Genomic DNA, 57671 nt, shown 5'->3' with positions numbered 1-57671 from the left:
TCGTGCCGGTGGCCCCGTCGAATGAGACGTGCCGGAGGGCGGAGACGACCTCGGCACGGGCGTTCTTCGGCAGCCTGCCGCCGTGGGCGTCCGTGACGTCCTTGACGGCCTGGACGATGGCCCAGGTGGCGTCGTAGGCGTAAGCGCCGTGGATGCCATGATCGTCGCGATAGTCGGCCTGCCGGTAGCTCTTCACGAACTGCCGTGCGGAGGCGAGCTGTTCGGGGTGCGGAACCGACACGGTGAGGGCGCCCTCGCTCGCCCGTCCGGCCAGGTCGATGAACTCTTCGCTGTAGATGCCGTCACCGCCCGCGAGCGGTATGTCGGCGCCGGCCTTCCGCAGTTGGGCGTTCAGCGGGCCGGCGGCGGGGTACTCACCGCCGTAGAAGAAGACGTCGGCACCCGAGTTCTTCACCTCGGCGGCCACCGCGGGGAAGTCGCCGGCGTTGTCGGGGTCGATGTGGTCACTGCCGACGACCTTGCCGCCGAGCCGGGTGAACTCGGCTCTGAAGGCGTCGGCGACACCGGCACCGTAGACCTTCTTGTCGTCGACGACGAATGCCTTCTTCTTGTCGTCGTCGTTGTAGAGATGCTGCGCGGCGGCCACGCCGTGATGCGCGTCCGTGGGCACGGTCCGGTAGAACGACCGGAAGGGGCGGCTCTTCTTGCCGGTCTGCCACTTCCAGCCCTGCGTCAGCACCGGGTCGGCCGCGGTGGGGGAGACGAGGGCCAGGTCCGCGTCGTCCGCGTCCTTCTGCATCGACTGGGCCACGCCGGAGTTCACCGGACCGACGACACCGATGACGGTGTCATCGGCGATGAGTTCGGTGCCGTTCTCCTGGCCGGTGGCAGGCTGGGCCTTGTCGTCCAGTGGCTTGAGCTCGAAAGTGACTCCGTCGACGGCGCCGTCCTCGTTCGCCCGCCGGACAGCGAGGTCCGCGGAGTTCCTGATCCCGCGGCCCAGCGGGGCCAGCTTGCCGGTCAGCGGGGCGTCGAGGCCGATGGTCACGACCTGGCCGCCGGGAGGCTTTCCGGAACCTCCGCCCTTCTCCCCACCAGTGGTCAGCCAGACCCCCAATGAGGCCGCGGTGACGACGCCGAGTGCCGCCAGAGGCACGATGACGCGGTTGCGCACGCGCCGCGACGGTCTGCCTCCCCTCGGCGTGGCAGCGGTTTCGGGCGGGCGGGGCTCCGGGGTGGGTTCCGGGGGCGGGGCGGCGCGGTTGCGGGCCAGGGCGATGAGGCCGCCGGTGTTGCGATTGCGCTGTTGGGGCAGGGGGCGGGACTTGGCCGCCAGGGCCCGGTGCAGATGCCGGTACACGGTGTCCATGTCCATCGGGTCCGGCGCCCGCGGAATGCCTTCGCTCAGCGCGGTGATCAGCTCGCCGGTGAACGCCGTGTAGGTCTCGCCGGGGGGGTGCGAGCGCGGGTCTGGATTCCGCGGAGGCCGTGAGCACACAGCTCCCCTCGACCATCGCGTGGTCGGCGACGTAGTCGCTCGCGCTCATCCGGCCGGTCAGGGCCCGCCCGCTGTAACAGCAGTCCAGGATCACGACGGTGCGGCGGGCCCCGGCCGACGGGCCCAGCACCGCCCGGCGCAGATACTCGTATCTGAGGGCGGTGTACTCACGCTCCCGGTCCGAGTCCGGCAGGGCCAGGTAGAGCTCGTCGGTGTGCGGATCGGTCAGGCCGTGCCCGGCGAAGTAGACGACGAGCGTGTCCCGTGCCCGGATCGCCGCCGCCCGCACGGCGTCCAGGACCTCCTGGGCACTGTGCGGTTGGGAGAGCACCGTGCACCGGTCGGCCGGCAGACCCCACACCTCGGGGTCCCGCAGCACGCCCGCAAGGCCGTCCAGATTGCGGGCCACGGCGGGCAGGTCGTCGAGGGAGGCGTACGCGTGCACGCCCACCAGCAGTGCCACCGAACGGCCGGGGTCCGCCAGGTCGGTCACCGGTCACTCCCCGCTTCCGCCGCCCGGGCCGGGCTCGCCGCCGGGCGGGTCGGCGCCGGGCGGGTCGGCGCCGAGGGCCCTGAGGACGCGTTCCACCGTCTCGGCCGAGCCGTCGTGCACCGTGACCGTCACGCCGTCCCGCTCGATCCGCACCTGCGGCGGGCGTGGACGCGACCCGCGCCAGGTCGCCACGGCGACCACCAGGCCGCCCAGGGCGACGGCATGGGTGAGCACCACGTCGACCAGCTCGGGAACCCCGCCCATGTGCTCCTGGGACGACGGGTCCGCGCCGATGGACACCTCGGCCCGACCCCGCAGTTCCGCGTCCGAGGCCAGCCAGCGGTACAACGACGCCGCATGGTCCACATGGTCGCCTGCCTCGGCGGGCTCGCCCCCCGCGCCGTCGTCGAACGTCAGCCGGACTTTCATCGGCCCCTGCCCCCCTTGCCGACCACGCCTCCCGGCGGGGCACACATGCTAGCCGGGAAGGGCCTAATCGGGCGTCCGGGCAAGGGTGTTGCACCCTTGCTGACCGCCGACGGTCGCACACACCTTGAGCGTGTCCGTGCCCGTCAGTTCCCAGGTGGCGTCGAAGTGTCCCGCCTCCTGGCAGGTCTGCGGGTCGAGCGAGAGCACGGTGCCCGTGAAGCGCGGTCCGCTGCCGTTCACCTTCCAGATCTCACGGCCCGCTTCGACGACGCAGCTGCCGGTGCCGCCCCCGCTCTCGGCAGTGGTCCGGCCGCTGTACGCGTCCGGTCCGCGCTCCTCGACGCGCACCCGCCCCCCGGCGAGCTCCCAGGTGCCGACGATCCCGGAGCGCGTGGCCGCCGTGCTCGACGGCGCGGGCGTGCCGGTCTCCGCCTCGGCCGGTGGCAGCGGCGGCGGTGCGGGCAGCCGGACGTCCTTCGCCGCGTCCGTGCCCGCCGTGCGCCCGATGCCCTTGCCGCTGTCGACGTCGAGCAGCCGGAACCTGCCGATGCGCCGGGGCTTCTTGCCGGGCTTGACGGCCGTGGTCTTGTCCCGGTCGTACCGCTCGCGCCAGTCCGGATCCGGGATGCTCCCCGGATCGATGTCACCGGGGCTCAGCGAGGGCGGCGCGAGGGGGTTGCCGCAGTTGCACTTGACCACTGGCTGGCCGAACCGGTCGAGGAGCACCGCGATGCCCGCTTCGAGGAGGGACTCGAAGACCGTGGCCGCCCCCTTGCGGAAGCCGTGGTTCTTGACCAGCGTGTCCGTGCGCAGCAGGACGGGTGTCAGGCCGCCGACGTAACGCCGGATGCCCTTGATGCCGATGCCGCGCACCTTCGACCACGCCGCCGCCTTCTTCGTGTTGCGTGCGTCCGTGAGGAAGTCGACCAGCGCGGCCTTGTCGCAACTGCTCTTGTTCAGTGTCCCGCCGTAGAGCCCCGGGGTGCCCCCGGTGCGTACGCCGCCGCCGGACCGCGGTGTCAGGCCCTGCCGGTCGTGGCCCATGGCCCCCGTGAAGAACGGGTCCGGCCCCAGTTCCCCGGCCGCCACCGGGACGACCTTCTCCTTCGCGTCCTCGTCACCACCGCACGCGGCGGTGAGGCCGGCGATCAGCACGGCCGCGGTCAGCGCCGCCACGGCGCGACGGCCCGTGGAAAGCTTCATGTTGCCCCCCTTGCCCCCATGGTGTTTCTCCGCTCACCATGGCGCGGCCCGGCAGAGCTGGATAGCAACGGGACAGGGCTGAGGGGGCGCACCGCAGCGCATCCACGGCGCCAGTCGCGCCACCGCGCACCACCTCGCGACGGCGGACCGCCTAGAGCAGCGGAGCCCGCGGCCCGTCCGGCGACTCGAGGCGCTGGTCCACCACCGACCGGGCGACCTCCGCGACCTCGTCCTGCGAGAGCTGGCGGTAGCCCTCCTCGGTGACCAGGGCCACGCGCGGGAACAGACGGCGCGTCAGGTCGGGCCCGCCGGTCGCCGAGTCGTCGTCCGCGGCGTCGTACAGGGCCTGGACGGCGGCGAGGACGATGTCCTGCTCGGACATGCCCTCGTGGTAGAGCTTCTTCAGGGAGCCGCGGGCGTAGACCGAGCCCGAGCCGGTGGCGGCGATGCCCCGCTCCTCGGTGCGGCCTCCGGTGACGTCGTACGAGAAGATCCGCCCCACGCCCTTGCCCAGGTCGTAACCGGCGAACAACGGCACCACGGCGAGGCCCTGCATCGCCATCGCGAGGTTGCCGCGGACCATCGTGGTGAGCCGGTTGGCCTTGCCCACCAGGGACAGGGCCGTGCCCTCGATCTTCTCGTGGTGTTCGAGTTCGAGCTGGAAGAGCTTGATCAGTTCCACGGCCAGGCCCGCGGTCCCGGCGATGGCTATCGCGGAGTGCTCGTCGGCGGGGAACACCTTGTCGTAGTCGCGGTGGGCGATGACGTTGCCCATCGTGACGCGGCGGTCGCCCGCCACGAGAACGCCGTCCGCGTACGCCGCCGCGACGATCGTCGTGCCGTGCGGCGCCTCGAAGCCGTCGTGCGCGACGGGCAGGGAGCGCCTCGCGGGCAGCAGATCCGGCGCCTGCGCCGCGAGGAAGTCGAGGAACGACGAGGTCTCGGTGGCCATGAAGGCGGGCGGAAGACTCCCCGTCCCGCGCGGATCAGTGTTCATGCACGCCCCTCCCGAGCCTGCCGCCGGATCTTGAGGCGCACCCTACCCCTCGCCCTCAAGTCCCTAACCACTGACGGACGTTGCGGAGACAGGCGCCGGTGCCCGGCGAAGCGGAGGCGAACTCCCGTACAACCCTTGCGTCCCGGTCGCGGTCGAACTGGGCACCGGATGAGGAACGGGCCCTTTCCGGACCCACCCCCGCGCCGCCCGGCCACTTTCACGCACAGGAGTCGCTCGTGCGCAAGAACCGTTCGGCCGCCCTCGCCGCGGCCTCATTCCTTCTGCTGTCGGGCGCGGCCGTCGCCGCCGCCCCCGCCGCGGTCGCCGGCACCCCCGGGGGTACGCGCGCCGACGACCGCAACAGCGACTTCAACGGCGACGGTCACGAGGACGTGCTGGTCGGCGCGCCCGGCGCGACGGTCAGCGGCAAGAGAGGCGCGGGTCTCGTCACCGTGCAGTACGGCTCCGGCAGAGGCATCGGCACCAGCGCCGTGGCGCGGTTCAGCCAGTCCACGGCCGGTGTCGCGGGCGCCGCGGAGGCCGGTGACGGCTTCGGCAGGGCCGTCGCCACCGGCGACCTGGACGCCGACGGCTTCGACGACGCGATCGTCGGCATCCCCGGCGAGGACATCGGCGACCGGGCGGACGCCGGCGGCGTCGCGATCCTGTGGGGCTCCGAGCAGGGCCTGACCGGTGCCGCGAGCGACTGGCTGGAGACCCAGGAGCCCACCGAGGGCGAGAAGTTCGGCTCCGCGGTGACCGCCGCCCGCCTCACCGGCGACACCCCAGGTGACGTGCTCGCCGTACTCGACCGCGACGACCTCGAACTGTTCGTGTACGACGCCGCGCCGCAGGCACGCGGCGCGGCGCCGCTCAAGCGCCTTGCCGCCGAGGGCCCGGCCGCGCGGGCCGACGAGCGCCACATCCTGCCGAAGTCGCTGACCACCGGCGACTACGACGACGACGGCTTCGCCGACCTCGTGGTGTCCGGCGTGACCGTCGGCGAGGAGGAGCCCGGGCACGGCTGGTCCTCGTACTTCTCCGGCGGCGCCGAGGGCCTGACGTACGAGCGCGACCTGCGCGGCGGCCCGGCAGCGGCCTCGGGCGACATCAACGGCGACGGATTCGACGACCTGGTCACCGGCGAGCCCCGCTCCCCCGACGACGGCGGCGAGACGCTCACCGGCGGCCTGGTCGGCGTGCGCCACGGCTCCGCCGAGGGCATCTCGCAGGACGTCGAGTGGTGGACCCAGGACTCCGCGGGCGTGCCCGGCACCGCCGAGCGCGGCGACGGCTGGGGCGCCGACCTGTCCGTGGCCGACACGGACAAGGACGGCTACGCGGACGTGGCGGTCGGCGCGCCCGGCGAGGACATCGGCACGGTCGCGGACGCGGGTGCCGTCTGGGTGCTGCGCGGCGCGGCCGCCGGCCCGACCGCGACCGGCGCCAAGTCCTGGGACCAGAACTCCGCCGGCGTCCCCGGCACCGCGGAGAAGGGCGACAAGTGGGGCGCGCAGGTGCGCCTGACCGACCCCGACGGCGACGGCCGCTTCGGGCTGCTCGCCTCGGCCCCCGGCGAGAACACCGGCGACGGTGTGGTGTGGGTGCTTCCGGCGGGCGCGGGCGGGGTCACGGCCGCCGGGTCGTGGACGTACGGAGCGGGGTCGCTGGGCGCGCCCGCGCAGGACGCGGCGTTCGGCGCGGCGATCGACGAGTGAACGGGCCGCGGGTCCTGGGCGGGAATCCAGGGCCCGCGCCAACCCGAGCACGCCCAAGGCGCGTACCCCGCCCGGCAGTTGGTCCGCACCAATGCCTTGACGCCCCCTGCGCACCTGCCTTAAATCAAGTAGTGAAGAAACCGTCGCGGAGGATCGCGTACCGCGTTCGACTTCTGACGCGACGTTTGTCATGCGCACGCCCCCCACCGTTCGCGTGCGACCACTCCCCCCACCCGGAGCGATGTGATGACCGTGGCCCTCTCCCGGCGCCGCCGCACGGCCCTGTTCGCGCTCTCCCTGGTCTGCTGTGCCACCGCCGCGACCGCGGCGCCCGGCGCGGCAGCCGCCCCCGAGCCCGAGCCCGCGCCCGCCCGTACCAACGCCCTCGCGTTCTCCGACGACTTCAACGGGCCCGCCGGGTCCGCCGTCGACGGCGGCAAGTGGCAGATCGAGACCGGCGACAACGTCAACAACCACGAGCGGCAGTACTACACGGCGGGCAACAAGAACGCGGCGCTCGACGGCCAGGGCAACCTGGTCATCACCGCCCGCAAGGAGAACCCCGCCAACTACCAGTGCTGGTACGGCCGTTGCGAGTACACCTCGGCCCGCCTCAACACCGCCGGCAAGTTCACGACGACGTACGGCCGGGTCGAGGCACGCCTGAAGGTGCCGCGCGGGCAGGGCATGTGGCCCGCGTTCTGGATGCTCGGCAACGACATCGGGCAGGTCGGCTGGCCCGACAGCGGCGAGATCGACGTGATGGAGAACGTCGGCAAGGAGCCGAACACGGTCCACGGCACGCTGCACGGTCCCGGCTACTCCGGTTCGGGCGGCATCGGCGCGGCGTACTCGCTGCCCGGCGGCGAGGCGTTCGCGGACAAGTTCCACACGTTCGCCGTGGACTGGTCGCCGAACAAGGTGACGTGGTCCGTCGACGGGCACGTCTACCAGACCCGCACCCCGGCCGACCTCGGCGGCAAGCAGTGGGTGTTCAACAAGCCGTTCTTCCTCATCCTCAACCTGGCGGTCGGCGGCTACTGGCCCGGCGACCCGGACGGCAGCACGACGTTCCCGCAGACGCTGACCGTCGACTACGTCCGCGTCACCACCGGCTGACGCCCGTAGCCCTTGGTCGAAGCACCCGGGCCGAAGGTCACGGTCCCGCCCGCGCGGACCGCGACCTCGGTTCGGCGGACGTACACCGCCGGCTCGGGGAACTACGCCGCCGGTGTCTTGGCGGAGCACCCCGGCGCGGGGCACGATGCCCGCATGAAGAGCGACCTTTTCTCCGCGGAGCACGTGGCGCAGCCCGCGACCGCGCCCGGTATGAGCCTGCACAACTCCAAGTCGATCCGGTACGCCGTGAGCGGCGAGATGATGGCGCGGCAGGGCGCGATGGTCGCCTACCGCGGCAATCTGCAGTTCGAGCGCAAGGGTCAGGGCGTCGGCGGGATGCTCAAGCGCGCCGTCACCGGCGAGGGGCTTCCGCTGATGGCGGTGCGCGGACAGGGCGAGGCATGGTTCGCGCACGAGGCGCAGAGCTGCTTCGTCGTCGACATCGAGCAGGGCGACTCGCTCACCGTCAACGGCCGCAACATCCTGTGCTTCGACGCGTCGCTCTCGTACGAGATCAAGACCGTGAAGGGGTCGGGGATCTCCGGCGGCGGGCTCTTCAACAGCGTGTTCACCGGGCACGGCCGGCTGGGGCTCATCTGTGAGGGCGAGCCGCTGGTGATCCCCGTGTCGCCGCAGGCGCCGGTGTTCGTGGACACCGACGCCGTGGTCGGCTGGACGACCAGCCTCCAGACCTCGCTGCACCGTTCGCAGTCGATCGGCTCGATGATCCGCGGCGGCTCCGGTGAGGCGGTGCAGCTGAAGCTGGAGGGCGAGGGCATGGTGATCGTCCGGCCGAGCGAGGCGACGCCGCACAAGCCGCAGTAGTCCGCGGTACGGGCCGCGGTGTTCCGGCGGCCGCCTCGCGCCCGTCGGCCGTTCAGCAGCCGACGGGCGTCGTCGTCCCGGCGGGCGCGGCGGGCGCCTTCGCCGCCTGGTCCGCCTGGTCCGCCCGCGTCAGCCGCGTACGCAGCATCGGCAGGGCGCACAGCGTGAGCAGCAGGGCACCGGCCCCGGCGGCGAGGGCCACCGAGACCCCGGCGGTGGTGCCGAAGCGGTCGTAGACGACGCCGGTGACGGCCGCGCCGATCGCGACGCCGCTCTGCAGGCCGGCGATCATCCACGTCATCGCCTCGGTGAGCTGGTGTTCCGGCGTCGTACGCTCCACGATGCCCATGATCACGACCATGGTGGGGGCGAAGAAGACACCGGCGAAGAAGACCACGACGACCATTGCGGCGACCCCGTCGACGAACAGGAACGGCAGCGTGGTCAGCGCGGTGCCGCCGACCCCGATGAGCAGCAGCCGGGGCAGCGGAACGGCCGGCTGCCTGGCCCCGAAGAGCAGTCCGGAAAGACCCGAGCCGACCGCGTAGACCGCGAAGACCAGGCCCGCGAGGGACTTGTTGCCCTGCTCCTCGGCGAACGCGAGCCCCATCGTGTCGACCATGCCGGGGACGGCCCCGCCGCAGAGCAGCACGAGGGCGAGCAGCAGCACCGGCGCCGAACGGATCGCGGAGGTGCCACCGGCGTGCTCGACCCGCGCCTTGACGGGGGGCTCGGTGCTCTTCTGCGGTACGAACAGGGCGACGCCCACGAGCAGCAGAAGTCCCGCGAACAGCGGCGCGGCCTGCGGGAACAGCGCGGTGGACAGGACCACGGCGAGCGCCGGACTGATGACGTACGTCAGCTCGTCGACGACGGACTCCATGGAGTACGCGGTGGTGAGCTGCGGCGTACCCCGGTAGATCTCCGTCCAGCGGGCGCGGACCATCGCGCTCATGCTCGGCATGAGACCGGACAGCAGGGCGAACAGGAACAGGGTCCAGCTCGGGGCGCCGGCGGTGGCGCAGAGCAGCAGGGCGGCGAGGCCGAGCACGCTGACGCCGGTGGCGAGGGGCAGCACCCGGCTCTGTCCGCGGCGGTCCACGGCCTTGGAGACCTGGGGGCCGAGGAAGGCCATGGCGAAGGTGAAGGTGCCCGCGACCAGTCCGGCCAGGGCGTATTCGCCCGTCGTCTCGGACAGCATCGTCAGGATGCCCATATGGGTCAGGGGCAGCGGAAGGCGGGCCATCAGGCCGGCCGAGCTGAACGCCTTCGTGCCGGGGGCGGTGAAGATCTCGCGGTACGCGTTTGGCATTGCCTGTCCTGTGAGTGGAATCGGCCCTCGGCCCGTGCGGGCATGCGCGGTCGTCCGGTGCGCGGCCCGCACGGGCAACTACCGGGACTATCGTTCCACTTTCTATCACGCGCAGCTGCGCGAGGTGCGGTCGCTTCAAGTGCGGTCGCTTCAGGTGCGGTCGCTTCAGGTGCGGTCGAGGAACGCCTGGACCTTCGCCTTGTACGGTTCGCGGTCGTACGACGCGCAAACCCTTCGCGTCGACGGGGAGTGCCAGGGCGAAGGAGCTGTTGAGGAAGTCGCCGGTGCGGCCCAGCATGCCGTGGCTGTGGTCGGCCCACACCTTGAACGCGCGGCGGCGCTTGGTCAGATCGTCCGGTGTCCGCGGCGTGAGGAAGGAGGTGCCGACGCGCTCGCCGGAGGTCGGTGAGGTGTGCGTGAGGACGTCCCGATGCGCGTCGCCGCGCTGGAGGTCGTACAGCTCGGCGCAGGTCCGCACCACCGCGCGAAAGGCGGGGTGCTCCTGGATGCCGCCGGTGAGGGTCCTCCGCAGGCCGCCCGGTGAACCCCGGGGCGCGCGGTTCGGCCGAGCCGGGCCGATCGGCGTCCGAAACCGGATGAAGCCGCGGGACGCGGCAGATCGCGCCCAACCTCCCTGGCATGCACGGGAGTTGGCGCACTTTCTGGCCTCTGGCCAGGCGCCGGACGAACATCGTATCCTCGGCCCTCCCGGCACGGTCGCGCGCTCCCCACGGCGAGGGACCGAGCGCTCCCCCACGGCGACCGACGGAGACCCATGGACGTTGAGGTGATCACGGAGGGGCCGGACGCGAGCGACGAACTCCGCTCGCTCCAGGCATGGTTGGGCGATGTCCAGGAACTGCGCGGCCGGGTGAGCGACCGGGAGCGCCCACCGGAGCCTGGCACCCTCGGGCCCGCCCTGGACGCGCTGTTGGTGACGGTCGGCCCCGGCGGCGCGGCGACCGCGCTCGCCGCAGCCGTCATCGCCTGGCTGCGCACCCGGCGCGGCGAGGTGCGCATCAAGGTGACACTCCCGGGCCGCCGTTCCCTCGAGCTGACCGCCAAGGGCGTGTCCGGCCTCGACGCGGAGTCCCTGCGGCGACAAGTCGCCGATGTCGCGGGGACGTTGGCCCCGGAGCGGACGAGCCCGGAGAACGGAGAGAGGGAGCCGGCCGCCGGCCCCGAGCGCCGCGAGCTGCCGTGACCGGCCTGTCCGACGCGGGCGCCCGCGTCCTGGTGATCGCCACCGCCACCCACCAGGGCCCCCTCCTGCCCTCGGTCCCGTCTGTCGCCCGTACGTTCAGCGACCTGCGGGCGGTCCTGACCGGGCGCTGCGGGGTGCGTCCGGACGCCCTGCGCGCGCTGCTCGATCCGCCCGACGCGCGTGCCATGGCGCTCGCCGTCACCGAGGCGGCGCAGCAGGCCGACTCCGTACTCCTGGTCTACTTCGTCGGGCACGGCCTGCTCGGGCCGGGCGGCGAGCTGTTCCTCGCGGCCAGCGGCACCGACCGGCTCACACCCGGCATGGCCGAGCACCAGGCCCTGTCGTTCTCCTCGCTGCGGCAGGCCCTCGAGGCCAGCCGGGCGGCGTCCGTCGTCGTCGTGCTCGACTGCTGCTTCTCCGGGCGCGTCTCGCTGAGCGGGGGCGCGTCCGTCCCCGCCTTCACCGTGCCGCCCGCGCACGGCCTCTATCTCCTCGGGTCGGCGGAGCAACTGGCTCTCGCGCCACCGGACGCCCGGCACACCGCGTTCAGCGGAGCGCTCATCGAGCTCCTGACGCACGGCGACCCGCGCGGACCGCGAACCCTGACCCTGGACGCCGTGTACGACGCGGTCTTCCGCGAACTACGGGAGCAGCAGCGGCCGTTGCCCCGGCGGCAGGCCGGTGACCGCTCCGGACAGCTCGTCATCGCGCCGAACCCGGCCGCGCCGGAGCCCGCCCCGCACCCCGAGGAGCCGGAACCCGCGCCCGGCCCCTGCCCCTACCCCGGCCTCGACGCGTTCGAGGTGGACGACGCCGAGGTGTTCCGCGGGCGTACGGAGATGACCGGGCGCCTGCTCGCCGCGGTGGCGGCGTCCGCGTCGCGCCCCGGTCAGCTGATCCTGGTCGGTCCTTCGGGATCGGGCAAGACCTCGCTGCTCAACGCCGGCCTCCTCGCCAGGCTGCGCGAGGGAGCGCTGCCCGGATCGGCCGGCTGGCCCTGTCTGCGCCTCACGCCCGGCAAGCGCCCGCTCCAGCGCCTCGCCGCGTGCCTGGACGCGGACGCACCCGACGCCGCCGGGCTGCTTCGCGAGGACCCGGAGAGCGCGGTCCGGTTCGCCGACCGGCTGGACGTGGAGCGGCCGGGGCGGCGCCTCGTCGTCCTCGTCGACCAGCTGGAGGAGTTGTTCACGCTCTGTCAGGACCCGGGGGAGCGCACGGCGTTCCTGCGGGCCGTGACCGCCCTGTCCCGGGCGGCGGACGGCGACCCACCCGCTGTTGTCATGCTCGCGCTACGCGCGGACTTCTACGGCCGGGCCACCGAGCACCCCGAACTGCTCGCCGCCCTGGGCAAGGGCCAGCTCCTCGTCACGCCCATGGCCCCCCGCGAGCTCCGCGCCGCGATCGAGGAACCGGCGGCGCACGCCGGACTCACCCTGGGCGACGGCCTCGCCGATCTGATCCTGCACGAGCTCGGCGCCACGGAGGGCGGTCAACTCGCCGCGGGCGCCCTGCCGTTGCTGTCCCACACGCTGTGGGCGACCTGGCGGGAGTGTGCCGGATCCCGGCTCACCGTCGCCGGATACCGTGCCACCGGTGGGATATCCGGGGCCATCGCCACCACGGCCGAGCAGGTGTACACCGGGCTCGACACCGCGGGCCGGGTCGCCGCCCGGCACACGCTGCTCCGCCTGGTCCACGTGGGCGAGGAGGCCGTCGACACGGCCCGGCCCGTGGACCGCTCCGCGCTCCTGCACGCCGTGCCGGACACCCGTGCCGCGCAGCAGGCGGTCGGCCGGCTCGCCGAAGCCCGGCTGCTCACGCTCGACCGTGACACCGTCCGGATCAGCCATGAGGCACTGCTGCACGCCTGGCCCCGGCTGCGGGGCTGGATCGACGCGGACCGCGACTGGCTGCGGGCGCGCCAGCGCCTCGCCGACGACGCCGCCGCATGGGAACAGTCCGGCCGGGACTCTTCTCTCCTCTACCGGGGCACCCGCCTCTCCACGCTGCGGGAACGCGCGGAAGAGGCCGCGACGAGCACCGCCGAACTCGACTCCGCACCCGATTCCACCCCCGGCACTCCCCTCGCCGACTTCGTCAACATGTCCTGGCGTCATGAGCGCCGCGGCGTCCGCCGCCGCCGGCTCGCCGTGGCGTTCCTCGCGCTTCTCGCCCTGCTCGCCTCGGCGGGCCTGCTCGGCTCCGTCGTCTTCCAGCGCCAGGCCGAGCAGGCGCACGAGCGCGACCTGGCCCGCTACCTCGCCGCCGAGGCCGAGGACCTCCGCGACAAACAGCCGGGGCTCGCCAAACAACTCAGCCTGCTCTCCTACCGGATGGATCACAAGGCGGGGCAGGGCGCGCTGCTCAACAGCCAGCGCACCCCTGGCGTCATCGACGCGAAGGAACCGGCGTACGACCTCGCGAACAGCGCGGACGGCCGGGTCCTCGCGACCTCCACCGGCGACTCGATCGTGGTGCGCGCCCAGGACGACGGCACCGGCAGGATCGGCGACGTGGTGCCCGGCCCGATCGCGGTCAGCCGCGACGGCAAGACCCTCGCCGCGGCCACGTACGACACCGCCCGCTCGACGTCGGCGACGCTGCGCCTCTGGGACATCTCGGACCCCGCACACCCCCGGCAGACCGCCGCCTCGAAGGTGAAGAACCTCGTCACCGCGCTCGCCCTCAGCCCCGACGGCAGCACCCTGTACGCGGGCACGGGCAGCGAGATCCGTCTCTGGGACATCGGCGACCGCGGGGCACCCACTCCCCTGCCCACGCTCCGCGGCCACTCCGCGCAGCTCGACTCGCTGGCGGTGTCCCCCCGGCGTGCCCTGCTCGCCAGCAGCAGCAGGGACGGCCGGGTCCGGGTCTGGAACCTGGCCGACCCCGCACACCCCACCCGTGTCGCCGCCCTCAAGGCATCGCCGTACGAGCGCAGGCCGGGCGCTCTTCCCAGTCCGCTGCATCGGGTGGCCTTCGACCGTACGGGGCGCATGGTGGCCGCGCCGGTCACGGTGAAGAACAACGAGACGCTGGGCCTGTGGCGGCTGGACGGCTCGCGTCCGCCCCGGCGGATCGGGCCTCCGGTCAAGGGCTCCTCGGACGTGCCTTCCTCCTTCTGTTCCGAAGGCGTGAGCGCGTTGGCGTTCAGCCCGATCCGCGACCACGCCGTCTGGAACTGCAACGGCGTCTCGCAGATATGGCTGTACAGGACAGCAACCGCGCCCGGCTGGATCATGCACGGGGCGAAGGTGGCCAGCGACCCTGACGAGCTGACCGGAGGCGCCACCACTATCCTGTTCGACCCCAGCAAGGGCCGCACCCTGCTCGAGGCCACCGAGCGCGGCATCCGCGTCTGGCACCTCTCCAACGCCGCCCAGCCGGGAGCCGAGGCGTTCCTGCCCGTGACACCCGGCACCGGGGCCCAGTTCGACTACCGGTCGGCGGGCAAGAGACAACTGCTCGCGATCCAAGGCGTGGGCTCCAACTACCTGTGGGACATGACGCACCTGCCTGTCGTCGAACTGCTCGCCAGGACACGGTCCCCCAACATGTTCACCGGCGCGGACATCGCTCTCAGCCCGGACGGTCGCCTCCTCGCCGACGTCGAGGCCCACGGCGGCACGAAGGAGAAGCCGAAGTACGCCGATCTGCGGCTGCGCAGCACCGCTCACCCCAGGGGCCGACCGCTCGCCACCCTCGGCGAGTTGGAGAACGGCGTGGCGGCGATCGCCTTCAGCCCCGACGGGCGCCGCCTGGCGGTGGCCGACATGAACGGCTGGATCGACAACAACCGCAAGCCCCCGGCCGTCCGGCTCTACGACATCGCGGACCCCCGGCATCCGCGACAGCTCGCCCGTATCAAGACCACCGCCGTCGGCGCGCTCGTCTTTTCTCCGGACGGCAAGACGCTCATCGCCGACGACTCACCTCTGAAGAAGCCGGAGGACAACCGCCCGGAGGCCGGTGTCCGGCTGCGGAGCTGGGACCTCAGCAAGCCCGCGCACCCGTCCCCCCTGTGGACGCACCGCTTCCCGTCGGGGGTCCGCTCCGTGAGCGTCGCGTTCCGGCCGGACGGCAAGCTCTTCGCCGCCTTCGACAGCGAGGGAACGCTGAGGGTGTGGCCGGTCGACCGGAACCGCCTGTCGGGCCAACCGTCCCGCGTCACCATCGGCGACTACGGCAGCCCGCTGGCCTTCAGCCCGGACGGGAAGCGGCTCGCCTTGATCGCGAAGGATGCGAAGGAAGGCGTCGAGCGCCCCGAGATCTGGGACATGACCGACCCCGAGGACCTCACCCGGCAGTCCTACCTCCCCGGTGCGTCGATCGCCTCGTTCTACTCGCTCGCCTTCAGCCCCGGCGACGACGAACTCCTCGCCATCACCCGGTCGAGCGCGGGCGTCGACCTGTGGGACACCAGCCCGAAGCGGGTCGTCACCGAACTCTGCAACGCGGTGGGCGACCCGATCACGCGGCAGCAGTGGGAGCGCTACCTGCCGGACAGGGCCTATCGGCCGCCCTGTGAGTGACCGGGTAACGTCAGCGGGAACGGGTCATGAGCGGCAGCAGTGAGCAGTGGAGAGTCACCCTGAACGAGACGGGCACCGACACGAGTACGGGAACGAAGGCCAGGTCGGACGCCGGGCCGGTGGGACGCGAGGCCGCACCCGACCTCAAGCGGACGGGCGGGGCGGCCGTCACCGACGGCCGCCGTGCCAAGGGCGAGCGTCGTCGCCGAGCACTGATCGAGGCGACGGTGCGTGTCATCGCGCGTGACGGCGCCGCGGGCGTCACGCATCGCACGGTGGCCCGCGAGGCGGAGCTGCCGACGACCGCGACCACGTACTACTTCAGCAGCATCGACGCACTCCTGACGGCGGCGCTGACCCAGTGCATGGAGGAGGACTCCGCGCGCATCGAGGCGCTGGTCGACGCGCCGGACGACGGTGTCGACAAGCGCCGGTCACTGGCGCGGCTGATGGCGGGGCTCCTGACGCCGCCGGGGCATCTGCTGGCCGAGTTCGAGCTGTGCCTGCTCGCGGCGCGCCGCCCGGAGCAGCGCGCCGCGACCCGCCGCTGGAAGGACGCTCTCGCCGCCTTCGCCCGCGCGTTCACGGACGACCCGCTGCGCGTCAAGCTCTTCACGCACGCCTACGACGGCCTGCTCCTCCAGGCGCTGCTCGACGACGCGGCGCCCACGGCGGACGAGTTCGAGGCACTGCTGCGGGAGCTGCTGCCGGATCCCGCCGGGGGCGGTGACTCCGCCGGGAGTGGTGACTCCGCCGGGGGCAACAGCTCCTAGGAGGACCCCACCGCCGCCGTGAAGCGCGCCGCCACCTCCGCCACCGCCGCCCGGAGCTCCGGCCCGCCCTCGACGCGGAACCCGAACGGCATCCTCACCAGCCACTCCTGCACGTACCACGCCGGGTCGCTGGTACTGCCGACCAGCAGGCACCCGTCGCCCGACTCCTCCAGTCGCCCCATGGGGGGCCTGACCCACCGCGCCACCTCGGACAGGGGGGCGTCGAACAGCACGCGGGTGGGGTACTCCCGGCCGGTGCCCAGGCTCTCCTCCAGCGCCGCCACCGGGTCGAGTGCGTCGGGCGGGTCGAAGGCGCGGGTCGTCTCATGGACCGCGCCGATCCGGTCGACCCGGTAGGTGCGGACCGCGTCCGCGCGATGTGAGCGGCACAAGAGGTACCAGCGCCCGTGGCGGACGACCACCGCCCAGGGGTCCACGTCCTTCTCCGACTCCTTGCCCGTCTCACTCCGATACGCGACCCGCACGCTCCGTCGGGCCGCGGACGCCGCGACCAGTGCGCCGGTGACGGCCGGATCGGGCCGGACCGAGTTCGGGTCGGGTGCGGCCGACGCGTGGTGGCGCAGCGTCGCCGCCTGCCGGCCGACCTTCTCCGGCAGCGCCCGGACGACCTTGCTCAGGGCGTTTCCCACGAGTTCGTCGGCGTCGTCGAGCGCCGCCATGACCAGCGCCAGTGCCTCCGGTTCGGTGAAGACCACCGGCGGCAGCCTCGTCCCGCGCCCCAGCCGGTACCCGCCGTAGGGGCCCCGGGTCGACTCGACCGGGATGCCCGCCTCCCGCAGGATCCCGATGTACCGGCGCGCGGCCCGCTCCGTGACACCCAGCGACGCGGCGAGCTCGTCCGCGGTCGCGCCGGGACGGGTCTGGAGGATCTCCATGGTGCGCAGAGCCCTTGCGGTGGGGCTGAGTTCGGTCGGCACACGAGCAGATTAGGTGGTCACCCCCTGTACCGGAAGCAGATTGTCCGGAACCGGTCGTAGCGTGAGGCGCCATCCCACCGCACGGAAGAGGGAACTGATCGTGAGAGAGGGAGTCACGCCTCGCGTCCTGATCGTCGGCGGCGAGCTCGGACATGTGCGCAAGGCCCGGGAGCTCGGACTGGACGTGGTTCACGTCCAGTTCCCCGACCAGTACGACCGCGGCCACTGGCCCTACGTCGAGCAGGCGCTGCTGCTCGACTACGGCGACGTCGAGCGGCTCCTGCCGCCGGCCAGGGCGCTGCACGAGGCGTACCCGTTCCAGGCGGCCGTATCGCTGTTCGAGCTCGGGCTGCTGCCGGCGGCGCGGATCAACGAGGCGCTGGGCCTCGGCGGCGAGTCCGTCGCCACCGTGGAACTGCTGCGCGACAAGTGGCGGATGCGCCGGCACCTGGCCGCGAAGGGCATCAGCCCGGTGGCCGCCGCGATCGGCCGCCGCACGCGGGACGTACGGGAGTTCGCCGAGGCGCACGGGCTCCCGGTCGTCGTCAAGCCGGTCCGCGAATCGGGCAGCCTGGGAGTGTTCCGCGTCCGGAACGCAGCCGACGTGGACGCCGTCGCCGAACGGTTCCGGTCCCTCGACGACGGGCACTGGGCGGCCGGGGACCTGTCCGGTGCCGGCTCCTTCGACGAGTTCCTCATGGAGGAGTTCCTGGACGGCCCGGAGATCAGCGTGGAGACCCTGACCTTCGACGGCCGGCATGTCGTCGTCGCGGTGACCGACAAGGAGTGCGGCGGCCCCGGGTTCGTCGAGCTCGGACACGCGCAGCCCAGCGGCTGCTCGGCCGCGACGCTGCGCGAGGTCAGGCACCTGGTGACGGACTTCCTCGACGCGGTGGGGCTGCGCGACGGGCCGGGGCACACCGAGGTCAAGCTGACCTCGCGCGGCCCGCGCATCGTCGAGTCGCACAACCGCGTCGGCGGTGACCGGATCAACGAACTGACCGAGATCGCCTACGGCGTCGACATGGAGCGTTACGCGCTGGGCGCCGGGCTCGGCGTGGTGGAACCGCTGACCACGTCGCCCGCGCCCCGGGGCGGAGCGGCCGTCCGGTTCCTCACGCCGGAGCCCGGCCGGGTCGTGGCGGTGAGCGGTGTCGACGCCGTGCGCGCGGACCCGGCGTGCGTGGACCTCCGGTTGACGGTGCGGCCGGGCTCCCAGGTGCCACCGCTGACCTGGAACGAGGACAAGGTCGGTCACGTCGTCGCCCGCGGCGCCACCGCCACCGAAGCGGTCGCCCACAGCAGGCGGCTTGCCGCGGCGATCCGCATACGCACCGAGCCCGTCGCGTGAGCACCGCACCGCCGACCCGGTCGGACCTCGACGAGCAGCGATTCCGCGACGCGCTGCGCGGCCTGCCCGCCCGGGTGTGGATCATCAGTCTCGGCATCCTGGTCAACCAGGTCGGCAACTTCCTGCCCGTGTTCATCGTGCTCTATCTGACCGAGCGCGGCCATTCCGCCGGTGCCGCGGGGCTCGTGCTCGGCGCCTCCGGTGTCGGCAAGGTGCTCGGCAACGCCGTCGGCGGCCACCTCGCCGACAGGATCGGCCGGCGATGGACCATCGTGCTGTCCACCCTGACCACCGCGGGGCTGACGGCGATCGTGCCGTTCCTCGGACCGTTGCCGGTCATCGTCGCCGTGGTCGGTCTCATCGGCGTGACGTCGCAGATCTACCGGCCGGCCGCGGCCGCGGTGCTGCTGGACTCCGTGGCGGCGACGAACCAGCAACGGCTGGCCGCCTTCGGGGTGTTCCGGTTCGCGATGAACGTGGGCGCCGCCCTGGGCGGCGTCATCGGCGGTGTGCTGGCCGGCACTTCCTATGTGGGCCTCTTCCTGGGCAATGCCGCCGCGTGCCTGCTGTTCGGCGTGGTCGTGGGGGTGCTGCTGCGGGACGCTCCCAAGGCACGGCCCGACCGGGGCGACGCGGCCGCGGGGGCGGTCCGGGCGGTGGGATATCGGCAGGTGCTCGCCGACCGCACGCTGATGCGGTTCCTGCTCATGACCGTGGTCGCCGAGTTCGTCTACATCCAGTCCACCGTCGGCCTGCCCCTGCACGTCAGCGAGGTGGGTCTGAGCCCGGGTGACTTCGGTCTCCTCATCGGGCTCAACGGCCTGCTGGTATTGGTCCTCGAACTGCCCATCACCGGCGCGGTCGCCCGGTACCGGCCGGAGCGCGTGCTGGCCGTCGGCAACCTGATCACCGGCGTCGGTCTCGCGCTGACCGGGTTCGCGACCGGCATGGTCCCGCTGGCGGCGACAGTGCTGATGTGGACGCTCGGCGAGATGATGACGAGCACCATCTCCCAGGCGTACCTGGGAAGTCTGGCTCCGCCGCACATGGTCGGCCGCTACCAGGGGCTGCACGGCGTCGCGTACACGGCCGGTACGGGCGCCGGGCCGCTCATCGGCGGTGCCGTGTACGCGATCGGCCCCTGGGCGCTGTGGACCCTGATCGCCGCGGCCGGGCTGCTGTCCGCCCGGCTCAGCCATCCCGTTGCCGCCGGTCGAAGGAGCCCTCCTCGTCCTCGGTGAAGCCGCCCGGCGGCGTGTCTCAACGCGTGGCGCGCGCCCCTCCGTTGACGTGCAGCACCTGGCCGGTGATGTGACGGGCCGCCGGGGAAGCGAGGAAGGCGACGGTGCCCGCGATGTCGGAGGGCACGCCGGCACGGCCGGTCGCGGTGGCCGCCACGAGCTGCTCGCGCCGCTCGTCCGGGAGCTGGTCGCGGAAGAACTCGGTGTCGGCGATGTAGCCGGGCGCGACGACGTTGGCCGTGATGCCGCGGCGGCCGAGCGCGTGCGCCAGGTCGATGTTCCAGTTGGCCAGGCCCGCCTTGGCGGCGCCGTAGGAACCGGCCGCCTGCTCGGCGGCGATCGAACCGATGTGGACGACGGCGCCGCCGGCGGCGAGCCGGTCCTCCACCGCCTTCGTGGTGAGCGCGGCGCTGACCAGGTTGGCGTCGAGGTTGGCGCGGAAGTCCCGGGCGTAGGAGGCCAGGTCCGTCTTGCCGTCGGCGTCGAACGCGATGTTCCCGCCCGCGTTGTTCACCAGGACGTCGATGCGCTCGGGCAGGTCGTCGAGGAGGCGGGTGAGCGCCGCGGGGTCCGTGTGGTCGCAGATCGCGGTGCCGACGCCGATCTCGGCGGCCGTCTCCTTGAGCGGGCCGGGGCGGCGGCCGGTGACGGTCACGCGCTCGCCCTCGGCCGCGAAGTGCCGCGCGATCGCGCGGCCGATGCCCGTGCCGCCGCCGGTGACCAGGATGGTGCGTGCCATATGCTGAGCTCCGAATCAGATCCGTTTAGGGCTAAATTTAGACCTCAATGTAACACTCGGGAGGGCCACGATGGCAAGGGATCCGCAGCCGGGACGGGACGACGACGGCCGCGACGGCGCACGTACCCCGCAGCACCCCGCGCCCGCCCACTCCGCGCGGGAGATCGCCGCCGCGTGGGAGCGCGAGCGCCCCGGCACGCCGGTCTCCTCGATCGGGATCGTCACGCCGATCTGGCAGTTGGCCAAGCTGTTCGGCGACGACCGCCGCCGGGTCCTCGCCCGCGCCGGGGTGGACACCGCCACGCTCGACCTGCTGAGCGTGCTGCGCCGCAGCGGTCCGCCGTACGCCCTCAGCACCCGCGAACTCGGCCACCGGTCGCTGGTGACGGCGGGCGCCGTCTCGCAGCGCGTCGCCCGCGCCGAACAGGAGGGCCTGGTGACCCGGGAGGCGACCGGGGGCCGCCCGCGCACGGTGCTCGTCACCCTGACGCCGGCCGGGCACGACCTCGTCGAGGCCACCGTCGACCAAGTGCTGCACCGCGAGGCCGGCCTGGTCGCCGGCCTCACGCCCGAGCAGCAGACCCGGCTCACCGAACTGCTGCACGTCCTGCTCACGGACGTACAGCACCGCATGGGCGACGACCGGCTCAGCCAGGTCGGCGGGGAGTGAGGCGGGCGCGCCCTGCCCCGCCCTCAGCCGGGGGCCCGCTCACAGCGCCTCGCGCACCAACTGCACCGGATGCCAGGCGTTCCGTTCCGTGCCGTGGAAGATCTGCTGGCGGCACGACGCGCCCGTGGCGACGACGACGGTGCCCTCGGACGCGGCGCGCACCGCGGGGAACAGCCGGTCCTCCCCCACGGTCATCGACACGTCGTAGTGCTCGGACTCGAAGCCGAAGGAACCCGCCATGCCGCAGCAGCCCGCGTCGAGTTCCTTCACCTCGACACCCGGGATGCGGCGCAGCAGGGCGACGGTCGCCGCGGTGCCGACCTCGGCCTTCTGGTGGCAGTGGCCGTGGAACAGCAGTGTGCGGCCGCTGAGCCAGGAGTCCTCGCGCAGCGTGAGGCCGCCGTCGTCGATGGCCTCGGTGAGCAGTTCCTCCAGCTGGCGGACGCGGCCCGTGACGGCCTCGCGGGCCGAGTCGAGCGGCAGCAGGGCCTTGTGCTCGTCGCGCAGCGTCATCAGGCAGGACGGTTCGCACCCGGTGACGGGGGCGTCGGGAGGTGTGGTCTCCGTGATGCGGTGGACCAGTTGGAACGCCTTGTCGCTCGCCTCGTCGAGGAGCCCCTTCGACAGCGCGGCGCGGCCGCAGCAGCCGCCGCTCTCCAACTGCACGGCCCAGCCCGCGCGTTCGAGCAGTTCCACGGCGGCCCGGCCGATCTCCGGTTCGGTGTACGTGGTGAAGGAGTCGGCGAGCATGACGACCGTGCCCCGGGGTGCCGCGACGACGGCGGCCGGGCGGCGGTTGAACCAGCGCACCAGGTTGCGGCGGACGTAGCGCGGCAAGGGGCGGTGCGGGGTGATGCCGACGGTGCGGTGGAGCAGGCGGCGCAGCAGGGGGATGCGGCCGGGCAGGTTGGACAGGGGTGCGGTGGCCGAGCCGAGGCGGTTGAGTCCGCGGATGGCGCCGAAGATCCGGGAGCGCAGCGGTATGCCGTGCTCGTCGTGGTGGTGGGCGAGCGCCTCCGCCTTCAGCGAGGCCATGTCCACGCCGAGCGGGCACTCGCTCTTGCACGCCTTGCACATCAGGCACAGGTCGAGGACCTCGTGCAGCCGCTCGTCGCCGAGCGCCTGGTGCGGATCGGGTTCGGAGAGGGCCTTGACGAGGGCGCCCGCGCGGCCGCGCGTGGAGTCCTCCTCGTTGCGGGTCGCCATGTAGGAGGGGCACATCACGCCGGTCTCGCTCTTGCGGCACAGGCCGATGTTCATGCAGCGGTCCGCGGCCGCCCGCATGCCGCCCGAGACCTCGAAGTCGAGCCGGGTGCGCAGGCCCGGCGCGGGCGGCAGCGCGGGGTCGCGCAGGTGCTCGGTCATCGCGGGCGCGTCGACGATCTTGCCGGGGTTCAGCCGGTTGTCCGGGTCGAAGAGGCCCTTCACGCGCCGCATCGCCTCGTACAGCTCGTCGCCGAACAGCTCGCGGTTGAACTCGCTGCGGGCGAGACCGTCCCCGTGCTCGCTGGAGTTGACGCCGCCGTACTCGGTGACCAGGTCCTTGATCTCCTCGGCGACCTCGCGCATGGTCTGCCGCTGCGCGGGGTCGGTGACGTCGAGGAAGGGGCGGATGTGCAGACAGCCCACCGAGCAGTGGCCGTAGAACCCGGCGGTGAGGCCGTGGCGGTCCAGGACCTTCTTCAGCCTGTTGGTGTACGCGGGCAGATGGACCGGGTCGACGGCGGTGTCCTCGATGAACGCCAGCGGCCGGCGCGTGCCCTCGCTGGCGGCCATGAGCAGGCCGAGGCTGGACTTGCGGACCTTCATCAGGGCGGTCTGGTCGGCCTGGGTGATCGCGGCGAGGGTGTGGTAGCCGTGGCCGTGCCGCTGCCACAGCTTCTTCAACCGCTCGACGCTGCCGATGAGTTCGCGTTCGTCGTCGCCGGTGAAGGAGACGAAAAGGAGCGCGTCCGGGTCGCCTTCGAGGACGGTGCCCAGCGAGGCGTACTCGATCTTCTGGCGGGACAGGTCGAGGATCGTGCGGTCCATCAGCTCGACGGCGGCCGGGTCGCAGGCGAGGGCGTCCTGGGTGGCCTCGATGGCCCCGGCCACCGAGGTGAAGTGGCCGACGGCGAACACGGTGTGCGCCGGTTTCGGTACGAGGTCCACGAGGGCGCGCGTAGTGATGGCGAGGGTGCCCTCGGAGCCGACCAGGAACTTCGCCAGGTCGAACGGCGTGTCCTCGCGGGCGAGCCGGTCCAGGCGGTAGCCGCCGGCCCGCCGCCAGTGGCCGGGGTAACCGGCGGCGATGGCGTCGGCGTGCGCGGCGACGAGCGCGGGCAGTTCGCGGTGGATGCGGCCGTCGAGGCCGGTGCCGCGGGCGCGGTCGGCGTGTTCGCGGGCGGTCAGGGGCGCGAGGTGGGCGGTGCTCGCGTCGGCGAGGACGACGTCGAGGGCGCGTACGTGGTCGATGGTCATGCCGTACCGCAGTGAGCCGCTGCCCGCCGAGTTGTTGCCGACCATGCCGCCGATGGTGGCGCGGTTGCTCGTGGAGGTGTCGGGGCCGAACATCAGGCCGTGCGGGGCGGCGGCGCGGTTCAACTGGTCCTGGACGACGCCCGGTTCGACCAGGGCGGTGCGGCCGTCGGGTTCGAGGGCGACGATGCGCCGCATGTGCCGGGACAGGTCGAGGACGATGCCCGGCCCGGTGGTCTGCCCCGCGAGGCTCGTCCCCGCGCCGCGCGGCACGACGGACACGCCGTGCTCGGCGGCGGCTGCCACGGCCGCCCGCACGTCCTCGGCGTGCCGGGGGAAGACGACGCCGAGGGGCGTGATGGCGTACATGCTGGCGTCGCGGGCGAAGAGATGGCGGCTGTAGTCGTCGAAGGCGACCTCGCCGTCGAGGTCGGCGCGCAGCCGCCGCGCGAGGTCGCCGCCGACCTCGCCGTGTTCGACTTCCGTGGACTCCGTGCTGATGGTCATGCGACACGCTCCTGGGGTGCTGAAGGGGCGTACGGGAGCTGAAAGGACGTACAGGAAAGGCGAGTTGAGGGGCCGCCTGCTCGGCGGGAGCCGAGGTGGCGTCAGTTCGTGCGGAGGTGGTCGAGCGCTGCCGCGAGTCCGTCCGGGCCGACGGAGTGCCCGGCGAGTTCGAGCCCCATCTGCACGCCCGCGAGAGTCCCGGCGAGCGTGAGGTCGTTGAAGTGGCCGAGGTGGCCGATGCGGAAGACCTTCCCCGCGAGCCGCCCGAGGCCCGTGCCGAGCGACATGTCGAACCGTTCGAGGACGATCTTCCGTACGGCGTCGGCGTCCCGGCCGTCCGGCAGCAGCACGGCGGTGAGCGAACCGGAGTACTCGCGCTCGTCGGCGCACAGCACGTCGAGCCCCCAGCCGCGCACGGCGGCCCGGGTGGCGGCGGCGTGCCGGGCGTGCCGGGCCCAGACCTGTTCGAGGCCCTCCTCGGCGAGCATGCGCAGGGCCTCGTCGAGGCCGTACAGCAGGTTGGTTGCCGGGGTGTAGGGGAAGAACCCGGCCTCGTTCGCGTCGATGACCGGCGTCCAGTCCCAGAAGGACCTGGGCAGTCGGGCGGCACGGGAGGCATCGAGCGCCTTCTCGCTGACGGCGTTGAAGCCGAGGCCGGGCGGCAGCATCAGTCCCTTCTGGGAGCCGGTGACGGTCACGTCGACACCCCAGGCGTCGTGCCGGTACTCCAGGGAGCCCAGCGAGGAGACCGTGTCGACCAGGAGCAGGGCGGGGTGGTCCGCCGCGTCGAGCGCGGCGCGGATCTCCGGGACGCGGCTGGTGACGCCGGTGGACGTCTCGTTGTGCACCACGCACACGGCCTTGATCCGGTGGGCGATGTCGGCGTCGAGGCGCTCGGCGGCGGCCTCGGGCGAGGCACCGTGCCGCCAGTCGCCGGGCACGAACTCCACCTCCAGGCCGAGGGATTGGGCCATCTCGCGCCAGAGCGAGGCGAAGTGCCCGGTCTCGAAGCAGAGCACGCGGTCGCCCGGACTGAGCGTGTTCACCAGCGCCGCCTCCCAGGCGCCGGTGCCCGACGAGGGATAGACGACGACCGGTCCCGAGGTGCCGAACACCGGCTTCAGCGCGTCGAGTACGCGGCGGGCGAGGTCCGCGAACTCGGGTCCGCGGTGGTCGAGGGTGGGGGCGGACATGGCGCGAAGGACCCGGTCGGGGACGTTCGTCGGTCCGGGGATCTGGAGGAAGTGGCGGCCGGTCCTGAAGGTCATTGCGCGGATCTCCCCTCCACGCTTGTGCCGTCATACGGCACAGCGTATCGTGATGCGGCACGGTGGAGCATAGGGCTCACACCTGGAGGGGGTCAACGGTGCAGAACGTCCTCAACACCCTGCGCGTGCTCGAAGAGTTGGCGGCCCGCCAGCCGATCGGCGTCGCCGAGCTGGCCCGCGCCATGGAGCTGCCGAAGAGCACCGTCCAGCGGGCACTCGGCACCCTGCACACGGCGGGCTGGATCAGGCCGACCGGCGCCACGCCCACCCGCTGGACGCTCACCACCAAGGCGCTGCTCATCGGGCGGCAGGCCACCGGCGAGCTGGGCCTGCGGGACGTGGCGGTACCGGTGATGGAGGAGCTGCGCCGGGAGGTGGACGAGACCGTGCACCTGGCCGTGCCGGAGGGCGAGCGCGTCGTGCTCGTCGAGCGCCTGGAGACCACCCAGCCGGTACGGATCGTGCTGCCGCTCGGCCAGAACCTGTCCGGCCACGCGTCCGCCAACGGCAAGGCGATCCTGGCCGCCCGCACCCCCGACGCCGTCGAACGCTATCTCACCCAGGAGTTGACGCGCTTCACGGCGACGACGATCGACGACGCGGCCGCGCTGCGCGCCGAACTCGACGCGGTCCGCGCCCGGGGCTACGCCCTCAACCAGGGCGAATGGCGCGAGGACGTGTCCGCGGTGGCCGCGCCCGTGCTCGGTCCGGACGGCAGCCCGGTCGCCAGCGTCAGCATCAACATGCCCACCAGCCGCTGCGATCGCGACCGGCTCGACGCGCTGGGCGAGCATGTGCGCGCGGCGGCACGGGAGATCAGCGCGGCGCTCGGCTACGAGGCGCCGCGGGCGGCCCGAGCGGCCCGGGCGGACTGAGCCCGGCCGGGGTGAGTCCGGCCCTGCCCCTTGCGGGACCTGCCCCGCGTGCCCCACAACTCGGATGCGTCCACACCCCCTTGACGGGGCGTGACCGTCGTCACATACTCGCCAACGTTGCCTGGAGTTCCGCATCGCGGAACTTCAAGTCCACCCTGCGGACAGACCGAAGGCGAGGACGTGTCCCATGGCAGACCATCTCATCGCGATCGGCGCACTGGTGCTGATCTTCACCATCTCCACCTTCACCTCCGTCCACATGGGCGCGCTCGCGCTCGTCGCCGCCTTCGCCGTCGGCTCCTCGGTCGCCGGCGAGAGCGCCGACGACGTGTTCGGCGGCTTCCCCGGCGACCTCTTCGTCGTCCTTGTGGGCGTCACCTTCCTCTTCGCCATAGCGAAGAACAACGGCACCATCGAATGGCTCGTGCACGCCGCGACGCGTGCCGTCAGGGGCCGCATCGCGCTCATCCCCTGGGTCATGTTCCTCATCACGGCGGCGCTCACCGCGGTCGGCGCGGTCGTACCCGCGGCGGTCGGGGTCATCGCCCCCATCGGCATGAGCTTCTGCGCCCGCTACGGGATCAACCCGCTGCTCATGGGCCTGCTCGTCATCAACGGAGCGAGCGCGGGCGGCTTCTCACCGGCGAGCGTCTTCGGCAGCATCACCAACGGCGTCGTCGAACGCAACAACCTGCCGGGCAATCCCGGCCTGCTGTTCCTCATGTCGTTCCTGTTCAACGTCGCGCTCAGCGTGGTCGCGTACTTCCTGTTCGGAGGGCGGCATCTGCTCGGGCGGCGGGCGTCGGACACGGCGGAGGCGCCCGGCGGCCCCGACACCGGTTCCGTGGACACGGGCGGAGGCAGCCCCGCGTCCGCCGCCCCCTCCGCCCCTGCCGCCACCGCGACCGTCGCACCCGCAACCACCGAGGCCGTCGCCCTGCGCCTGGACCGTTCCCGCGCCCTGACCCTCCTCGGCCTGCTCGGCATGGTGGCCGGGGCGCTCTTCCTCGACTACAACGTCGGCCTGATGGCGTTCACCGTGGTCGTCGTACTCACCCTCGTCGACCCGGACGCGGCCCAGGGAGCGGTCGACCGCTGCGCCTGGTCGACGGTGCTGCTCGTCTGCGGTGTCGTCACCTTCGTCGGCGTGATGGAGCGCATGGGCACGATCGACTGGCTCGGCGACAGCGTCGCGAAGATCGACTCGCCGCTCCTGGGCGCCCTGTTGATCTGTCTGATCGGCGCCGTGGTCTCCGCGTTCGCCTCCACCACCGGCATCCTCGGCGCCCTGATCCCCCTGGCCGTACCGTTCTTGATGGACGGTCAGGTGGGCGCGGTCGGCCTGATCATCGCCCTCGCCGTCTCCTCCTCGGTGGTCGACTCCTCCCCGCTCTCCACGAGCGGCGCCCTGGTGACGGCCAACGCCCCCGAGGAGGTACGCCTCCAGGTGTTCGGCAGCCTCATGAAGTGGGGCATGTCCATGGCCCTGATCGCCCCCCTGGCGACGTGGGCGCTGTTCGTGGTGCCGGGCCAGGGCTGAGGGGGGGGCGGGACACGGGCGGCCGGTTCGGCGGTCCGTCAATGTTCCCGAACCGTTCGATCACGTCGCCGTCGGGCCGCGCGCGCCCCATGCTGGCTTGCAGTTCCTGGGATGGGGGGCGCCGGCAAGCGTCGCAGGAGCTGTTCCACGGACCAGGACGCACGACGATGACGTGAGTGAAGGAGCCTGATGCACAGGCCACAGACAAGCCCATGGGCGTACGGATTACGTACGTCCGCGCCCGGTGCCCCGGAGCGTACGGCAGGACGGGCCGGAGCCGGGGAGGGCGCTCGGTGAGCGCACAACCCGCACCGCAGGGCGCCCACCCCCAGCGCCCCGGCCGCAAGTTGGGGCCCATAGCCGAGGGCACCAAACCGGCCCACCGGGCCTGGCTGGAGCACCTGCGCGGCGCCTATCACGACAGCGGTCTGACGTTCATCCAGCTGGAGAAGGAGGCGAACTGGCCGCGCTCGAAGATATCCGAGCTCCTTCGCGCCATCGGCCGCTACCCCCGGTGGCAGATCACCCGGGACCTGCTGATCGCGCTGCGCCTGCCCGAGCCGGCGCTGGCGGACATCCGGGCCCAGTGGGTCCGCGCCGCCCGGGAGGCCGACAAGCGCCTCAACTGGATACACAAAGCCCTGGCCAAAGAGCGGGAACGCAGTCTGCGCGGCCACCGCCCCCCACTGGACTACCTCGCCTTCAGGGACACCCACCGCGCGCACTACACCGCCTACGCGGCCACGTTCCTGCGCCGGGCCTGCGAGGCGAAACAGTCCGTCGACGAAGTGTTCTACCTGCTGCTGATCCTCTGGCCGGACGCCCTGGCCAGCGAGCGTCCGGAGCGGTACGCGTGGAAGCTGCTGCGCCAGACCGTCATGGAACGCGCCCCGCACTGTGACGGCTTTCCCGCCCTCGCCGAGGCCGCGTTCGACACCCGCGCCCAGCGCGACGCCGCGGACCCGCTCGCCCAGATCGCCAAGACCTTCGACCTCTTCGACGCGATCCGCCGCCTGCCGCCCCTGCACCTCGACGTCATCGTGCTGCTGCACCTGCGCGGACTGCGGGACAGCGACGCCGCCGACGTCCTGGGCATCCCGTGCGCCACCGTCCGCGCGGCGGACCGGCACGCCAAACGCCATCTGACGGCAAATCTCCGCACCACCACCCAGGAGGGACACCCCGGTGACCTCACCGATTGACGCGCTGCTCGACGGCGCTCTGCTGCTCGACGACACCCCTACCCCCCACGACCCGGTGCCGCCCCAACGGGCCTTCACCGCGCCCCCGGCCGAGGCCGACGCCCTGGACCACACCGTCGCCCGGGCGGCCGACGGCGATCTACGGATCCTGTGCGAGGCCGTCGTGACCGCCAAGCCCCTGACCTCCGTGACCGACTTCCTCACCGAGTTCCTGCCGACCCCCTCGGGCGCGCTTGTCCTCGGCTGCATGCTGCAGCTCAACAACAGCGGCCACACCGCCCGCTTTCTGTGGCAGTACGCCGCCGGCGCCGGAGAGACAGCGGCGGCCTACTGCCTCTATCTCCACCACCTCACCCTCGGCGAGGCCAATGAGGCGGCCTGGTGGAAACAGCAGACCCCCGACGCCGCGCTGCCCGCCCCCGAGACCGAGGATCCTGTCCCACGCCGCGAACCCCGGCCCGCATGCGAAGAACCGCTGCTGAAACTGGAATGGCCCACGGACCCTCCCCACGTCAGCGTGGCCGCCACGCTGCGGATGCTGGGCATCCTCAGGATGAGCAGCCGAGCGAGGTTACGTTCCTGGCCGCCCGTCGTCCTCGCCGTCATGGAGTACGCCGCCGTGGCGGTGCGGTTCGTCGATGACGACGTCGAACTCCCCCTGCCCGTGGGCGGGTTCCACGACCGCGTCCTTCACCTGACCGCCCTGCCGGTGCACGCTCTTGATCCCGCGCCGTGCGCCGTCCCCGACCCCGACGAGCGCGACGAGCTCCCTCCCCGGCCCTCGCACCGTGCCCCCTGGCCGCCCGGGCCCTGGCAACACCCCACCTACCGGAAGCGCGGGCGCAACAACCGCGCCTACATCGTGGAGTACAAGCTCAAGTGCGGCGCGTGAGCAGCACACGAACGGCGCCCGCAGCCAGTGGCACCGGCTGCGGGCGCCTTCCGTGACCTCGGCGGTTCTTCTCCCCGATGTCGCCGTCAGCCGCGGTGGCCCAGGTCCAGGCGGTCGGTCAGGCCCGCGGCGGCGAAGGCGGCGACCAGTTCGTCACGGCCCTCGGTGAAGTGGGCCCAGCTGTCGTAGTGCAGGGGTACGACTCGGCGGGCGCCCAGGAGTTGGGCGGCCTCGGCGGCCCGGGCGCTGTCGAGGACTATGCACGCGCCGCCGAAGAGGGCGTCGAAACGGGGAGCTCCGGCGAAGAGGAGGGCCGTGTCCACGGGAGCGAAGCGCGCGGCTGTCTCCTTGACCAGGTCGAGCGAGGCGTTGTCGCCGCTGACGTAGACCGTGGGCAGGTCTTCCCCGGTGAGGACGAAGCCGACGACCTCGCCGAGAGCCGACTCGACCTCCTCGCGGGATCCGGGGCCGTGCAGGGCGGGGACACCGGTCACCGTGACCGTGCCGCCGCCGGGACGGTCCAGCTCGACCGACTCCCAGTCGGCCAGCCCCTTGGCCCGCCCGCCGAGGCGCCGCCCGCCGCCGGGGGTGGTGAGCGTGAGCGGGACGTCGGCCAGCAGGGCCCGCCCTGCGGTGTCGAGGTTGTCCGGGTGCTCGTCGTGGGAGAGCAGGACCACGTCGACGGGGCCGAGGTCGGCGGGGCTGCCCGCCGGGGGTGCCGTCTTGGTCAGCGACCCTCCCGGCACCTGGTAGTCACCGGGGGCGTCGAAGGTCGGGTCGGTCAGGAACCGCAGGCCGCCGTACTCGAAGAAGGCGGTCGGGCCGCCGAGTACGCGCACGGGAAACCGCTCACCGGTCGTTGTGCCGGAGGAAGTCATGGGTCACCAATCTCATGGATGGCGGGCTGATATCCGTGAGTGAACCGTAGCAGTTCTCACGCATGACGCGAGCTGTACCATGAGAATCATGAACGAGGCCATGGCCGCCGAGCCCCTGCCGCTGCCCGCTCCGGGCGCCGAGACGTACCCCGCCCTGGACTTCGCCAACAGCGCCGTCACCCTGCCCGGCGGGCGCCATGTCGACTTCCTCGGCACCCCGGCGGCGGCCGATCAGTGGCTCGCCGAGCACGGCCTCGCGCCCGCCGACGCCGGGCTGCAGGAGATGTGCACCGCACAGCTGCGTTCCCTGCGCGAACAGATCAGGTCCCTCCTGGCCAGCCGTGTCGCCGCGCTGCCCGCGCTGCCCGCCGCCCTGTCCGCCGTCAACGACGCGCTGATCAAGGCCCCGGCGGTCGCGCTCCTGCACTGGGACCAGAAGGACGGCCCCTACCGGGCGGCCCCGCACCCCACCACCCAGCTCCTCGACCACGCCCTGGCGGCCCTCGCCGACAACACCGCCGACCTGCTCACCGGCCCCGACGCCGAACGCCTCACCGCCTGCGGCTCCAGCCCCTGCAACCGCTACCTGCTCCGCCACGGCCGCCGCCACTGGTGCTCCACCCGCTGCGGCGACCGCGCCCGCGCGGCCCGCGCCTACGCCCGCCGCACCAGGGCCGACAGGGCCGAGGGCGACTGAGCGCCCCGCGACTTATCACCGAAGTCATCACGCGCGGGCCCACCCGTCGATACGCTTCACAGCGAAACAACGCACTGTCAACACCCGCTGTGCGGGCGGGACTTCCCGTGCGGTGAACGGTTGCGCTCCGCGCGCCGGTACACGCGCGGAGCGGGCACCGGTACACGGGGGAAGCGGGAAGCGCCATGACCCACGTCAGAGTCGAGACCGTCGCCCTCGACGCCGCCGGCAGCCGGCAGATCGCCAACAGGACGCGGACGACATCGCCGCTCGAAGGCCGCGCCGCCGAACTCGAGGAAGCCATCGTGCAGGCGTCGGCCATCGCGCAGGAGTCGCTGGCCCAGGTGCCCGCGCGCGACGGCTGGCGGATCGCCGGCATGGAGGTCACCTTCGGCCTCACCCTCACCGCCGAGGCCGGGGTCATCCTCTCCAAAGCCTCCGCCGAGGCGTCCTTCGAGGTCACCCTGACCGTGGAGCGGACGTAGGGCGCCGGTGACCTGCGGACCGTACTGGGTGGATCTGCACCGGGCCGAACAGCGGCTCGGCGGCGGCTTCCTGCTGACCAACTGGCTCGTGCTCACCGCGCTGCACTGTCTGCGCGGCCTCGCGCGGATCGACGAGCGGGTCGATGTCGTCCTCGATCAGCGGGTCGATGTCGTCCTCGCCGACGGCCGCCGCCTCGCGGCCCACGTCAGCAGGCTGGACGCGGAGGCGGACCTGGCGCTCGTCAGCATCACGTCGCCGCAGCGCGCGGCCCCGCAGATCCCGAAGTCGGGGCCCGCCCGGATCGGCGGCCGCTGGCGGGGCCCGTACCGCCCCGCGGCCAACGACGTGGAGCTCAGCGGGCGCATCGACACCAGGGCCGCCGCCTACCTGTGCGAGGGCGGCGGCGTCATCGAGGCGCTGCAGCTGTCGGCGGATCAAATCCTCGGCGACTACTCGGGCTACTCCGGCGGCCCGGTCGAGGACACGACGTCCACCGACGGCCACACCCCCGACCAGAACGGGAGCAAGCAGGACGCGGTGGTCGTCGGCATCCTCCTGGAGCAGGCGCCGGACCGGGCCGCGGCCGACCGCGCGGCCAACGTCCTCTTCGCGGCCACCATCGCGGAGGCGATGCGCCGCTTCAACTACCTGGACGTCGCCCACCTCGTCGACGTGCTGCGGCCGCCCCGCGACGTGGAGTCCGCGGGCGCGAGCGCCGTATCGCCGCAGCCCGCCCGGGGCGCCACAACCAACCCCGTGACCATTCCCGTGACCGACCCGGGGACCAACTCCATGGCCGCCAAGGCCGACGAGCTCCTGGAGACCATCCAGGAGTGGGCCGCGCAAGGCGTCATGGACGCGGCGCAGATCTCGGAGCTCACCTTCATGGTGGCGAAGCGGAAGATCCAGGCCGAGCTGGGCGAGGGCGGTGCCCCGTGACGGGTCAACTCAGGTTCGTACGAGGGCGGCACCGCTCGGAGCGGCTCTGGCGCCGCGCGCTGTCCCATGCGCGGGCCGCCGCGAGCGGCGACCTCGACGCCCAGGCCCGCCTCTTCGACGATCTGTCCCAGCTGCGCCGCTCCGCCTCCGCCCTCCACCCGGCCGCTCCGCCTCCGCCCTCCACCCGGCCACGGCCGCGCGCGACCTGACTCTCTTGATCTCGCTCCTGGACGCGCTCGGCCACCACGAAGCCGTCCGGTCCCTCCTCGACGACCTGGCGGCAGGCATCCTCCAGGACACGGTGCGGGTCAGCCACGACGCCGCGTGCCGCAACCAGCTGGCCGTGGTTCTGGCAGGCCGTGGCCAACTCACCGCGGCGGCCCGCCTGCTGGACGGCGTACGGTCCGCGGTCGGCGGCCCCGAGGCCACGGCGCTCAGGGCGCAGGCCCTGGCCAACACCGCCGCCGTCGCCCTGCGGCTCGGCGACATCTCGGCGGCGGCGGGTCATGCGCGCCAGGCACTCGACGCCCTCAACGCGGGGGCGGCCCCCGAGTCCCGCCACGACGTGCGCCTGCTGGCGCTGGCCGTCGGCACGGCGGCGGCCCGCGCGGTGGGCGAGGACGCCAGGGCCGACGCCCTTCTGGCCGAACTCGACACCTCTGTACGGGACTTGGTGCGCGAGCGCGGCAATGACCACCCCGCCTCCCTCTCGGCTCTCGTCACGCTGGCCTCCGCCGAATCCTCGTCGGCCCGCGCGGCGGGCGACCGCGAGCGCCTGGAACGGGCCACGGACGTCCTCGCCATCGCGGCCCAGAAGGCGTCGGCCCTGATGGGTCCCGAACACCCGCAGGCGATCTCCGCGACACTCGCCCTCGCGACAGCGGAGTACGAGTCCGCCGGCGGCTCCGGGTCCCCGCAGCGCGTCGACGACGCCAAGGAGCTGATGGCGGCGGCCGCCGAGCGGGCGGGGACGCTGCTGCGGGACACCGGCACAGCCGAGGCCCCCCGGGACGCCGGCACAGCCGAGAACCCCCAAGGCGCCGAAGGCACCGGGAACACCGAGGACGCCGCCCGAGGAGCCCACGGCCCCACCCCGCCCACTGACCCCGAGCCCGTGCCCGACCCCGACCCCGGCCCCGGCCCCGGCCCCGGCCCCGGCCCCGAGCCCACAGAAGCCGAACTCGCCCTGTCCCGCGAGCAGCTGCGCGGCACCCTCGCCCGTCTCCCCGCCGACGCCCCCAGGGCACCGGTCCTCCTTGGCCTCCTCGGGGAGCTGAGTCTCCACGACCACGTGTACGGCGGCGCGGGGGCCCATGACCTCCTCGAAGCCGCCGCGGCGTTCCAGGACGCCTTCCGCGCCCCGGCGGACACCGCGCACTGGCACCGCTGGCGCATCCTGTACGGGTACGTCAAAACCCTGCGGCACGAAGCGGAGACCACGGACGGCACCGAGCCGGTCCCGGAACTCCTCGACGAGGCCCTGGAGTTGCTCACCCACGGCCTGGCTGCCCTGCCCGCGGGCGACGACGGCCTGCGCGGGCTCGGCGTGCGGCTGCTCGCCCACTGCACCAGGAAGCGCTACGAGGAGTGCCGCGACCACCCCGGTCTGCGGGACGGGCTTCAGCTGCCGAATCTGCTCGACGAGGCCCTGCGCCACCACGACGCGGCGCTCGGTCTCGTACCGCCCCGCACGGCGGAAGCGGCCGACCTCATCGAAGCGATCGGTCAACTCCGCCTGGAGCGCCACCGCCTGCGCGACGCGACGGCCCCCGCGAGCGCGGCCACGTACCCCGACAGGGCATCGGGCACCACCTGGGAAGCCCTCGCCGCCATGGTGTACGCGTACGCCCTGATCTGGCGCAGCACCGGCGACGACGCCCACGCTGCCGTGGCCCACGCCGCGCTCGGCCCGCTCCTCGCCGAGCCCGACGCCCTGGACCGCCTGTCGCCGCGCGTCCTGGACACCCTCGGGCGGCTCGCACACAACCAGGGCAGGGTGGGCTCCGATCTCGGAGCGCTCGACCGCGCGATCAGCCTACTGAGCCACGCCGTGGACAAATGGCCGGACGCGCAGGAGGCCGAGCGCGGCGCGTCGGCCCTGCTCCTGATCCAACTGCGTCTAGACCGCCTCCAGACCCGTCGGCACACCGTCCACCCCGACTCGACCGCGAGCGCCATGCCCGAGCTCGAACTCGCCGCCGCCCTGCACGAACTGGCCCGTCACCTGATGGACGAACCGGACCTCCACGCCCTGCTCGCGGCGGCCGAATCCGATCCCCGTCTCGTCACCTCGCTCGCGGACAGCATGACGTCCACGGACCGGAAGCGGGATCCCGGCTTCGTACGCCTCAGCGCCGCACAGAACGCCGTGCTCCAGGCCCAGTCGTGCCTGCGCAGGGGCGATCTGCCGACCACGGACCGCTTCCTCGCCGAAGCGACCGGCATCCACGCCACGCTCGACTCCGACCACCCCGCGCGCGTGGAGATGTGGATGCTCCTGAGCCACACCGGACTCCTCCGCGACTCCCTCGCCCGCCGCCACGGCGAGGAGCCCAAGTCGCACCTGATCGCGCCGCCGCCGACCCCGGCCCAGATCCGCCGAGGCGCCGACCGCCTCTCCGGCGACCGGCGCACCGAACTGCTCGGCGAGGCGGGCGTCAGCCTCCTGCTCACCGGCGGCGAGGACCGCTTCACCGAGGCCGTGGAGCTCGTCCGCGAGGCGTACGACACCCTCGACACCCACCACCAGGGCTTCCCGCGCTTCGCCTACTACTTGGGCGCCGCGGAGTGCTTCCGGGGCACGACGCACTCCGACCCGCGCGCACGCAGGACCCACCTGGACCACGGCATCCGCGTCCTCGAGCACGCGGCCACCGCCACCCGCGACCCGCGCCACGACAGCTGGGGAAGCATCGCGCTCGCCCTGGCCCGCGCCTACCGCGCACGCGGACGGCACCCCCACGACCGGGAAGCGAGCCGCCGGACGGGGCTCGAGGCCGCGCACGCCCTGGCCACCGCCGCACCGTCCGCCGCCGGCCCGACTCCCCCGGCCGAGGACGAGACCACCGCGCAAGCCGTCTGGGCGGCCAGGGAGGTGGGCGCCTGGTGCCATGAGGACGGCGCGCTCACCGATCTCCTGGCCGCACTCGAACTGTGGCGCGCCCTGTCGGTGCCCACGGAACCGGCGGGTACGCCGCCGGCGCCCGAGGACATCGGCAGGGCCTTGCGCGCGTCGGGCAAGGACGCGCTGGTGTATCTGGCCCCGGCGACGGACGCGGCTCGCGGCGCCGCCCTCGTCGTCACCGCTTCCGGCCGGATGTACCAGGTTCAGCTGCCCGGACTCACCGAGGAGGCCCAGCCCCTCCTGGAGTACGCCCGCGACCCGTCGTCGCACTCCGAACTGTGCGCGTGGGCGGAGCAGGCCGCCATGGGCCCGGTCCTCGACTCACTCGCTCCCAGGGACCGTCCGCGTCGTCTCGTACTGGTACCGATGGGCGCCCTCGGCGCCGTCCCCTGGCATGCGGCGCGGCAGGACACCGGGCGCGCCAGGGGCAGCGACTGCCGGTATGCGTTCGAGTCCGCCGAGTTCTCGTACGCGGTGTCCGCCCGGGCACTGTGCGAAGCGGCGGGCAGCGAGCGCGCTCCCGGCCGCGGCCTGCCGCACGCGGCGGTTCCGGACGCGGCGGTTCCGGACGCGGCGGACAACCCGCGGGACGCGCTGTCCCTGCTGCGCGCCGCGAGTGCGGCCGACGGCGGCGTCCTGCATCTCGCCGGTCCCGCCGACTACCGCGAGGACCACCGGGGCGAACCCGAACTCGTCCTTCCCGGAGGAACGTTGACGATGGCGGCCGTCGCCGACGCCATCGGCGAGACCGGTCGCGGCGGCCCCGCCGCCGTGCTGGTCACCGACTGCCGCGGCAACGGCCCGACCCGCCACGACGAGGCGTCCCTGCGCCTCGCCGACGCGCTGCTGCGGGCGGGGGCGGGCGCGGTCGTCGCTCCGCTCTGGCCCGTGCCCGACGGCGCGACGGCGGCGCTCCTCTCCCTGACCCACCACTTCCTGCTCACCCACGGCGCCACACCCGCCGGTGCGCTGCGCATGGCCCAGTTGTGGATGCTGGACCCCGACCACAGGCCACCTCCTGGGCTGCCGCCGCGCCTCGCGGACCTCGTACGGCATCCGGGCACGGACGACCCCGCCCACTGGGCGGGATACGTCTGCTTCGGACCCTGACGGTGTGGCGCGCCCTGGCCTCAAGTCCATCAGGCAGCCGGGGCCTCGGCGATGCGGTAACCCACCCCGGGCGTCGTCGTGATGACGGGCGGGCTGCCCAGCTTGCGGCGCAACCGGCCGACGGTGACGGTCACCGTGTTGGTGAAGGGGTCGGCGTTCTCGTCCCACACCTGCTCCAGGAGGTCCTCGGCGCTCAGGAATCCCGGGCTGGCGCGCAACAGCGCCTCCAGGACGGCGAGTTCCTTGACGGACAGCTCAAGGCGACGGCCGTCGCGGAGGGCGGTCCGGTGTACCGGGTCGAGTTCGAGGCCGGCGGCGCGCAGCACCCGGGCTCCGGCCCGCGGCCTGCGCCGGGCCAGGGCCCGGAGGCGAAGGATCAGCTCGGGGAAGTGGAAGGGCTTGGCGAGGTAGTCGTCGGCGCCGAGGGTGAGGCCGCTGACCCGGTCGCCGGGAGCCCCGGCCGCCGTCAGCATCAGCACCATCGGGCGCTCGTCCCGCTCGGTGATCATCTGGCAGAGCGTGTCGCCGTGGAGGCCGGGCAGGTCGCGGTCGAGGACCACCACGTCGTACGCGTTCAGGTCGAGCTTGGCGGCGGCGGTCAGGCCGTCGTACGCGACGTCGACGGCCATCCCCTGATCCCGCAGCCCCTCCGCGACGACATCGGCGAGCGACCGCGCGTCCTCCACCACCAGAACCCTCACGGTGTCACCCCTCCCCCACCGGCCGCCGGCGGCAGCACCGCCGTCACGCGCAGGCCGCCCTCCGGCCGGGCCAGGAGGGCCAGGCGGCCGCCGTGCGCCGCGACGATCGCGGCGACGATCGACAACCCCAGGCCGGAACCGGCCTCCGACCCCGTCCGGTCGGCGGCAAGGCGCTCGAACGGCTGCGTCAGCCGGTCCACTTGACTCTGGTCGAGGACGCTTCCGCCGCTCTCGACGACGAGGCGCGCCTCGGTCTCGTCGTGTTCCGTGGAGATCCGGATCCAGCCGCGCTGCTGGTTGTGGACGATCGCGTTGTCGACCACGTTCTCCACCATCCGGGACAGCAGTGCCGGGCTCCCCGGCGTCCAGGCGTCCGCCCGCACGGCATCGTCGACGGTCAGCGTCTTCGCGGCGATGTCGGCGGCCCGGGCGGTGAGCGCCTCCCGCGCGAGCTCGCCGAGCGGCACCGGGGTCCGGTCGGTGAGGGTGCCGTGCTGCGCCCGGGCGAGGACGAGGAAGCCGTCCAGCAGGTGGTCCACCCGGTCCAGCTCGGTCCGCAACCGGCCGGCGAGCGCGACGGTCCCCGCCGCGGGGTGCGGTTTCGCGACGGCCACGTCCAGCGAGGCCCGCATCGTCGCCAGCGGCGTACGCAGTTCGTGCGAGGCGTTGCCGACGAACCGGCGCTGTGCGACGAAGGAGGCTTCGAGGCGTTCCAGCAGTCCGTCGACCGTGTCGGCGAGCTCCTTGACCTCGTCGACGGGTCCGGTCACGGCGAGCCGCTGATGCAGGTTCTGCGCGGAGATCCGCCGGGTCGCCGCGGTGATCAGCCGCAGCGGGCGCAGGACGCGGCCGGCGAGCACCCGGCCGAGCAGGAGCGAGAGACCCACCATCACCACCAGCGCGATCAGCGAGCCGACGACGAGCTGGTGGTCCTGCTGGCCGTGCGCGTCCGAGAGTTGCCCTTCCAGGTCCCGGATCCGCTGCTCGGCGGCGGCGAGGCCCGGCCGAGCCGGCCGATCGGCCGGGGGCTGCTCAGGAGCGGCGCTGGTCACCTGGGAACCGGACATGAGGTAGGTCAGGGCGAGCAGCACGATGCCGGACCCGAGGAACCCGGCGGCGTACAACATCGTGAATCGCCGTCGGACGGTCCCGCCGCGCAACTTGCCCATGGTCCTCTCCCCGTTCGGAACCGCCCTGAACCGGCTTGGAACCGGCCGGACTCAGGATGATGCCGCGCCGCGCCTAACAGCGACATGACAGGGACGGTTCGGACCGCGTTAGGCCCGGATCCGTAGAACCGGGTCCATGTCTACGAACAACGAACTGCTCCGGCGGGAGTGGACCAGGTTCCGACGTCCCGGACGGCTGATCGCGATGGCGGCCGCGGCCCTGGTCGTCGTCGCCCTCGGTCTGCTCTACGCATCCGGCAACCACGCTTCCTGCGACGGCCCGTGCCCGGACGATCCCGTCGGTCCTGACGGCTCCCTCGTCGACGACCAGTTCTCCTTCCTGCATCGGGACCTGGGCGAGAACGGCAGCATCACGGTCCGGATGACGTCCATGACGGGCACGATCACCTACCCGCCGCCGAACCACGACCGGATCGTCCCGGGCCTGGTGCCGTGGGCGAAGGCCGGGATCATCATCAAGGACGGAGTCCGCCGGGGGTCCTCCTACGCGGCGTTGATGCTCACCGGCAGCCACGGTGTGCGCATGCAGCACGACTACCGCCATGACACCGCGGGCAGCGACCACGGTGGTGTCTCGGCCAAGTCACCGCGCTGGCTGCGGCTGACGCGGTCGGGCGAGACGGTCACCGGCTACGAGTCCGCGGACGGTGAGCGCTGGGCCAAGGTCGGCACGGCGCGGCTGTCCGGTCTGCCCAGGACGGCGCGAGTCGGCCTCTTCGCCGCGTCTCCCGGCGATCTGACGCTGCGGCCCGTCGGCCTCGGCGGCGCCACGGAGGAGGTGCGTTTCACGCAGGCCAGTGGTGTCTTCGACAACGTGACCCTCAAAGGGGCGGCCGCCGCCGGTGGTTGGACCAAGGACGCCGTCGGCGAGATGAACCAGACGGACTGGGAGAAGAACCACAAGGCGTCCGGGGCGGTCGAGGAGAGCGGCACGTTCACCGTCACCGGCACCGGCGACATCGGCCCGGGAGGCGCCGAGGGCGGCGCTCGCACGGTGGAGCACACCCTCGGCGGCCTGGCCATCGGACTGCTCATCGTGCTCGTGGTCGCGATCCGGTTCGCCACCTCCGCACGGCACGACGGACCCACGGGCGGCGCGCCGCTCACCCGCCGCGAGCTCACGGCGGAGGCCGTCGTCGTCGGCGCCGTCACGTTCGTCACCGGTCTCCTCGCCGTCGGCACCGTGGTCCCGGCGGGCCTGGCGATCCTGAAGAAAAACGGGGTTCCCGTCATCGAAGTCCCCGCGCTCACCGGAGTGCGGGTCGTCGTCGGCGTGGCCGCGGCACTCGCCCTCGCCGCGGTGCTCGCCCTCGCGCTCGCCACCCTGCTCCGGCGCGCCTGGCCGGCGATCCTCGTCGCCGCCCTGACGATCGCGGCCCCGTACGCGGTGACCTCTTTCCCGCTGCTGCCCGACGGCCTCTCGCAGTGGCTGCTGCGGATCACCCCGGCCGCCGCCTTCGCCACCCAGCAAACCCTCGTCGCATACCCGCAGGTGACCGCGCACTACGCGCCCTCCGCCGGATACTTCCCCCTGCCTTGGTGGGGCGGAATGGCCGTGCTGTGCGCGTACGCGGCGCTGCTCGTGGGGCTGGCTCTGCGCCGACTGCCGGCGGGCGGTGAGCGAGCCGGGGAGCACGTGGACTGGAGGTGATCCGGTACGAAGGCCCGGGGCGGGCCCGGCCGCGCGCGTCAGGCGTCCGTCCCGGGCGGCGGCGGAGGCTTCGGTGCGCCCGGCGGCGGGGCGATCCTCGCGTACGTACCCGAAGGCGGCGCGGCACCGGCGTCCGGTCCGGCGGTGGCCGTCCCGGCCGGGCGGGGCAGGAGTGCGTCGCGTCGGGCGCCCGGGTCCCAGCCCGTCTCCACGACCCGCTTCTGCACGACGATCGCGGCGGCCAGGATCACCGCGCCGATGAGCAGCATGAGGACGGCGCCGCCCACCGTGCCCGCCTTGGCGGCGTTGCCGACGAGGGAGCCGAACCAGCCGAAGTCGGCGTCGCCGAACGTGGTGTTCTCCTTGCCGAAGGCACCGAGCACCTTCAGGAGCAGGGCGGGCAGGAAGGTGATGAGGACGCCGTTGAGGAACGCGCCGACGACGGCGCCGCGCCGGCCGCCCGTCGCGTTGCCGTAGACCCCGGCGGCGCCGCCCGTGAAGAAGTGCGGCACCAGGCCGGGCAGCACGAGCGCGAGGCCGAGGGCGGGCTCGAAGATCCAGGCGAGCAGGCCGAGGCCGGCCAGGCCGCCGACGAAGCTGGAGATGAAGCCGACCAGGACGGCGTTCTGCGCGTACGGGAAGACGATCGGCGCGTCCAGGGACGGCACCGCGCCGGGCACGACGCGGTTCGCGATGCCCTGGAAGGCGGGCACCAGCTCGCCGAGGATCGTACGGACACCGAAGAGGATCACCGCGACCGCGATGCCGAACTGCAGCCCCTGCATGACCGATTGCATGACGTACGCGCCGACGTCGGGCGCCGCCGGACCGCCGTCGACGGCGAACGCCTTGAAGGCGCTCTGCTTGCCGACCTTGGCGAGGAGGACCAGCGACATGATCAGGTAGATGAGGACCATGGACAGGGCCGTGGCCACCATCGAGTCGCGCAGGAAGCGCAGGCCCTCGGGGAGCTTCATGTCCTCCGTGGAGCGGCTGCGCCGGCCGACCACCTGGCCGGTCGCGCCGGCGACGACGTACCCGGCCGTCCCGAAGTGACCGATGGCGACGGTGTTGTTGCCGGTGACGCGCTTGGTCCAGGGGTGCGCGAAGGCGGGCATCGCGACCAGCATGATGCCGAGCAGCACACCGCCGACGACGACCACGACCCACGAGCGCTGCCCGGCCGTCGCGAGCACCATCGTCAGGAGCGTGGCCATGAACAGCATGTGATGGCCGGTCAGGAAGACGTAGCGCAGCGGGGTGAAGCGGGCCAGGACCAGGCTCACGGCGAAGCCGAGGATCATCAGCCAGGCGACCCGGGAGCCGTACTCGGCCTGGGCGATACCGACGATGGCCTCGTTCGTCGGGATCACGCCGTGCGCACCCGTCGAGCCCTGGATCATCTCGCCGAGCGGGGCGAGCGCGGCCACGACGAGGCCGGCGCCCGCGCCGATGAGCAGGAACCCGAGCGTCGCCTTGATCGCGCCGCCGACGATCTGGCCCGCCGACTTGCGCAGCGCGATCAGGCCCGCGGCGGTGATGAGCCCGATCAAGTACGCGGGCTGGCTGAGGATTTCGTTGACCAGGAACTTCGCGAGGGATACCAGCCAGTCCAAGGCTCTTCCTTACCTGTCGTCCTTGCGTGCGCCCGCCTACACGTCGTATGTGTCCCGCAGGACGCGGTCGGCCTCGGTGGTGGAGGTGAAGTCGTCGACGACCCGCACGGGGACGCCGACGTCGCCGAGGGCCTTGGCGATCTCCCGGGACGTGAGGATGGCGACGGCCTCGGACGCCTTGCCCTTGGCGGAGATGGTGTCCGTGGCCTCGACGGTCACGTACCGGCTCCAGCCCCAGCGGTCGAGGACCTGCTCCAGGGTGTTCTTGAGGAAGAGGCTGGTGCCGAGGCCGTTGCCGCACACGGTGAGGATCTTGTGCACGGCGGGCCCGGCCGTGGGTCCGGACTCGCGGGGAGGCCGCTCCCCCGCCAGCAGCGCGTGCACCGCCGCAGGCGTCGGGGCCGCCCGCAGGGCCCGTCCCGTCTCGGGGTCGGCGAGCAGCCGGGCCAGGGACGCCATGGCCTCGGTGTGCGCGGAGGCGTCCGTGGCGGCGAGCGCCACGACCAGGTCGACCGGGTCGTTCGTCTCGTGCCCGAACTCCACCGGCCGCGCGAGCCGCACCCAGGACATGCCGGTGCGCAGCACCGCGGGCGAGGGCCGCGCGTGCGCGAACGCGAAACCGGGGGCGACGACGATGTAGGGCCCGCTGTCCACCACGGTCCGGATCATCTCCGCCGTGTACGCGTCCGTGCTGCTGCCCGTCGCCACGAGCAGGTCGCCCGCGGCGCCGATCGCGGCACGCCAGTCCTCGGCCGCCACGTCGAGCCGGATCGCCTCGACCGGCAGGAGATCGCTCACAGACACCATGTGGTTGATCGTTTCACAGAGCCCCCCGGAGACGGCAGCCCACATTTCCGGGCAGCCTCACCGGCTCGGCCCGTTGCCGCCTCACCGGCTCGGCCCGCTGCCGCCTCACCGGCTCGGCCCGCTGCCGCCTCTCAGGCCGCACTCGGCTCGTACGTCCAGCGCAGCAGGGCGCCGAGTCCTCCGGCCGGGATGTCGTCGCTCACCTCCTCGAACGGAATGATCAGGACGTCGGCGGACGTGGCCGCCGCTGAACGCAGCAGCGCGTCGTCGGCGCGTACGGAGACGGGCGCGCCGTCGCCGAGCGCTTCGGCGTCGGTCCGCCGCACCGCCAGCTGGTCAGGATCGGTGCCCGCCCACATCTCGCGGTGCAGGTCAGGCCCGTCGGGCCGGACCAACAGGGTGTCGATGCGGTGCTCGCGGGCGGCGTCCACCACCGCGGGCACGCCCTCCACGGCGTCGGCGGGCCGGTCGGTGCCCACGCGGCCCGCCCGGAAGCGGTCGAGCACCTCGCCGACGTGCCGGCGCAGATGCTCCTGGCAGGCGTTCTCGATGGCCTCCTCCAGCGCCGCGGAGCCCGAACCGGCGGCGCGGCCACCGTGCTCCGTCTCGACCGTCACGGCGCGAACGGCTTCCGGCAGCTTGTCGCGCACAGCCGGCCGCTCACGGGGGTCGCCCACCAGCACGACGAGGTCGGCGCCCGACTCCTCAAAGGCCGCGGCCAGCGCCTCGGCGATCTCCGCGGCGTTGTGCTCCCAGGTGTTCTCCACCTTGAGCTGGAAGTGCCGTTCGGACCAGTCGGAGGTGGCGGTGCGGTGCACCGGCCACTGCGCTCCCTCGACATGCCCGCAGTCCCGCGGGCCGGCCGCGGTCCGCCGCTCGAAGTCGGCGCCGGTGCGGTCGATGTAGGCGATCAGGCTCACCGGGTCCTGGCCGCACAGCTCCAGCAAGGGGGTCAGCCGCGGAAGAGCGGCCCAGCAGGCGAAGCCGCCCTGGAGCCGCCGGGGCAGCCGGTGGCTCAGCACGACCTCACCACCGGTGGCGAAGAGGACGCGCCCCGCGGGGTCCTCGGCGGGCGAGAGCCCCGTCAGGCCCTCGCGGACCGCCGCGACGGTGGGCTCGTCCGCACCTTCCTGTTCCAGGGTCCGGCACATCTCCCGCACGGACAGTTCACGGCGCTTCGCGCCCGCCTCGTCCGCCTGACCGGGGTCGAAGTACACCGTCGCCCAGGGGCCGGGCCGGTCCAGGAGGGGTTGCAGAAATGAAAGACGCATGGTGACTCACTCCGAGCGTTCGTCCTTGGGGGCCCGCGACCACGTTCCGTACGCGGGTCACGGCTCTGCCACGTCGGTTCCGGGATCAAGCATCGCGATCACCTCTGTATCTCCGGCTCCCCTGGCACAAAGGGGCGCAAACCACCCCGGGCTCACGTCGCCGGGAACGCCTGTTCCGTCCAGATGGTCTTGCCGGAGGGGGTGTAGCGCGTTCCCCACCTCTGGACGAGCTGCGCGACGATGAACAGGCCGCGGCCGCCTTCGTCCTCTTCGCCGCTGTGCCGCAGGTGGGGTGAGGTATGGCCGGTGTCCGCCACCTCGCACAGGAGGGTGCGGTCACGGATGAGGCGTACTTGGATCGGCCCTTCGGCGTACCTGACCGCGTTGGTCACCAGCTCGCTCACGACGAGCTCGGTCGCGAACGACAGGTCTTCGAGGCCCCAGTGGTGCAGCTGCTGGGTGGCCAGCTCCCGCGCCTTGCCCGCCGCGACCGGTTCCGCGGGCAGCTCCCATTCGGCGACCTGTGACGTGTCGAGTTCGCGGGTGCGGACGAGCAGCAGGGCGGTGTCGTCGGCCGTCGAGCCGCCCGGCAGGAGTTCCGCCACGGCCCGGTCGCACAGCTCTTCGAGCGACGCGTGCCGGTCGCTGAGGACCCGTCCCAGAGTGTCGAGTCCCTGGTCGATGTCGCTGTCGCGGGCCTCGACCAGGCCGTCGGTGAAGAGAGCAAGGAGGCTGCCCACGGGCAGCTCGATCTCCAGCGACTCGAACGGCAGGCCGCCCAGGCCGAGGGGCGGGCCCGCCGGCAGGTCCGGGAACGACGGCTTGCCGTCCGGGCCGACGACCGCCGGTGGCAGGTGCCCGGCCCTGGCCATGACGCAGCGCCGCGAAACCGGGTCGTAGACCGCGTAGAGACAGGTCGCGCCGGTGGTCACGTCGGTGTAGGTGCCGTCGGGCGTTCCCAGCTCGGCCCGCTGCTCCTCCGCCGACTGCGCCACCAGATCGTCGAGCCGCGACAGCAGCTCGACGGGGTCCATGTCCATCTGGGCGAACGCGCGTACGCTCGTCCGCAGCCGTCCCATGGTGGCTGCCGCCTGCAGCCCGTGTCCGACCACGTCCCCGACCACGAGCCCGACGCGGGTTCCGGACAGCGGGATGACGTCGAACCAGTCACCGCCGACCCCCGTCACGTCGTCCGTGGGCAGATAGCGGTAGGCCAGGTCGACCGCCGACTGCTCCGGCACGTGTCGCGGCAGCAACTGGCGCTGGAGGACCAGGGAGGCGGTCCGCTCACGGGTGAAGCGGCGGGCGTTGTCGATGGACACAGCCGTTCGGGCGACCAGTTCGTCGGCCAGCGCGACTTCGCCGCTGTCGAAGGTGGCCGGCCCCGTGCCGCGCAGGAAGGTGATGAGTCCCAGCGTGCTGTTCCCGGCCCGCAGCGGCACGACCAGGGCCGCGCCGTCGAGTACGAGCCCGCCCGAGGAGAGGCTGCGATCCTGCGGCGAACCGGGAGGGTAGTCCACGGGTGGGCGGTCCGCGAGCGGAGAAGGCCGTGGTCCCGGCTTTTCCTGGTCGTCGTCCTCGGCCGAGCAGTGGGCGACCCGCACCAGAGACATCGCCGCCGAGTTGCCCGTGGGCGGCACCTCGCCCTCCAGCACCGCCTTCGCGAGGTCGACCGTGACGGTGGTGGCGAATTCCGGTACCGCCACTTCAGCGATGTTCTCGGCGACGACCGTCACATCGAGGGCGGTCCCGATGCCGCGGCCCGCTTCGACGAGCAGGGCCAGCCGCCGCTGGGCCCGGTGGCGATCGGTGATGTCGAAGGCGTCCTCACACACACCGAACACGTGTCCGTCGGCGTCCTGGAGCCGGTAGTAGGCGCACGACCAGAGGTGGTCCGTCTCCGGGTCGCTGGGCGGCCGGCCCTGGAAGTGCAGGTCCAGAAATGAGTCTCCCGTGTCCAGCACGTGGCGCATGACCGTGTCGAGCGTGGGCGGATGCCCCTTGGTCACGAACTTTCCCTCGGAGTACAACTCATCGGGCCGGGCGCCGCGGAACTCTTCGAGCGGTCGTCCCATCTCCTGTTCGTACGCTGTGTTGCACCAGGTCAGGTGCAGGTCGGAGTCGTAGATCGCCAGACCGACGGGCGACTGGGTGGCCAGCCCGTGCAGGAGGGCCAGCCGGGATTCCCACAGCCGGAGATCCTGCAGCTCCGCCACGACGAGGACACGCGCCGCGGGGCCGGCGCCCGGCAGGGGACACACCGCGATGGCCACGATCAGCTCGCGCCCGTTCCGGTGCCGGGCGACGCGGATCTCGTTCCCGCGGATCTCGGGCGGCAGATCCGGGACGGACGGTTCCGGGCCGGGTCGCGACAGGAACGTGGTCAGCGGCCGGCCGACGATCTCCTGCGGCCGATAGCCGAGGAGCCGCTCCGCCGCGAGGCTCCATCCGATGACCGCGTCCTGGGCGTCGACCACCGCCGTGGCCGCCCCGGTGACGTCGAGGGGACCACGAAAGTCAGCGCTTCGCTCCGCGTTCCATGCCGTCATGACGCCGCACCAGCCCCGTTCCTTCCCTACAGAATCCGCTGTCCCCGGGGGAGGCACAACCCGATCCCCCACCGCGAGCCCGGCGACGGCGGGCGGCAGGCTCCCCCGGGCGGAGCGGTCAGCGCGTCTCCGACGCCTTGCGGAGCGCGGTGATGCAGGTGTTGATGGCCTGCTGGAGCTCCTCCAGGCGCTGGACCATGTCGTCCTCGTAGAGGGCGTCGAAGTCGACGGCGTCGTCGAGGGTGAGCTCCTCGAAGACCTTGGTGGCCTTCTGCAGGCTGCTGTAGAACTTCGTGCGCCGCTCCTGCACGCGAAGTTCGGGGTCGGCCTCGACGGTCTCGGCGACGAGGGTCTTCACCGTGTCGTACGCCTCCGCGGCCCACTCGCCGGCTTCCTCGGAGTCGTCCAGCTCGTCGAGGAGGGACAGGTGCCGCTCGGCCTCGGCGCGCAGTTCGGCGGGGGCGTCGAGGGTCTGCCCGGCGGGCGTGCGGATCTGGCCCTCCTCGGCGACCTTGCGGACGTACTCGATGCGGTCGGCGGCCCTGGCCTCGCCCGCGACGGCCTTCTTCAGGTCGTCGGTGCGGGCGATGTCGCGGGCCAGCTCGGTCTGCAGGGCCGGGTCCTCCTTGAGCCGGTCGAGCAGCGCGTGCCGGGCGGCCTGGGCGGTGGAGGGGTCGGCGAGGATCGCCGCGCGCAGCGCGGTGGGGTTCTCGGCGACCTCCAGGGCCTTGGTGGGGCGGATGCCCTCCGCCTCGGCGGCCGCGGTGATCGCGGTGCCGCGCGCGGAGGTGGCGCTGGAGCGCGGGACGTAGTACGTCAACCAGACGTCGGCGTCGGGGAGTTCGACGTCCTGGCCGGGCGCGAGCGCCTCGAAGTGGGGCACGAGCCCGTCGTCGGCGGCCTTGTCCCATGCCTTGTAGTAGCGCATGACGCGCTCGGCGGAGCAGCCGGCCAGATCGGCGAACTCCTTCGCCGAGAGCTTCGGCGTCTCGTCGGCGGCCTGCCCGCCGGGCCGCACGCTGCGGGCCACCTTCAGTCCGAAGGTCCAGCCGCCGGTGCGCGCGTAGGCCCCGAACTCGCGGGCGTCACGCTCCACGAGTTCCCGCGTGCCGACCGGTTCAGCTGCTTCGGGCGCGACGATGGCTACGGTCACTGATTACTCTCCGGGTGGGTCACAAGCTGCAAAGAAGCAGAAAGAAACAGAACGTACAGCCTATATCGACCCACCACTGCGGAGTCCCGCCGGGCTAGCCCTCGTGGCCCCCGCGCCGCAACGGGCCGAAGAACGCCCGCAGTTCGGCGGCCACCTGGTCCGGTTCCTCGTGGGCCATGAAGTGTCCGCCGCGGCGCGGGGTGCTCCAGTGCCGCAGGTCGGTGAAGACGCGTTCGGCGAGGCTCCTGGGGTAGTCGGCGTACGCCGGTTCGTGACTGAGCGTGACGGCTGCGGGGGCCGTGACGGGCGGCATCGGCTGGTTCAGGTGGTAGTCGTAGTACTGCCGGAAGGACGAGCCGATGCTGCCGGTGGCCCAGTAGAGGGTGGCGACGGTCAGCAGGGTGTCCCGGTCCCAGCGCCGGGTGACGTCGCCGTCGCAGTCGCTCCAGTCGCGGTACTTGTCGACGATCCACGCGAGCAGCCCGGCGGGCGAGTCCATCAGGGCCGCGGCGACCGTGTCGGGGCGGGTGCACATGATCTCGCTGTAGCCCTGGTCACCGATGTCATAGGCGGCCAGTGCGTCCAGGTACGTCTGCTCGGCGGGCGTCGGCGGCTCCTTGTCGAAGTCGGCGCTGACGACGGCGGAGGTGATGTGCACACCGGCTACCCGGTCGGGGTACAGCGCGCCGAGCCACTGCGTGACACCGCCGCCGATGTCGCCGCCGAACGCCCCGTAGCGCTCGTAGCCCAGTGTCTCGGTCATGAGGGAGTGCCAGGTCTCGGCGACGCCCCGGCGGGTGAACGGCCCTTGCGGCAGGCCGGAGTAGAGGAATCCGGGAAGCGAGGGGACGACCACGTCGAAGGCGTCGGCGGGGTCGCCGCCGTACGCGGCCGGGTCGGCCAGGCGGCGCGCCGCGGGCAGCATCTCGACGAAGCTGCTCGGCCAGCCGTGGGTGAGGACCAGCGGCAGCGGCGCGGGCGCCCCCTCGGGGCGGCGGCCGCGCAGCCGCACGAAGTGCACGCTGCTCCCGGCCACTTCGGCGACGTGGTGCGGCAGTTCGTTGAGCGCGGCTTCGGCGGCACGCCAGTCGAAGCCGTCGGCCCAGTACGCGACGAGGTCACGCAGGTACGCGGGGTCGGTGCCGGCCGCCCAGGGCGCGGCGTCGGACGCGGTGGTGAAACGGGTGCGGGTCAGTCGTGCGCGCAGGTCGCCGAGGACGTCGTCGGACACGGCGATGCGGAAAGGCTTGAGGGTCATGGTTCCTTCGCTCAGGAGTACGGGAATGCTTCGGCGCGGGCCGAGCCGTGCGCTCCTGGGCGAACTGCCGTGCGTTCAGACGCAGTTGGCGGCCAGGAGGGCCCGGACGGTGCGGTCGGCTGCGGTCGTACGCGGAGTCGTACGCAACGGGCTCACCTCCTTCGTGGGGCTCGCGCGGACAGGTGCCGCGCGGCGTAGCCCGACTATACATACCCCGGCCCCCACGCGGCCCGCTCGGCGGCATCCGGATCGTCGGCCGGGGTCCACGCGACGTCGATGCGCATCGTCGCCCTGCGCCGGTCGTCGTACGGCTCCCAGCCCGGGTCGCCCGTCGCGGCGAACCGGACCCAGGCCGCCCGCATCCGGCCGGAGAGTTCCGCGAGCCGGGCCGCGGCGGCCGGTGGCGCGGCCGGGCCGAGGACGCCGTCGGTGCCGTACAGCGCGGGCAGGTCGGTCCTGCCGAAGACGAAGGGCAGCTCGACGGTGTGGGCGGCGCCGAGTGCTCCGCCGAGGGCGGGCGACCGCCAGGCGAACACGTAACGGTGCGTGCGGGACGGGGACTTGGCCGCGTGGGCGTCGGCCAGGGCCCGGCTGCCCGCGCCGAAGAGTGCCTCGGCGAGGATGCCGGACCGCAGTGCGCCGAAGGACGCGCCGGGCCGGGCCGCGCGGTGGGCGGCGACAAGCTCCGCCGGGCGCGGGTGCGCTCGGGCCGCGGTGGCCTCGACGTCGGCGGCGGTCGAGGCGGCGTACGCGCCTTGGGGCACGAGGTAGAGGTTGCCCTCCTGCGCGGTGGTGCCGACGAGGAGGTCGACATCGGGTGTGCCGGGGCGTGCGGCCAGGGCGTGGGCGGGCTGTTCGGCGAGCACCGGGCCGAGCGGGCTGAGGCCCATGAGCGGGTCGGTGTGGCTCGCCGTGCGCAGATCGAGGCCCGTGAGCGACGGTGTGATGCCGACGAGGCGTTCGTCGGGGACGGCGGCGAACGCCCCGGCGCGGGCCTCGACGCCGAGCGCGGCCGCCGCGGCCCGGGTGACGCGGGCGGCCTGCTCGGGGCTGAACGCGCCGAGCCCGCTGCCGCTCTGCACGACGGCGCGCCGGAAGAGGCCGGTGGCCTCGGGGTCCGCGAGGAGCGCGGCCACCAGCGTGGCCCCGGCGGACTGCCCGAAGACGGTCACCGCGTGCGGGTCCCCGCCGAACGCGGCGATCTCGTCGCGCACCCAGCGCAGGGCGGCCCGCACGTCCAGGAGCCCGCGGTTCGCGGGCGCCCCCGGCAGGTCGAGGAACCCCTGGAAGCCCAGGCGGTAGTTGAGGGTCACCAGGACGACGCCGTCCCGGGCGAGCGCCGAGCCGTCGTACAGCGCCGCCCTCGTGGACCCGGCGACGAAGCCGCCCCCGTGGACGAACACCATGACCGGGAGGGGCCGTTCGGCCACCCCTCGGTCCGCGGCCGGGGTGCGCACGTCGACGGTGAGGTAGTCGTCGCCGCGGACCCAGCCGGGGCCGAAGTAGGGCGACATGTCGAGGCCGCCCAGTCGGCGCTCGCCCTGCGGCGCGGTCGGCCCCGGCGTGGTGGCGTCGCGCACGGCGGTCCACGGCGCGTGCGGCTCCGGCGCGGCGAACCGGGCGGCGCCGCGCGGCGGTGCAGCGTACGGGATGTTGAGGAAGGCGGCGACTCCGTCGCGTACGAAGCCGCGTACCGGGCCGTTGGCCGTGGTGACCACGGGGCCGGTGGCCACCGGCGGATGCGTGCGGTTCATGCGGCCGCGCCCTCCCTCCGCTCCGTGCCGGACGCCCGGCTCAGGGGCGCCCACGCCTTGAGAGCGAAGGCGCCCGGCGTGCGCGCGACCTCCAGGGCGCCGTGGCCGCCGAAGTGGGCGGGGACGACGAGGGCGTGGTGGTCGGCGGCCCAGCCGAGCAGCCGCCGCCGTGTGGTGCGGGCGCCCGCCGGGTCCTCGCAGAAGCAACTGTTGCAGTCGGGCCACAGCACCTGCGCCGGGCTGTGCAGGAGGTCGCCGACGAACAGCGCCCGGTCGCCGCCCGACTCCAGCGTCACCACGGACGAGCCGGGGGTGTGGCCGGGGGCGAGGTCGAGGCGCAGGTTGGCGTCGATCCGGTGGCTGCCCTCCCACAGCAGGGTCTGGCCCGCCTCGCGGACGGGGGCGACGCTGTCCTCGAACACGTTCTGGTTCCCGCGGCCCAGCACCGACCGGTGCCCGTTCGCCGGGTTCCAGAAGTCGAAGTCGTCCCGGGCCATCAGGTGGACGGCGCGGGGAAACGTCGGGACCCAACTCCGGCCTTCCAGGCGGGTGTTCCAGCCCACGTGATCCACATGGAGGTGGGTGTTGACGACGACGTCCACGTCCTGCGGGGTGACGCCCGCGGCGGCCAGGCGGTCCAGATAGCCCGTGTCCCGGTGGGCCCACACCGGGCTGTAGGGCCGCTCCTTGTGGTTGCCGACCCCGGTGTCGATCAGGATGTTCCTGCCCTCGCTGCGCAGCAGCCAGGTCTGGACGGCGGAGCGTACGACGCCGGTCCCGCCGTCGAGGAAGTCCGGCCGCAGCCAGGCGGCCTCCTCGCCCCGCCATGCGTCGGCCGGGATGCCGGGGAAGAAGGTGGCGGGGGTCAGGCCGACCGGTCCGCAGTACTCGATGACGCGGGTGACGCTGACGTCGCCCAGTTCGACGCGGTCGACGGTCCGCCCGAGGACGACGTCCGGTGCCTGATCCGGTGCCTGATCCGGTGCCTGGTCCGCTGTCCGGTCCACCGCTCGGTTTGCCGCTTGGTTCGCTGTCCGGTTCATGGACCCACCGTCCGGCGGCCGCAGCGGCGCAGCCACACCCGCCGCTGCCTACCCCTCGCAGGGTCAGGCTCCCGGCGCGCCCCGGGCCGATACTGGGCCGCATGGACGGACAGAGCACGCTCGGCGCGTTCCTGCAGGCCCGCAGGTCACGGCTGCACCCGGACGACATCGGGCTCAAGACGTACGGCGAGCGGCGCCGCGTGCCGGGGCTGCGCCGCGAGGAGCTGGCCCTGCTCGCGGGAGTCAGCGCCTCGTACTACTCCCGGCTCGAACAGGGGCAGTCCCACAACGCCTCGCCGGAGGTCCTGGACGCCCTCGCCCGCGCCCTCGGCCTGGACGAGTCGGAGCGCCGTCACCTGCACGATCTGGCGGCGAGCGCCGCACGGCGGCACAAGGGCCTGCGCCGCCCGCCCGACGAACACCTCAGCGACGCCACCCGGCACCTCCTGGACGCCCTCGCGGACGTACCGGCCGTCGTCCTCGGCCGCCGCACCGACGTCCTCGCCTGGAACGCCCTCGGCCACGCCCTGTTCGCCGCCCACCTGCCCGCCGACGGCCCCGACCACGCCGCGAACCGCCCCAACATGGCCGCGCTCGTCTTCCTCGACCCGGACACGCGCGCGCTGTACGCCGACTGGGAGACGAAGGCGCGGTCGGTGGTCGCCAACCTCCGCGAGGTGGTGGGCCGCCACCCCGACGACGCGCGGCTGGCCTCCCTGATCGGTGAACTGACGATGAAGAGCGCCGAGTTCAGCGGCCTGTGGGCGGACCACCAGGTACGCGCATGCGACGCGACGCCGCACGCCATGCACCACCCGCTGATCGGCGCCGTCACGGTCACCCAGCAGGCCCTGCGCACCGCGGACGACCAGACCGTCGTGGTCGCGCACACGGTCCCCGGGTCGGCGTCGCGCGCGGCCCTGGCGCTCCTCGCCGACCGGAGCACACCAGCCGACGCGCCGCCCCGCCCGGCGTTTCCCCAGGTCAGTGGGCTGCTCGGGGAGCCGGGCCGGGCGGGACCGAAGTCCTAGGACCGGGGAAGCCAAAGCCCTAGGGCCGGGGAACGGGGGCCGCCCCTTCCGTGGTTGGTGGCCCCGCCCGTCACGGACGGCGAGACTTGGCCCATGGATACCGCACAGACAGCCGCCTATCTGCGGCGCATCGGCGTCGAGCGCCCCGCAGCCCCGACCGCGTCGGCCTTGCGCGAGCTGCACCTCGCGCATGTGCGCAGCGTTCCCTTCGAGAACCTCTCCATCCACCTCGGCGAGGAGGTCGACCTCACGGAGCAGGACCTGCTCGCGAAGGTCGTCGACCGGCGGCGCGGCGGGTTCTGCTACGAACTCAACGGCGCCTTCGCGGCGCTGCTCGCCGCGCTCGGCTTCGAGGTCACGCTGTTGCAGGCCCGGGTGTACGGCGACGACGGCCTGCCGGGCATTCCGTACGACCACCTGGCGCTGCGGGTACGGACGGAGGACGGCGGTGACCGCCTTGCCGACATCGGCTTCGGCACCCACAGCCACCTGCCGCTCGACCTGTCCGAGCGCGGTGAACAGGGCGACCCCGGCGGCACGTTCCGCATCGCCGACGCGCCCGGCGGTGACCTGGACGTCTTCAAGGACGGCAAGCCGCAGTACGTGATCGACCAGCGTCCGCGCGCGCTGGAGGACTTCGTCTCCGGCGCGTGGTACCACCGCACGTCACCGAAGTCGCACTTCACGCAGTCGCTGGTGTGCAGCCTCGTCACCGAGACCGGCCGCGTGACGCTCGGCGGCAACAAGCTCACCGTCACCACCGGCGGCGAGCGCGACGTCACGGAACTCGCCACGGACACCGAGGTCCTTGCGGCGTACGAGACGCACTTCGGCATCTCCCTCAAGCAGGTTCCACAGGTGGCGAAGCCCGTACGGGTAGGCGGCCGGTAGCCGGGGCCGGGACAGAGCACGGAAAGGCCGCTTTGTCCAGGCTCCTTGGCGCGAAACGCACGCCCGGACAGCCGGTGATCTTCGTCGCGGCGCGTGCGGCCCGCACGGACGTAGGCTGCCGCACTGTGAAGAGACACATACCTTTCCGGCGGCTGCACAACTTCCGTGACCTGGGCGGCTATGTCACTGAGGACGGCCGCGGGGTGCGGTGGGGGCAGGTGTACCGGTCCGACTCGCTGAGCAAGCTGCGGGACGCCGACTGGGACCGCTTCCTCGCCCTGGGTGTCCGCACCGTCATCGATCTGCGCTATCCGTGGGAGATCGAGGCGAAGGGACGGGTCCCCCGGCACCCGTCGTTCGCCTACCACAACCTGAGCATCGAGCACCGCCCCTACGACCAGCCCTCGTTGGGCCCGGACGTGGCGACGGGTCCGTACCTCGCGGAACGCTACCTGGAGGTCGCGGAGGACGGCGTCAAGGAGCTGCGCCGCGCCCTCGAAGTGATCGCCGACGGCGGGGCGGGCCCGGTGGTGTTCCACTGCGCCTCCGGCAAGGACCGCACGGGCCTGCTCGCCGCCCTGGTGCTCGCCCTGCTCGGCGTCGCCGAGGCCGACATCGTCGAGGACTTCGCCCTCACCGAGCTGGCATCGGACCGTCTCCTCGCGGACTGGCGCGCCGCCAACCCCGACCGGGACCGGGTGTGGCCGGGCTACGGGCGCGCGCCCGCCGAGGTCATGCGGCTGTTCCTCGCCGGGATGGCCGAGCGGTACGGCTCCCTGCGCGCGTACGCCACCCATCTCCTCGGCGCCGACGACGAGTTGGTGGCCGCGCTGCGCCGGAATCTGCTCGAGCCGGAGGCCGGGCGCGAGCTGTCCTTCCGGCGCGCCGACACATCCGACGCCCCTGTGCTCGTACGGCTGCGGGACGAGGCGGCGCGCTGGCAGATCGCGCGGGGCATCGCCCAGTGGGAGCCGGGCGAGCTGGGCGAGGAGTACTTCCGCGCCCGCCTCGCGGACAGCGAGATCTGGATCGCGACGCTCGGCCCGGAAGGACCGGTCGCGGGCGCCTGGGAGCTGTGGTGGGACGACCCGGCGGCCTGGGGCCCGCAGCCGCCGACCGCGGGTTATGTGCACCGTCTGATGACGGACCGCCTCGTCGCGCCCGCCGGCACCGGGCGGCGCATGCTCGCCCACGCCGAGCGCCGCATCCGCGCCGCCGGGCGCGACCTGTGCCGCTTGGACTGCCGCGCCAACAACCCGCGGCTGCGGGCGTACTACGCAGACGCAGGGTACGAGGACGTCGGCGAGCTCCCGGCCAAGGACGGCGGCGTCGCCGGGCGGTACGCGGTCACGCTCCTGCAGAAGCGGCTCAGCGACGACTAGCGGGGGTTCGAAGACAGGCTCTCAGAGCGAGGCTTTGATGCGGCGGGGCGCGTCGGCGATGCGGCTGATCAGCGAGACGACTCCGGGTGGCTGCCGGCTGGCGTGCCGGTCGGCGCTCAGCACGTAGTAGATCTGCTCCAGGGACGGCGGGCCCACGGCGAGCGTGCGCAGCGCCGCCTGGCGGGACGTGGCCTGCCCGGTGCGGACCAGATAGGCGGCGGCCATCGACCCGGTGCGGCCGACGCCCGCGCCGCAGTGCACGAAGACCGGCCCGTCCGCTTCCGCGACGACGCGCAGGAAACGGTCCACCTGCCGGCCGTCGGGGGTCTGTCCGTCGCGGATCGGCATGCGGACGACGTGCAGTCCGGTGCGCTTCGGCTGGGCGAGCGCGGCGCCGCTCAGGTCCTCCGCGCGCAGGTCCACCACGGTGCGGATGCCGTGCGCCGCGAGGGCCCGGTAGCCGTCCGGGCTGGGCGCGGAGCCGCGCCACAGCCGGTCGTCGACGGGCTGGAAGTGCTTGATGCCGGCCAATTCGCCGTCGTCCGGGGCGTGTTCACCGGCCCAGGCCGACACCGCGAGCACGCCGAGGGCCGAGGTGAGCCAGAAGACCGTGTAGCCGAGGACGCACAGGACGACGGCTTTCAGCGCGCGGCGTGTGATCGGGTGCCGGGGTTTCAGTCCGCCCCACGCCCGGGCACCGGCGGCGCGCGCGGAGGCGAGGAGGGCGGCGGCACGGGCGGGTGCGGCAGCGGACGACAAACGGTCACCACCTGACGGCGTACGCGTGGGCGCGGGCCGGATCGGGGCGGAAGGAAGCGGGGACGGGGACACGGGGAAGGGTGGCCCCCGCGCCTTTCAGGCTACCCGCGTCCAGCACCCCCGGCGACCGGCTCCGGCCGTCTCACCAGGCACTTTGGCCCCGCTCAACACCCCTGATGCCCCCTGGCACCTCACTCGTCGCGGTGGCCGGACCGCACCTGGCTCTCGCCGAGTACCTTCGCCCGGGTGCGTTGCGCTGTCGTGTCGCCAAGACATCCGCTGAGCCGCATGACGTCGTGCTCGGACAGGGCGGGACGTATCACCCCGGCCCAGACGTCCGTCCCCAGACGGGTCAGCGGTGCCCGCACGTTGAGGGCGGCAGTGGAGCGCCGACACCGCTCCCACAGCTCGCGCGCGGCGAGCGCGCGGGCGTCCGCGCTGTCGGTGCCGCGCACCTCGACCTGGTAGACGACGGTGGTCGCGGCGGAGCCGTGTGCCGTTCCCGGGCGGGTCTGCGTGGCGTCGGACAGCGTGTCCACGAGGAGGGCGAGCAGCAGTCCGCACGCCGCGACGACGGCGGTCACGACGAACGCCCGGGCGGCGCGGGGCCGTGGCACGGCCTGGGTTTCCTCCAACTCCCTTGAGAGAACGCCGAGTTCGTTCAGCGGGGGCGCGGTCAGCCGGGTGAGACGCCCGGCGAGCCGGCGTTCGGCTCCGTGGCGGGCGGTGGCCGCCGCGATCTTCTGTACGATCCACGCGACGCCGGACAGCAGCACTCCGGCCGCCATCAGGACGGGCACGAAGACGTACGTGCGGTGGGTGCCGTCGGGGTCGTACGGCTCCAGCCAGCGGAACCGTGCCGAGCCCCGCTGCTCCGCGCCGGTCTCGCGCAGCCTGCGCCACACCTCCTCGGTGCGCTCTCCCGATGCGGCCACCTGCCGTTCGAGGCGGCCGAGGCGGCTCAGGAGCACCGTGCAGACGAGCAGACCTTCGACGACCAGGAGCAGCACCCCGCAGATGAGGGCGCGCTGCCACTCCCAGCGGGTGAGGTAGACCACGCTGTAGGTGGCGGCCGAGGCGGCGGTGAGGCCGCCGAACAGGTAGCTCACGTACCTCATGACGCCATGCCCTCCCGGTAGTCGGGACAGCCGGGCGGCAGCGGGCCGTCACCGTCGCGGGGACCGGCCGGCGCGTCCATGCTCGCGCCGCCTCCAGCCGAGTCCGTACGCACGCTGCCCCCGGCCCCCTCCGTGACGCGCTCCGTCGCCTCGGCCAAGGCCGTCACGCGTATCTCGTCCACCGCCCCCGTTCCCCCGTCCACGGACATCCGTGTCCCCTCCGGGAAGCGTTCGACCGCGTCGGGGACGCCCACGGCTGTGGGTACGTCGTACTCGCGGGCGAGGACGGCGAGATGGGAGAGGACGCTGCCGGTCTCGGCGACCAGGGCCGCGAGTGCGGGCAGCAGGGGTGCGAGGGACGGGTCGAGGGTGCGGACGACCAGGACCGGGCAGCGGGGGCGCTCGCCCGCGCCGTGCCACGCGGTGCCCGAGCCGAAGCCGCCGCCCGCGCCTTGTCCGGCTCCGGCCGCGCCGGACCTGCCGGGTTCGGGCACCGGCCGCCCGGCGGCGAGGCGGAAC

General features: G+C 73.0%; 46 protein-coding genes and 2 pseudogenes (1 of these 48 running past the window's edge). 23 read left to right on the top strand and 25 right to left on the bottom strand.

Going from position 1 to position 57671, the window contains the following annotated elements:
• From STRAU_RS09435 to prcB, 5 genes and pseudogenes are all read right to left on the bottom strand, one after another.
• Positions 1–1459, bottom strand: the 5' portion of a protein-coding gene (locus STRAU_RS09435; RefSeq protein ID WP_016640044.1) for a branched-chain amino acid ABC transporter substrate-binding protein. 95 nt of this gene lie to the left of the window's left edge; 1459 of the gene's 1554 nt are visible here — the first part of the coding sequence; the start codon lies at positions 1457–1459; its stop codon lies off the left edge, out of view.
• Positions 1460–1466: 7 nt separating this feature from the next.
• Positions 1467–1868, bottom strand: a pseudogene (locus STRAU_RS43530) (caspase, EACC1-associated type); the annotation flags it as partial.
• Between the two features lie 87 nt (positions 1869–1955).
• On the bottom strand, positions 1956–2381 hold the full coding sequence (locus tag STRAU_RS09430) for an effector-associated constant component EACC1 (RefSeq protein WP_016640043.1): 426 nt from the start codon (positions 2379–2381) through the stop codon (positions 1956–1958).
• Positions 2382–2444: 63 nt separating this feature from the next.
• Entirely contained in the window at positions 2445–3584 is a 1140-nt protein-coding gene (locus tag STRAU_RS42325) for a DUF6777 domain-containing protein (protein WP_158692049.1), read from the bottom strand.
• Positions 3585–3735: 151 nt separating this feature from the next.
• Complete coding sequence (gene prcB, locus STRAU_RS09420; protein WP_037658392.1) at positions 3736–4581, bottom strand: proteasome subunit beta; 846 nt, start codon at positions 4579–4581, stop codon at positions 3736–3738.
• 236 nt (positions 4582–4817) lie between these two features.
• Here prcB and STRAU_RS09415 point away from each other — a divergent pair, with 236 nt between their 5' ends.
• The 3 genes from STRAU_RS09415 to STRAU_RS09405 all read left to right on the top strand — a co-directional run bounded on the left by STRAU_RS09415 (position 4818) and on the right by STRAU_RS09405 (position 8243).
• Positions 4818–6299: an FG-GAP repeat protein gene (locus STRAU_RS09415; RefSeq protein WP_016640040.1), complete on the top strand. Its 1482-nt coding sequence runs from the start codon at positions 4818–4820 to the stop codon at positions 6297–6299.
• 246 nt (positions 6300–6545) lie between these two features.
• On the top strand, positions 6546–7418 hold the full coding sequence (locus STRAU_RS09410; protein WP_037658390.1) for a glycoside hydrolase family 16 protein: 873 nt from the start codon (positions 6546–6548) through the stop codon (positions 7416–7418).
• 153 nt (positions 7419–7571) lie between these two features.
• A complete protein-coding gene (locus tag STRAU_RS09405; protein WP_016640038.1) occupies positions 7572–8243 on the top strand; it encodes an AIM24 family protein in 672 nt (223 codons plus the stop codon).
• 52 nt (positions 8244–8295) lie between these two features.
• Here STRAU_RS09405 and STRAU_RS09400 read toward each other — a convergent pair whose 3' ends face one another.
• Positions 8296–9555 (bottom strand): MFS transporter, encoded by a 1260-nt coding sequence (locus STRAU_RS09400; protein WP_016640037.1) that lies wholly within the window; start codon positions 9553–9555, stop codon positions 8296–8298.
• A 313-nt stretch (positions 9556–9868) separates the two neighbouring features.
• A pseudogene (locus STRAU_RS43525) lies at positions 9869–10015 on the bottom strand (4-hydroxyphenylacetate 3-hydroxylase N-terminal domain-containing protein); the annotation flags it as partial.
• On the opposite strand from STRAU_RS43525, the gene STRAU_RS43520 reads away from it, so the two are divergent.
• From STRAU_RS43520 to STRAU_RS09385, 4 genes are all read left to right on the top strand, one after another.
• On the top strand, positions 9968–10099 hold the full coding sequence (locus STRAU_RS43520; protein WP_259299869.1) for a hypothetical protein: 132 nt from the start codon (positions 9968–9970) through the stop codon (positions 10097–10099). The pseudogene STRAU_RS43525 and the gene STRAU_RS43520 overlap by 48 nt on opposite strands.
• Before the next feature lie 231 nt (positions 10100–10330).
• Entirely contained in the window at positions 10331–10759 is a 429-nt protein-coding gene (locus tag STRAU_RS09395) for an effector-associated constant component EACC1 (RefSeq protein ID WP_016640036.1), read from the top strand.
• On the top strand, positions 10756–15291 hold the full coding sequence (locus STRAU_RS09390; RefSeq protein ID WP_016640035.1) for a caspase, EACC1-associated type: 4536 nt from the start codon (positions 10756–10758) through the stop codon (positions 15289–15291). The genes STRAU_RS09395 and STRAU_RS09390 overlap by 4 nt, the downstream gene beginning before the upstream one ends.
• A gap of 26 nt (positions 15292–15317) precedes the next feature.
• Positions 15318–16064 carry a TetR/AcrR family transcriptional regulator gene (locus STRAU_RS09385; RefSeq protein ID WP_016640034.1) on the top strand — a complete coding sequence of 249 codons (747 nt, stop codon included), beginning with the start codon at positions 15318–15320 and terminating at the stop codon, positions 16062–16064.
• On the opposite strand, the gene STRAU_RS09380 is transcribed toward STRAU_RS09385, so the two are convergent.
• Positions 16061–17002, bottom strand: coding sequence for a helix-turn-helix transcriptional regulator (locus STRAU_RS09380; protein ID WP_016640033.1), 942 nt, complete (start codon positions 17000–17002; stop codon positions 16061–16063). The genes STRAU_RS09385 and STRAU_RS09380 overlap by 4 nt on opposite strands.
• 100 nt (positions 17003–17102) lie before the next feature.
• Here STRAU_RS09380 and STRAU_RS09375 point away from each other — a divergent pair, with 100 nt between their 5' ends.
• The gene (locus STRAU_RS09375) at positions 17103–18353 is read left to right on the top strand and encodes an ATP-grasp domain-containing protein (protein WP_037658387.1); all 1251 of its coding nucleotides are present in this window, start codon (positions 17103–17105) and stop codon (positions 18351–18353) included.
• The gene (locus tag STRAU_RS09370; RefSeq protein ID WP_016640031.1) at positions 18350–19594 is read left to right on the top strand and encodes an MFS transporter; all 1245 of its coding nucleotides are present in this window, start codon (positions 18350–18352) and stop codon (positions 19592–19594) included. Before STRAU_RS09375 ends, STRAU_RS09370 begins: the two co-directional genes overlap by 4 nt.
• Before the next feature lie 19 nt (positions 19595–19613).
• On the opposite strand, the gene STRAU_RS09365 is transcribed toward STRAU_RS09370, so the two are convergent.
• Entirely contained in the window at positions 19614–20333 is a 720-nt protein-coding gene (locus STRAU_RS09365; protein ID WP_016640030.1) for an SDR family NAD(P)-dependent oxidoreductase, read from the bottom strand.
• A gap of 70 nt (positions 20334–20403) precedes the next feature.
• On the opposite strand from STRAU_RS09365, the gene STRAU_RS09360 reads away from it, so the two are divergent.
• Positions 20404–21003, top strand: a complete 600-nt coding sequence (locus tag STRAU_RS09360; protein WP_016640029.1) for a MarR family winged helix-turn-helix transcriptional regulator — start codon at positions 20404–20406, stop codon at positions 21001–21003.
• A gap of 39 nt (positions 21004–21042) precedes the next feature.
• Here the strand turns inward: STRAU_RS09360 and STRAU_RS09355 are convergent, their stop codons facing one another.
• Together STRAU_RS09355 and STRAU_RS09350 are read right to left on the bottom strand one after the other, a co-directional pair.
• Positions 21043–23967, bottom strand: coding sequence for an FAD-binding and (Fe-S)-binding domain-containing protein (locus tag STRAU_RS09355; RefSeq protein ID WP_016640028.1), 2925 nt, complete (start codon positions 23965–23967; stop codon positions 21043–21045).
• Between the two features lie 101 nt (positions 23968–24068).
• Entirely contained in the window at positions 24069–25235 is a 1167-nt protein-coding gene (locus STRAU_RS09350; protein WP_016640027.1) for a pyridoxal-phosphate-dependent aminotransferase family protein, read from the bottom strand.
• A gap of 98 nt (positions 25236–25333) precedes the next feature.
• On the opposite strand from STRAU_RS09350, the gene STRAU_RS09345 reads away from it, so the two are divergent.
• From STRAU_RS09345 to STRAU_RS38945, 4 genes are all read left to right on the top strand, one after another.
• Positions 25334–26110 carry an IclR family transcriptional regulator gene (locus STRAU_RS09345; RefSeq protein WP_016640026.1) on the top strand — a complete coding sequence of 259 codons (777 nt, stop codon included), beginning with the start codon at positions 25334–25336 and terminating at the stop codon, positions 26108–26110.
• Positions 26111–26297: 187 nt separating this feature from the next.
• Entirely contained in the window at positions 26298–27650 is a 1353-nt protein-coding gene (locus tag STRAU_RS09340) for an SLC13 family permease (protein ID WP_016640025.1), read from the top strand.
• A gap of 293 nt (positions 27651–27943) precedes the next feature.
• On the top strand, positions 27944–28852 hold the full coding sequence (locus STRAU_RS09335; protein WP_016640024.1) for a sigma-70 RNA polymerase sigma factor region 4 domain-containing protein: 909 nt from the start codon (positions 27944–27946) through the stop codon (positions 28850–28852).
• Positions 28836–29744, top strand: coding sequence for a hypothetical protein (locus STRAU_RS38945; protein ID WP_016640023.1), 909 nt, complete (start codon positions 28836–28838; stop codon positions 29742–29744). The genes STRAU_RS09335 and STRAU_RS38945 overlap by 17 nt, the downstream gene beginning before the upstream one ends.
• A gap of 86 nt (positions 29745–29830) precedes the next feature.
• Here the strand turns inward: STRAU_RS38945 and STRAU_RS09325 are convergent, their stop codons facing one another.
• A complete protein-coding gene (locus tag STRAU_RS09325; RefSeq protein ID WP_016640022.1) occupies positions 29831–30622 on the bottom strand; it encodes an MBL fold metallo-hydrolase in 792 nt (263 codons plus the stop codon).
• Positions 30623–30701: 79 nt separating this feature from the next.
• Between STRAU_RS09325 and STRAU_RS09320 the strand changes: the two genes are divergently transcribed.
• The 5 genes from STRAU_RS09320 (at position 30702) to STRAU_RS09300 (ending at position 36978) form a co-directional block, all read left to right on the top strand.
• Positions 30702–31319: a CGNR zinc finger domain-containing protein gene (locus tag STRAU_RS09320; RefSeq protein WP_016640021.1), complete on the top strand. Its 618-nt coding sequence runs from the start codon at positions 30702–30704 to the stop codon at positions 31317–31319.
• Between the two features lie 185 nt (positions 31320–31504).
• Positions 31505–31804: a CU044_2847 family protein gene (locus tag STRAU_RS09315; RefSeq protein ID WP_016640020.1), complete on the top strand. Its 300-nt coding sequence runs from the start codon at positions 31505–31507 to the stop codon at positions 31802–31804.
• A 7-nt stretch (positions 31805–31811) separates the two neighbouring features.
• Positions 31812–32744, top strand: a complete 933-nt coding sequence (locus STRAU_RS09310; RefSeq protein ID WP_016640019.1) for a S1 family peptidase — start codon at positions 31812–31814, stop codon at positions 32742–32744.
• Positions 32741–32953, top strand: a complete 213-nt coding sequence (locus STRAU_RS09305) for a hypothetical protein (RefSeq protein WP_016640018.1) — start codon at positions 32741–32743, stop codon at positions 32951–32953. Before STRAU_RS09310 ends, STRAU_RS09305 begins: the two co-directional genes overlap by 4 nt.
• Positions 32954–32958: 5 nt before the next feature.
• On the top strand, positions 32959–36978 hold the full coding sequence (locus tag STRAU_RS09300; protein ID WP_016640017.1) for a CHAT domain-containing protein: 4020 nt from the start codon (positions 32959–32961) through the stop codon (positions 36976–36978).
• 29 nt (positions 36979–37007) lie between these two features.
• Here the strand turns inward: STRAU_RS09300 and STRAU_RS09295 are convergent, their stop codons facing one another.
• Positions 37008–37679, bottom strand: a complete 672-nt coding sequence (locus STRAU_RS09295; protein WP_016640016.1) for a response regulator transcription factor — start codon at positions 37677–37679, stop codon at positions 37008–37010.
• Positions 37676–38848, bottom strand: coding sequence for a sensor histidine kinase (locus STRAU_RS09290; protein WP_037658380.1), 1173 nt, complete (start codon positions 38846–38848; stop codon positions 37676–37678). The genes STRAU_RS09295 and STRAU_RS09290 overlap by 4 nt, the downstream gene beginning before the upstream one ends.
• Before the next feature lie 136 nt (positions 38849–38984).
• Between STRAU_RS09290 and STRAU_RS09285 the strand changes: the two genes are divergently transcribed.
• Positions 38985–40520: a DUF1349 domain-containing protein gene (locus STRAU_RS09285; protein ID WP_016640014.1), complete on the top strand. Its 1536-nt coding sequence runs from the start codon at positions 38985–38987 to the stop codon at positions 40518–40520.
• A 38-nt stretch (positions 40521–40558) separates the two neighbouring features.
• On the opposite strand, the gene STRAU_RS09280 is transcribed toward STRAU_RS09285, so the two are convergent.
• The 8 genes from STRAU_RS09280 to STRAU_RS09245 all read right to left on the bottom strand — a co-directional run bounded on the left by STRAU_RS09280 (position 40559) and on the right by STRAU_RS09245 (position 51935).
• Entirely contained in the window at positions 40559–42136 is a 1578-nt protein-coding gene (locus STRAU_RS09280; protein WP_016640013.1) for a PTS ascorbate transporter subunit IIC, read from the bottom strand.
• 36 nt (positions 42137–42172) lie between these two features.
• Positions 42173–42943: a PTS sugar transporter subunit IIAB gene (locus tag STRAU_RS09275; RefSeq protein WP_037658378.1), complete on the bottom strand. Its 771-nt coding sequence runs from the start codon at positions 42941–42943 to the stop codon at positions 42173–42175.
• A gap of 131 nt (positions 42944–43074) precedes the next feature.
• Positions 43075–44214 carry a baeRF2 domain-containing protein gene (locus STRAU_RS09270; RefSeq protein ID WP_016640011.1) on the bottom strand — a complete coding sequence of 380 codons (1140 nt, stop codon included), beginning with the start codon at positions 44212–44214 and terminating at the stop codon, positions 43075–43077.
• Positions 44215–44366: 152 nt separating this feature from the next.
• Positions 44367–46763 carry a SpoIIE family protein phosphatase gene (locus tag STRAU_RS09265; protein ID WP_016640010.1) on the bottom strand — a complete coding sequence of 799 codons (2397 nt, stop codon included), beginning with the start codon at positions 46761–46763 and terminating at the stop codon, positions 44367–44369.
• A gap of 118 nt (positions 46764–46881) precedes the next feature.
• Complete coding sequence (locus STRAU_RS09260) at positions 46882–47916, bottom strand: hypothetical protein (RefSeq protein WP_016640009.1); 1035 nt, start codon at positions 47914–47916, stop codon at positions 46882–46884.
• A 94-nt stretch (positions 47917–48010) separates the two neighbouring features.
• Entirely contained in the window at positions 48011–49174 is a 1164-nt protein-coding gene (locus STRAU_RS09255) for an epoxide hydrolase family protein (RefSeq protein WP_016640008.1), read from the bottom strand.
• Positions 49175–49377: 203 nt separating this feature from the next.
• Entirely contained in the window at positions 49378–50928 is a 1551-nt protein-coding gene (locus tag STRAU_RS09250) for a carboxylesterase/lipase family protein (RefSeq protein WP_016640007.1), read from the bottom strand.
• A complete protein-coding gene (locus STRAU_RS09245) occupies positions 50925–51935 on the bottom strand; it encodes an MBL fold metallo-hydrolase (RefSeq protein ID WP_016640006.1) in 1011 nt (336 codons plus the stop codon). The genes STRAU_RS09250 and STRAU_RS09245 overlap by 4 nt, the downstream gene beginning before the upstream one ends.
• A 137-nt stretch (positions 51936–52072) precedes the next feature.
• On the opposite strand from STRAU_RS09245, the gene STRAU_RS09240 reads away from it, so the two are divergent.
• The 3 genes from STRAU_RS09240 (at position 52073) to STRAU_RS09230 (ending at position 55275) form a co-directional block, all read left to right on the top strand.
• A complete protein-coding gene (locus STRAU_RS09240; RefSeq protein ID WP_016640005.1) occupies positions 52073–53002 on the top strand; it encodes a helix-turn-helix domain-containing protein in 930 nt (309 codons plus the stop codon).
• A 93-nt stretch (positions 53003–53095) separates the two neighbouring features.
• Positions 53096–53893, top strand: a complete 798-nt coding sequence (locus tag STRAU_RS09235) for an arylamine N-acetyltransferase family protein (protein ID WP_037658376.1) — start codon at positions 53096–53098, stop codon at positions 53891–53893.
• 125 nt (positions 53894–54018) lie between these two features.
• Complete coding sequence (locus tag STRAU_RS09230; protein WP_037658413.1) at positions 54019–55275, top strand: GNAT family N-acetyltransferase; 1257 nt, start codon at positions 54019–54021, stop codon at positions 55273–55275.
• A gap of 21 nt (positions 55276–55296) precedes the next feature.
• Here STRAU_RS09230 and STRAU_RS09225 read toward each other — a convergent pair whose 3' ends face one another.
• The 3 genes from STRAU_RS09225 to STRAU_RS09215 all read right to left on the bottom strand — a co-directional run.
• On the bottom strand, positions 55297–56034 hold the full coding sequence (locus STRAU_RS09225; protein ID WP_016640002.1) for a fused DSP-PTPase phosphatase/NAD kinase-like protein: 738 nt from the start codon (positions 56032–56034) through the stop codon (positions 55297–55299).
• 191 nt (positions 56035–56225) lie between these two features.
• Positions 56226–57152, bottom strand: a complete 927-nt coding sequence (locus STRAU_RS09220; protein ID WP_016640001.1) for a hypothetical protein — start codon at positions 57150–57152, stop codon at positions 56226–56228.
• On the bottom strand, positions 57149–57671 hold a 523-nt coding region (locus tag STRAU_RS09215), incomplete at its 5' end, for a PEP-utilizing enzyme (protein ID WP_037658374.1). The genes STRAU_RS09220 and STRAU_RS09215, both read right to left, overlap by 4 nt.

This window comes from Streptomyces aurantiacus JA 4570, assembly GCF_000414115.1.
Classification (GTDB): domain Bacteria; phylum Actinomycetota; class Actinomycetes; order Streptomycetales; family Streptomycetaceae; genus Streptomyces; species Streptomyces aurantiacus_A.
Note: the sequence above shows the minus strand (reverse complement) of the source record. Positions and strands in the feature narration are given on the sequence as shown.

What these genes read in the sequence shown, in the direction of transcription:
- STRAU_RS09410 (WP_037658390.1), top strand. Translation starts at nt 6,546, where the DNA reads ATGACCGTGGCCCTCTCCCGGCGCCGCCGCACGGCCCTGTTCGCGCTC.
- STRAU_RS09405 (WP_016640038.1), top strand. Translation starts at nt 7,572, where the DNA reads ATGAAGAGCGACCTTTTCTCCGCGGAGCACGTGGCGCAGCCCGCGACC.
- STRAU_RS09285 (WP_016640014.1), top strand. Translation starts at nt 38,985, where the DNA reads ATGTCTACGAACAACGAACTGCTCCGGCGGGAGTGGACCAGGTTCCGA.
- STRAU_RS09340 (WP_016640025.1), top strand. Translation starts at nt 26,298, where the DNA reads ATGGCAGACCATCTCATCGCGATCGGCGCACTGGTGCTGATCTTCACC.
- STRAU_RS09350 (WP_016640027.1), bottom strand. Translation starts at nt 25,235, where the DNA reads ATGACCTTCAGGACCGGCCGCCACTTCCTCCAGATCCCCGGACCGACG.
- STRAU_RS09365 (WP_016640030.1), bottom strand. Translation starts at nt 20,333, where the DNA reads ATGGCACGCACCATCCTGGTCACCGGCGGCGGCACGGGCATCGGCCGC.
- STRAU_RS09255 (WP_016640008.1), bottom strand. Translation starts at nt 49,174, where the DNA reads ATGACCCTCAAGCCTTTCCGCATCGCCGTGTCCGACGACGTCCTCGGC.
- STRAU_RS09265 (WP_016640010.1), bottom strand. Translation starts at nt 46,763, where the DNA reads ATGACGGCATGGAACGCGGAGCGAAGCGCTGACTTTCGTGGTCCCCTC.
- prcB (WP_037658392.1), bottom strand. Translation starts at nt 4,581, where the DNA reads ATGAACACTGATCCGCGCGGGACGGGGAGTCTTCCGCCCGCCTTCATG.
- STRAU_RS09395 (WP_016640036.1), top strand. Translation starts at nt 10,331, where the DNA reads ATGGACGTTGAGGTGATCACGGAGGGGCCGGACGCGAGCGACGAACTC.
- STRAU_RS09270 (WP_016640011.1), bottom strand. Translation starts at nt 44,214, where the DNA reads ATGCGTCTTTCATTTCTGCAACCCCTCCTGGACCGGCCCGGCCCCTGG.
- STRAU_RS09430 (WP_016640043.1), bottom strand. Translation starts at nt 2,381, where the DNA reads ATGAAAGTCCGGCTGACGTTCGACGACGGCGCGGGGGGCGAGCCCGCC.
- STRAU_RS09240 (WP_016640005.1), top strand. Translation starts at nt 52,073, where the DNA reads ATGGACGGACAGAGCACGCTCGGCGCGTTCCTGCAGGCCCGCAGGTCA.
- STRAU_RS09220 (WP_016640001.1), bottom strand. Translation starts at nt 57,152, where the DNA reads ATGAGGTACGTGAGCTACCTGTTCGGCGGCCTCACCGCCGCCTCGGCC.
- STRAU_RS09325 (WP_016640022.1), bottom strand. Translation starts at nt 30,622, where the DNA reads ATGACTTCCTCCGGCACAACGACCGGTGAGCGGTTTCCCGTGCGCGTA.
- STRAU_RS42325 (WP_158692049.1), bottom strand. Translation starts at nt 3,584, where the DNA reads ATGAAGCTTTCCACGGGCCGTCGCGCCGTGGCGGCGCTGACCGCGGCC.
- STRAU_RS09250 (WP_016640007.1), bottom strand. Translation starts at nt 50,928, where the DNA reads ATGAACCGCACGCATCCGCCGGTGGCCACCGGCCCCGTGGTCACCACG.
- STRAU_RS09290 (WP_037658380.1), bottom strand. Translation starts at nt 38,848, where the DNA reads ATGGGCAAGTTGCGCGGCGGGACCGTCCGACGGCGATTCACGATGTTG.
- STRAU_RS09355 (WP_016640028.1), bottom strand. Translation starts at nt 23,967, where the DNA reads ATGACCATCAGCACGGAGTCCACGGAAGTCGAACACGGCGAGGTCGGC.
- STRAU_RS09385 (WP_016640034.1), top strand. Translation starts at nt 15,318, where the DNA reads ATGAGCGGCAGCAGTGAGCAGTGGAGAGTCACCCTGAACGAGACGGGC.
- STRAU_RS09235 (WP_037658376.1), top strand. Translation starts at nt 53,096, where the DNA reads ATGGATACCGCACAGACAGCCGCCTATCTGCGGCGCATCGGCGTCGAG.
- STRAU_RS09360 (WP_016640029.1), top strand. Translation starts at nt 20,404, where the DNA reads ATGGCAAGGGATCCGCAGCCGGGACGGGACGACGACGGCCGCGACGGC.
- STRAU_RS09275 (WP_037658378.1), bottom strand. Translation starts at nt 42,943, where the DNA reads ATGGTGTCTGTGAGCGATCTCCTGCCGGTCGAGGCGATCCGGCTCGAC.
- STRAU_RS09315 (WP_016640020.1), top strand. Translation starts at nt 31,505, where the DNA reads ATGACCCACGTCAGAGTCGAGACCGTCGCCCTCGACGCCGCCGGCAGC.
- STRAU_RS09320 (WP_016640021.1), top strand. Translation starts at nt 30,702, where the DNA reads ATGAGAATCATGAACGAGGCCATGGCCGCCGAGCCCCTGCCGCTGCCC.
- STRAU_RS09400 (WP_016640037.1), bottom strand. Translation starts at nt 9,555, where the DNA reads ATGCCAAACGCGTACCGCGAGATCTTCACCGCCCCCGGCACGAAGGCG.